The sequence below is a fragment of the Bdellovibrio sp. MYbb2 genome (assembly GCF_056175685.1).
Window position 1 is genome coordinate 939,180 of sequence record NZ_JBJKJI010000001.1, and the last position, 55,873, is coordinate 995,052.

Genomic DNA, 55,873 nt, shown 5'->3' on the forward strand with positions numbered 1-55,873 from the left:
AAAAAGGCCTACCGGTATACAACGACCTAAAAACATTCACCTGACCCCATTTGGATTCCTCATTTTTATAATACTTTTTATTCGTGCAAACTTTCAACCCCACCACCGGGGCTGCCCCTCGGGGGGGCGCCCCCCGCCGTAAACCATTTTACACAATTGGGTTTGGGCGGGCGCGGGGGCCCCCCACCAGACCGACGATCTGTCCGGATTCAATTTTTAATGTGGTTTTGTCCAAAGCAACTTTGGAAACGTGCTTACGATTGACGAAGCCCTTCAGGGAGTTGATGAATCCTTCGGGCTTCTGGTAAGTCTGATAGACGCGGGAAAGGTCGGTGGTTTCAATTACTATCGCCATGTCGGCGACTATAACCTAGAACTACTCGTTGATGAAAGAAAACTCAGCGTAACGTTCTTCATCACTGAAGAATGTTTTCTGGTCTGCAGAGACATAGCTGCCCTCAATAATACGGCCGGTTTTGCAATCCTTCAAAGACTCGCGTTTGCCGTTATAGTTGCAGTCACCCACGTACCAGGCTTTTTCGGAATACTTGATTTTGTATCCGATCAGACGAGCACCTTTGTAGAACGCCAGTACTTCATCCAAACGAGTGCGGCCCGCAGCGTGATAGTCGCCTTCCAAAATGGTGTCGCCCCAAACTTGCGCCTGTTCAACCGCGATGGCTTTCAAGTTGTCGCGAGTTGGGTCGTTCAGTTTGTTCATGCGGGTTTTTTGGCTGTAAACGATCTGGTGGGAATAGTTGGATTTGCACGGCTGAGTCTGGCAAGCGTGCTCATAGTGAGCCGCATCTTCGTAGAATTTGTCGCCGTTCGGGCCCATCTGATCAGCCATAGCAAAAGAGGAAACGAATAGCCCCAAAAGTGCTGTGAGTGCAGTTTTCAAAGACATAGAAACCTCCTGTGAGGTGAATATGCTCCGAAATCGAGGAAACTTTTAATACATACAAAAGAACTTATTATACAAAAAATGAATCAACCGGGGGCCGACCGCGCATAACGAAGCCGGCCCGGGGAGCTATTTCAGACGGAACGAGGCGGAAAGCGGCTTGTGATCAGAGGTTTCGATATTGTTGTGCAGGGTTGTGGAAGTGGCTTCCAGGCCGCGGACGTAGATATGATCCAATTTGAACCTGCGGTTGTCGTTGGCAAACGGCAGCTTCTTCATTTTAAGTTTTCCAAGGATTTCATCAAGATAGCCAAGGCGTTCGTTGTTCCAGGAATTAAAGTCTCCGGCAAAAATCAGCGGACCATCGTGCTTTTTCAGGAAGGCAGCGACCTGTTCGATCTGTTCGCGGTTGTGTTTGTTGGCCACGAAATTCAAACCGTGGATGTTCGCAACCCACAATGTGAACGGGCTGTTGGCGATGGCGTATTCGCTGACCAGAACCATTTTCGGGGTTTTGATCACCGGCTCGCGACCCGGGCTGCGCAGGAAGTGAACCATGGAAGGGCGGGCGTAAGATCCATTCATGACTCCGGTCTGATCGCCGTCTTTTTCCAGGAAGCTTGTGGCAAAGTCCCAGCAATAGTTTTTCTGGCGCAGGATCACGCTGGGAACATATGAATCAATCATGCCTTCCTGAATCAGGATCAGATCGTTCTTGGGAACAAAGTATTCAAAGTCACGGGCCCAGCGGTCCTTGGCTTCGGCTTTTTTGATGTTCCAGACGAACAAGTCAAAATTGGATGGCAGGAAGTCGTGTTGGCATTGGCCAAACTGGGTGTGGACGTCTTTGTCTGCGGGAATTTCGTTTTTAACCTCTTCGGCGAACGCGTAAGAGGACACGGACAGGGTCAGGGCCAGGATCAATCCCTTGATCATTTTTGTGCTCCTTGCAAGGCCCCTCGTCAGTGAAGAGCTCTTGAATTAAACTTTCTTTTCCAGAACTGTGAACTGCAGTCCTTCGACTTTCGGAATCCCGAAGCGTTCATCGCCGTAAGGGAACGGCTTGGTTTCCTTGGTGTTGCGGAAGCCATGCTTTTCGTACCACTTGATCAGCTCTGTGCGAACGGAAATCACTGTCATGAAAATGGTAGTACAATCCCAGAATTGCGCAAGAGCCTCTGACTCATTGAGCAACAATTTTCCGAGTCCTTTCGACTGTAATTCAGGAGCCACCGTCAGCATGCCCAGATACATTTTTGAACCTTGTTTTTCGACGTGAACACAACCCAGAAGATCGCCGTTGTCGTCGTCTTCCGCGACCAGAATCACAGATTCTTCCTTGTCGATCAGCGCTTGAATGCCGGCAGCATCAATGCGCTGGCCATCCAAAAGATCCGCCTCAGTCGTCCAGCCTTCTTTGGAGTCTTCCCCGCGATAAGCGGAATTAACCAGCTCAACAAGATCTTCAACGTGACTAGAATCAGCCTGAGTAAATTCAATATGCATAGAAACTCCCAAAAGGTACCTGCTTACTTTTGCATAAGCACTGCGCTAGACGCTACGTTTATGCAAAAGTAAGCAGGTACCTTTTAGTTACTTCTTTTTGGTGTAGATGAAAAGCTCTTTGCCTTGGCGGCGGGGGATTGATTTTTGCCAGCGACCCCAGAAGATCGGGTGATAATGGTTTTTCAGACGTTGGCGCAGTTCCCATTCGGTGCCACCGTAAGGCGGGCCCTGGCGTTTTTCGAAGGCGAAGAACACACCCATCAAATGGCCGCCTTGTACCAGCACGCGGTTCCAGATTTTGACAAGTTCCTTGCGGCGTTCCGGGTTGATGGCGCAGTAACAAGTGTGTTCAAACACGACATCAAAGGACTGGTCAAAGTCTTGCGGCAGCTTGAAGAGGTCGGCTTGTACGAAAGTCAAAGTCGGCAGATGGCCGTACAGTTTTTTGGCACGTTCTAAAGCCACCGGAGAGATGTCGACAGCCGTGACAAAGTGTCCGGCCGCTGCAAACAAAGCCGCATCATGGCCTTCACCGCAGCCCAAAACCAGCACGCGGGAGCGGCTGATTTTCAGTCGGGGAATCATGTCCTTCAGGGCCTCGGCAGGCTCGCCCAGATTCCAGCCCGGGTTTTCTTCCTGCTGGTAGATTTGGCTCCAGTAAGTTTCTTTTTCGACGTCTTTGTGGGATGGCCAGTAAGCCGGAATGTCGTAGGTTTTGCCGTTAAATTCGATGAAGTCGTCACCGAATTCTTCAAGCAGGTTGAAGAACGTGGCCTGGGCCTTGCGGGACATCACGAACGGAATTTTATTTGCGGCATAACCGTGAAAACGGTCCCACTCGTCCAAAGACAAGGATTCCAGTTCGAAGGCATAATGCACGCCATACGGAAGCAGGATTTCCCAGGTTTTGTCGTCTTTCAGATTTACTTGAGCGGCTACGTAAGGTTCGTCGAAGGCTTCAACGATCACCGGGACATCGCCGAAGGTGGAAAGCAGAGTGCCACCTTCGTGAATTTTCAGATTTTGCAGAATTTCTTGTCCCACAACCGGGTCTTGAATGCGAACCTCACGGCTCAGAGCAAAACCCTCTTCATCAATTTGGATGAAATTTGTGGGAATTGCCATTAGTGGCCAGGGGTCGCTGTCGGAGCAGGAGTCGGAGTCGCAGTGGCTGCCGGAGTCGCCTCTGGAGCAGCTTCAGTTGTTACTTCGTCAGTGCCCGGAGTGATAGTGGAGCCTTCAGAGAAAACCACGATGTCATTGGTGGTTTTTACGGATTGCAGAACCCATTTATCCACGTTTTCCTGATCAGAAACATCACGGTAAAGAACCGCTTCACCTTCGATCACTTGTTCCATGGATTCGCCGTCTTCAGTCACGTCAGTGAACTTGTAAGCAAACACCGCGCGAACCTTGTTGTCGCTCAGGGTTTCAGTCCACAAACGAGAGATGGAAAGGTCTTTGGCGTGTGGCTTTTTAGCAGCCAAAGTTTGAGTGATAAGTTCAGCCAATTTCACCTGAATGCCGGAGTGCGTCTCAAATCCAACGGCTTGGGAAGTGTGGATTACATTCCAGGTCCAAACCAAGGCAGCAATGAAAATAACCAGGCTTACAATTTTCTTCATCTCTAGAGTCCTCTCTCCATTTACTCAGTGTGATAAAACTGACATCGTTATCCGAGCATGATATTCAGTTTTTTTCAACACTCGCACAGAGAGGGTATCTCATGAACCAACAATGGCTGACAATCTTAATGTCAAAGGGGATTGAGCTGGAGCAAAACCTGCGTCAGCAGTTGCAAAACGCCAAAGACGGGCTGAAATCTCAGCTTGAAGAACGGGGCATTCGTCTGAGTGCCGCGGACTTGGCAGCCTTGCTGGAAGAGGTTTCTCCGAAGGCCTCTCATGCTGCGCTTAGTTATGCGCTGGATATCGTGCGCCCCTTCTCGGCAGGCATGGGTCTGAGAATCTCTCGCTTGTCCGATACTCAGGTAGAAATGGTGGTTCCGGCCCGCACCCGCAACCTGAACGAAGTCAAAACCATGCACGAGGGTGCTTTGGTGACGGCGGCGATTGAGGCGGCCAAACTGCTGTGGATGCGCCATGCCCCGATGGGTTCTTTTGAAATCAACGTGACCCGTCTTGAGTCTGAATTGTTCAAAGTCACCAGTGAAGAATGCCGTGTTCGCATGGAGCTTCCAGAAACAGTGCGCGAAGTGGTCCTGGCGGAAGTCCGCGATCACCGCGAAGCCAAAGCCGAGGTGGAGCTGAAGGTTTTCGACAGCAACGATCAAGCCGTGGCAGAGTTCCGTTTGCATTTGAGTTTTAAACACACTCCGGCTTTGCCTGGCAGTGAGGGATAGTACAAGGTTCTATGGAAATTTTAGAGACAAACATTGATTCCAGTTCCAGTGATTTCAAGCTCAACCGCGAGGCCATGCTTGGTATCGTCAACGAATGGCGTGAACGCGTAAACCTTGTCAAACAAGGTGGCGGCGAAGACGCGACTAAAAAACACAAATCCCGTGGCAAGTTGACAGCGCGTGAGCGTATCGAGGCTTTGGTTGACGGCGGAACCGCGTTCCTGGAGTTCTCAACCCTTGCGGCTTGGGATATGTACGAAGGCCAGGCACCGGGGGCGGGCGTGGTCACCGGTATTGGTGTCATTCACGGCACTGAGTGCGTGATCGTGGCGAACGATGCCACCGTCAAAGGCGGCACTTACTTCCCGATGACCGTGAAGAAGCACTTGCGTGCGCAAGAGATCGCTTTTGAAAACGGTCTGCCTTGTATTTACCTTGTGGATTCCGGCGGCGCCTTCCTGCCAATGCAGGCGGATGTGTTCCCGGATCGTGATCACTTCGGCAGAATCTTCTATAATCAAGCCCGCATGTCGGCCGCCAACATCCCGCAAATTGCGGTGGTGATGGGGTCTTGCACCGCGGGTGGCGCTTACGTTCCGGCGATGAGTGATGAAACCGTGATCGTGAAAGAAAATGGAACCATCTTCCTGGGTGGACCTCCACTGGTGAAAGCCGCAACCGGCGAGGTTGTTGATGCTCAGGAACTGGGTGGGGCGCAAGTGCACTGTGAAAATTCCGGTGTGACGGATCACTTTGCTGAAGATGACGAACACGCCATTGAAATCACGCGTTCGATCGTGGCTCACCTGAACCACAAACGTGCGGTGCAGTTGAAAACCCTTCCGGTGGAAGAGCCATTGTTTGACCAGAAGGAACTTTACGGGGTCATCCCGAAAGACAGCCGCACTCCATTTGATGTGCGTGAGGTTATCGCGCGCATCGTGGACGGTTCTCGTTTCCATGAATTTAAACCGCTGTACGGTAAAACTCTTGTAACGGGGTTTGCTCACATCTGGGGAATGCCCGTGGGCATCATTGCGAATAACGGTGTGTTGTTCAGCGAAAGCTCTTTGAAAGCCGCGCACTTTATCGAATTGTGTGAGCAGCGCGAAGTGCCTTTGATCTTCCTGCAAAACATCACCGGCTTCATGGTCGGTAAAAAATATGAAAACGAAGGTATCGCCAAACACGGGGCGAAAATGGTTATGGCCGTTTCCAACGCCCATGTGCCGAAATTCACCGTGGTGATTGGTGGCTCTTACGGCGCTGGCAACTATGGTATGTGCGGTCGCGCCTTCCAGCCTCGTCAGTTGTGGATGTGGCCTAACGCCAAGATCAGCGTGATGGGTGGCGAGCAGGCGGCAAACGTTCTTCTGACCGTGAAAATGGATCAGATGGCGGCGAAAAAACAAACGATGTCTGCTGAAGAACAGGCCGAGTTTAAACGTCCGACTTTGGAAAAATACGAAAAAGAAAGTGCTTGTTATTATTCCTCGGCGCGCCTGTGGGATGACGGGATCATTGATCCGGCAGACACCCGTCGTGTGTTGGCGCTGGGGATTTCGGCAAGTCTTAACAAGTCCTGGGGTGAAAAAACCCAGGGCGTCTTCAGGATGTAATTATGTCTTTTGTTGTAGTTACAGAAATGAATCAGGTGGTCTATGTGAAACTTCACAGGCCCGAAGTGCGTAACTCTTTCAACCCGGAGATGATCGCTGAGTTGACCAGGATCTTTACTGATCTGGAAGCGCGCAAAGATCTGCGTGCCGTGGTTCTGCAAGGGGAAGGCAAAGTCTTCTGTGCCGGAGCTGATCTGAACTGGATGAAAGAGATGGTGAATTTTTCTTTTGAGCAAAACCGTGAGGATTCTTTGAAGCTTTTCGGTATGTTTGAAGCTATCGCTCAGTGCAGTCTGCCGGTGATTGGCATGATTCACGGGGCGGCCTTCGGCGGCGCTTTGGGGTTGGTGGCAGTTTGTGATGAAGTCATTGCTGAAGAAAACACGCAGTTTTGTTTCAGTGAAGTGAAACTGGGAATCGCGCCTGCGGTGATCAGTGCTTTTGTGAATAAAAAAGCTGTGGCGGGCAAAGTTCGTCCGCTGATGCTTTCAGGTGTGGTGTTTAACCCGCACATCGCTCAACAGGCCGGTCTGGTAACAGAAGTGGTTCCAGTGGGCGAAGGCCACACGGCTTTGCAAAAGGTTCTGCACGGCTACATGCAGTGCGGTCCGGATGCGGTTCGTGAAACCAAAAAACTTTTGAATGATATTGATACCTTGAACTGGGCCGATCAGCGCAGCCGCACAACCACGGTGATCGCAGAACGTCGTGCCAGCAATGAAGGGCAGGAAGGTCTGAAATCCTTCCTTGAAAAGCGTGAGCCCGCATGGAGACTGAATTAATGAAAAAGTTCACACGTATTGCCATCGCCAATCGCGGTGAAGTGGCTGTTCGTATTATCAAAGCCTGCGAAGAAATGGGTATTGAAACCGTGCTTCTGCATTCAGAAGCCGATATCAACACGCGCGCTTACCGTATGGCGACCAAAACCATCTGCGTGGGGCCTGCGGCAACGGCGGAAAGTTATCTGAACATCCCAGCAAACATCAACGGCGCTTTGGCCGGTGGTGCGCAGGCGGTGCATCCGGGCTTTGGTTTCCTTTCTGAAAATGCCGATTTCGCCGAAGCGGTGAACAAAGCCGGATTGACCTTCATTGGTCCTTCTCCGGAAGCGATCCGTGCCTTGGGTGACAAGGTTCACTGTAAAGAGCTGGCAAAGCAGGCGGGTTTGCCTCTGGTTCCGGGTTATCAGGGCGAAAATCAGGATGTGGCTCATCTGATCACGCAGGCTGAAAAAATCGGCTATCCGGTGATCGTGAAAGCCGCTGCTGGTGGTGGTGGCCGCGGGATGAAACTTTTGAAGTCTTCCGCGGAAGCGCACGAGCTGATTGAATCAGCTCAGCGTGAAGCCCAGTCGGCGTTTGGTTCTCCGAAAGTTTTCCTGGAAAAATATCTGGATCGCGCCAAACACATTGAATTCCAGGTCTTCGGTGACAGCACTGGGAATGTACAGCATTTCTTTGACCGTGAATGTTCTGTTCAACGCCGTCACCAGAAAATCATCGAAGAGGCCACATCGCCTTCTTTGACCGATGATCTGCGCCGCCGTATGGGTGAAGCTGCTTGTGCGATTGCCACCATGGGCAAGTACAAAGGGGCAGGCACAGTGGAATTCCTGCTGCAAGACGGGGAGTTCTATCTTTTGGAAGTGAACACTCGTTTGCAGGTAGAACACCCGGTGACGGAAGAAGTTCTGGGTGTGGATCTGGTGAAAATGCAGATCCTGACTGCGCAAGGTGATTTCGTTCACGACAACAAACAGATCCGCGCACCGAAGGGTCATTCCATCGAATGCCGTATCTATGCTGAAAATCCATTTATGGGTGGCGTTCCTTCCACAGGCCTTTTGGGTCATGTGGAATGGCCAGAAGGCCCGGGACGCCGTTATGAGTACGGCTTTGATTCCGGCGACACCATCACCCCGTATTATGACCCGATGATCGCAAAAGTGATCGTGTGGGATGAAAACCGCCCGCGTGCGATTCAGAAAATGATCCGCGTATTGAAGGATTCTGTGGTGTTTGGTGTTCACACGAACATCCCGTACCTGATCGAAATTCTTTCTCACAAAGAATTCGTCATGGGCACGATGACGACCCGATTTATTGAAACTTACTTCAGTGAATCATTGAAAGAACCGGCTTTGACAGAGATTGAAAAAACCGTGGCGGCGGGTGCATTGTTGCAACTTCGCGGGGGCGCTGGTGAAACAGCGAAAGCTTCCGCATCCCCTTGGGGTTCTTACTGGAGAGGTATCTAATGGAAGTGAAAGTAAGAATCGACGGTGTTGATCATAAAGCCCAAGCCCAGCTGATCGCCGGGACTTTGTGGGTTCATTATAACGGCCGTGTTTTCACTCAGGATGCCACCACTGGACGTAAGTCCCGTAAAAAAGGCGGCGCGGGCGGTTCTTCGGATCAGATCGTGGCGCCTATGCCGGGCAAAGTGACCAAATTGCTTTTGGCGCCAGGAGCGGCCGTGGCCGCAGGCCAGGCGGTTTTGGTGATGGAAGCCATGAAAATGGAGTACACTTTAAAGGCAGAGATCGCTGGCACTATCGACAGTGTGAACTGCGCCGTCGGCGAGCAAGTGGTATTGGGTAAAGCCCTTGTGAAAATCAAACCAGCATCCGATAAATAGGGCCTATGAAAAAGTCAGTTGTCATTGTGGAAATGGGATTAAGAGACGGTCTTCAGAACGAAAAAACAGTTCTGGATGCCGACACGCGTGTGGAATTTGCAAGACGACTGATTCTGGCTGGAACCAAGCGTGTTGAAATCGGTGCGTTTGTTTCCCCGACCTGGGTTCCGCAAATGGCGGGGACTGCGGAAGTGGTGCAAAAGACTTTTGCTCAGGTAAAGTCCGGATCTATTCCCAAGAAAACTGAATTTTCGGTTCTGGTTCCCAACGAACGCGGCATGATGGACGCCATCGCGGCGGGAGTGAAGGAAGTGGCGATCTTCGCGGCGTGCTCTGAATCCTTCTCTTTGAAAAATATCAACTGTTCTATCGACGAAAGCTTCAAACGTTTTGAGCCGGTGATGGCTTTGGCAAAGAAGCACAAGATCAAAGTGCGCGGTTATCTGTCCACGTGCTTTGGTTGTCCATTTGAAGGCAAAGTGTCTGAAGCCAAAGTGGTGAAGCTTGCTCAGCGCATGCACAAGCTTGGTGTGTACGAGCTTTCCGTCGGCGACACCATCGGTGTGGCGGATGTGGGTCAGGTGGAATCCCTATTTAGAAAATTGAAAAAAGTGGTTCCGGTGAAAAAGCTTGCCGGGCATTTCCACGATACCCGCGGGCAGGCCTTGGCCAACATCCTTGCGGCGTACAAACTGGGGATCAACGTCTTTGATACCAGCCTGGGTGGCTTGGGTGGATGCCCTTACGCTCCGGGGGCAACCGGCAACGTTGCGACCGAGGATGTGGTTTACATGTTCCATGGTATGGGTGTGAAGACGGGTCTGAATCTGGACAAGCTGATTGAAATCAACCCGTGGATGGCGGAAAAAATCCAGCATCCACTGCCATCAAAGGTCGGCAAAGTCGGCCGTCTGAAACCTTTGGGTAAAGTTCAAAAGTAAATTGTTTCGCTGAACTATTTCTGAGCTGATGTTTGTGATGCCATTTGCGGTGTCACAAGCAGTTCCGGATACAGTTTTGAATACCAGTACTGGTTGCGCAGGATGCCTGCGACGTATTCGCGGGTTTCATCAAACGGAATCAAATCCACGAATAACAACTGATTGTCCACCGGATAGCGTTTCATCCACTTGCGCACGTTGCCGCTGCCGGCATTGTAGGACGCCAGGGCCTTCATGTGATCGTTCTTGAATTCTCTTACCAACGCCGCAAAGTAACGTGCACCCAATTGGATATTGCTGGAAGGATCCAGCAGTTCCTTGTCGGTGACCACGCGCTTTTTCAGATCTTTCGCCGTGCGAGGCATGATCTGCATCAAGCCTGTCGCACCCACCGGGCTTTTCGTGTTCGGATTGAATGAGCTTTCCTGACGGATCAAGGACAGCAGCAGGAACGGATCCTGATCGCGGTGATGTTTGATCACCAGATCTTCAAACGCCAGGGGATAATAGATATTCAGATTTTTCAGTGTTTTAAACTGGGGATGATTCTGGAACAAACGGCTAAGCACCATGAAACGCTGGTGGTTCATATCGTCGAATTTTGCCAGCAGTGTTGCCACATAAAGCTGGAAGCCCGGTTCTGCTTCGGTCAGTTCAGCGTAATCAATAAATTCAAGCGTGCGTTTAGCCAACGAGTCTTTTTGCTGAGCCATGAAGTGCTCAACCAGCTGAATGGCGCCGTTCAGATCTTCATACGAGCTGCGGGTCTGAATGCGCTGTTCACGCAAGTCAGAAACCGTCTGATAAGGGCCATCTGCCATCGTCGCGTAGTCTGTCAGGATATGATAGCTCAGTGGGAAGCTGGTGAAATGATCTTCCATGGTGTTGGCAGATACGGATTTGCCCTGCTCGCGTGCGGCATGATTCATCCAGAACTGTGCACGGGAAGTCAGTGCGATGTCTTTGGAAAGACTGGAAAGTTTTTTCAGGAAGACTGTGGCCTGTTCAGGATTGTCCTGCCAGATTTCAAACAGACCCCCACGGTAAAGACCCAGGTCACTGAATTCTTTATCTGTGCTGCATTCCAAAGTACGGGCGTACAGTGCGCGCACAGTGGAAAGCACTTTTGCATCGGGAAGTTTTTCTTCCAGTTTGAAGGCCATTGCCGTTGCCAGGTGCGGGGAAATGCAAGTTTTGTCGTTCAGAATATGCTCGGTCAGGTTTTGACGGTCTTTATTTGAAAGACCTCCAATGGAGCGCACACTTTCAGATTCAGAAGTGTTGGAAAGCTCGGTCCATTTCTGCTGACGAATCAGCTTTGTCAGCTGGGCTGCTTTCAGACGGGAATCTTTGTTTTTCTCGGCTGCGGATTTGTCTTTATAGAAGCTTTTGCAAAGAACGGCATTGCGTTCGATATGACAGCCTTTATAGCGGGCGGCAAAGAAGTTGTGCTTTTCATTCAGTTGAATAAAGAGCTCGGCGGCTTCTTTATGTTCCTGGGAAACGGGGGTGGGGCTGGCATGTACATTTTGTAACAGCTGCCCAAAACCGGCATCGAAATAGCAACCTGCCGCCGCCAGGGTCATGGCGAAGGTGCTTGAAATCATTAATAAAGTCTTAAACCGGTTTTTCTGCATAGTTGTTAAAGAGGTTTAACTGCAGTAACCGTACCCTTTGGCGGCTAAGCAATTAGCAGCTCGAATTGTGTTTAATTGGATTTGAAACGTGTCAGATTGAGACGAACTGACTAAGATGGACGTCATGCATTTCTGGAAAGCGCTTTTGGTCATCGCGATGGTTCTGACTGGTGAATTCGTCTTCGCCAAGGACGTTTGCTCTAAGCAGTTTATTGTGGGTACGAACAACTATCAGCCCATGTACTTTCGAAATTCTGGCGGCAAAGCCGGCGGAATCGATGAAGATCTGATTGCAGCGATCATGGCTCGCCGGGATTGTGGATACAATTCACGGGGCATGTCCAGGCCCGCGGCGGTGGAATCTTTAAAACGTGGTCAGCTGGATCTGATTATGCTGGTGGCTGAAAACAATATCTATTCAGATGGCGGCGCCGATTTTATTCCTTTGTTCCGTTCTGTGCGTGAACTGGTTGTGCGCAAATCGAAATACAAAAAAGGTCAGACGGTCGCGGATGTTTTCGGAAACAAGAAAGTCATCTTCGGGAACCTGATTGGATCGCGCGCGGTGATGACCGAGTCTGAATATCAAATGTTGCTTAAGGACAGTCGAATTATTCAGGTGCCGGATGCCGTTGGAGTCTATGCGCTGATTCAAAAGGGCCGGACGGATGCAGTTATTGCGACTCCGCTTTTGAATAACTATCTGGTCAAGGATTTGAAGATTGAAAGTGATGTGACTTTGGTGGCGGATCGAAGCTTTACCACATCATTGGGTATCTATGTTTCGCGCCAGCGGGTACGCGAGGAAGAGCGCGAAAGACTTGAAGGTATTGTCCGTAAGATGAAAAGAGACGGAACAATCGAAAGAATCATTTCCAAATATCTAACGAAAGATCAGATGTCGTCAGTGACCTTCGAATAGAAGGTTACTGACAGGATTTCACTTTGGATGGGGTGAAGTTGTAAATCATCGTGCCGCCCTCTTTCAGAAAGCCCTGCTTCAACTGATCCAAATAAGGGGGTGGCGCTCCCAGTTTGCTGCGACCACGGCGACTTGTATCCAGTGAGCCCGCAACTCCCAGACAGCCTTGTGTTGGAGTGTAAGGATCCCAGCCATGCAGCAAGACCCCACGACTGTGAATGTCCTGATTCTCCGGCTCCAGGCCCACCAGTTCAATGCCATCACGGATGTTACCACCGCGCGGAGGACTGTAAGCTTTGGTCATGATCGCACCGTTTGGAGTCTTTAGTGAGCCCCGGCCGTTACCAAAACCACCTTCACCACGGGACACCCACAAAGGATTTTTATCAATGACGTTGGCGATGGAGCCATCGGCATTCAGAATCCACATTTTCCCCATGACGCCGCCGCTTGAGAAATCATTGAAGATGAATTTGTCCTGATTGACCTTGTCTTTGTTCTTTTTCAAAGCTTCCATGGCCTGCTTCAAACCACAGTTCAGAGTCTTGTCGTTCTGAATGGCTTCAGGGAATTTCTTTTCATCACAATTGGCAGTGGCATTGCGGGAATTCAGCAGACGGTTGGTGCTGTCGATCTTTTCAGTCATCGCTGAAGCCATGGCATCAGCTTCCGCCACCTCGGTCCCTTTGCTTGGAGTCACCAGTGACTGGGGTTTGGATCCCAAGCCGAACAGATTCAGGAACCAGTCGATCAGGTTGAAGCTTCCGGTTTTGTAGGCTGGAACATCGCTGCTTAAAGTACAGTTGGTGGTGCCATCACCGCTGGAGCAGGTCGCAGAGTCAGAGCCCAAATCAGATTTCTGCACAACCAGGCTTGAGGATTTGGCCAGGGCCTGCAAGTCGGCGTTGTCGGAAGTGTCTTCGGTGCCGCTGATATCGGTGACTTGATAAAGAGAGTTTTGATCCACGTCTTTGAGGAAGCCGCTGTTGCCTTCGTACTGAGGGGTGATAAAGCGTGTGCCCTCTTTGACGGCCTGAAGTTTCACCGAAGAATTCTTTGGCAAAGCCCCGATAGGCATGACCGCCTCGGTGGATGCATAACTGACTGCTTGTAACAGAAATATTGAAGCGCCAACAATGAACGGTCTCATAGTCTTAATTTAAATGAAAAAGACTCTGAATTTAAGGCCAGTTTCTGTCAAATGGCGGGGAAGGTCCTGTTCCGGGAAAGTCTGAGGGGCACTGGACCCCTCAGATGCAAAGAGCGTTGCTTAGAACAGGTATTCCGCACCCACAGAGCCAGAGAAGCCCTCTGAATAGAAGCTGTAGGTTTCTTCATAGCGGTGGTCTGCCAGATTGTTCAGGCGGGTGAAGACATTGATGTTGTTGTTCCACTGATAGGAATAAGCAGCATTGGCCGTCACATAACCCGGAATAGAAGTGGAGGCATAGGCCGTCATGGAGATCGGTGCGCCGTTATCCATGCGTTCGCCAGCACCCACCAGTTCCAAAGCAGCGGTGTGTTTGTCGTGGTTTTGGATGTATTTCAGGCTGCCATTGACAAGTGGACGACGCAGCAACCACGTGCCGGTGTCGACGTTGCGTGGTTCTTGATAACCGTAAGTCGCGATGAATGTACCACCAGTCCAGGGGCGGATAGTGTAGCTGATATCCACACCGCGGGTTTCGGTTTTGGAAACGTTTTCGTACTTAATGCTTGGGAAGGAACCGGAAATCTGGATCAGATCCGTGAAATCAGAACGGAAGAACGTGATAGAGGCGCTTTGGCTTTCCGAGATCTCAAATTCCTGCATCAAGCTGTACTGAACCGCACGCTCGGCTTTCAGATCAGGATTTCCATAAGATGAATACAGCTGGAACAGGGAAGGAATCTTGTATCCGGACGCGACTTCCAGTTTGGTGTGCTCAAACAACGTCAGACCAATTTGGTAAGTACTGACCGCGTCCTGATCGGCCCAGTTTTCCACGCGACCGCCAACGGCCAAAGAAAAGCCCGGATGGAATTCATAGTCAGCCTTGGCAAAAACACCACGCTGCTCAGAGAACGTGTTCACGGACTCAACGCCCTTGTCGCGGTAAGTGAAATCTTCATACAGATAGCTTAGACCTGCGGCCACGCTGATCTTTTCAGACTTGTACGGAGTCAGATCCAGACGGGCTGTGCGAAGATTCGCGCCATATTTCTGGTCAGTGCCGGTTGGGTTCTGCACCGGAACAACGGGCCACTCATAAGTGCGCAAGCTGTTTTGCATGCTCAAAGCCAGGCGTGGTTCGAACGGAAGGTCGTTGAACTTCATGTAAGTGGAACCACCAATCTGACGGGTGAACATTTCAAGGTCCTCGGTGTCCATCACCTGATTGGTGGTGCGATCCGTGGTAGGAGACGTGTTGAAGTCCTGCAGGAACAGGGCTTTCAGATTTCCATCAACAGCGCCCTTCCATACATAGGCACCTTCGGCGTTCCAGTTGTTGCGGGAATAAGTTTCGGTGGAATCAAGCACTGGGGATTCCGCGTCTCTCCATGCGCCGTGACCACGCACTACCAAGGCGTTGTTGTCATTCAAAGCTTCTGTGTGACCGACAGTCACGTCACGGAAGTTCTGAGTGCCCAGCTGACCTTGCAGGGAGCTTTGGCTTTTGATTTCCTGAGGAATGGTGTCGATTTTGATAACGCCGGACAAAGCCTGACCACCGTAAAGAACTGTCTGGCCACCTTTGATGATTTCAATGCGGCGAACGGATTTGATATCCAAAGAATTCAGATTGAAGGTTCTTTGTACTGTGGATGCATCATAGAACGGAACGCCGTCAACGATGATCATCACGTGTCCAGAATCACCGCCACGAATGAAGATGGAGTTTGGCTGGAATGGGGTGCTGACGACGGTGATATTGGCCTGGCTTGAAAGCAGGCTGGTGATATTCGGAGCGCGGGAATCCTTGATGGTTTTTTCGTCGATGACAACTTTGTTGGAGGTGTTAAAGACAACATCCTCAACAACGGTTTCAAAACTGGGAACGGCTTCTTGAGCGTGAGCGGCCAAACCCAGGAACAGGCTGGCGATCAGAACTGAATATTTCACTGATAAATCCTTTTAACCGGTGCAAGATTTAATTTACTTCCAACTTAAATCTATAGGTGTAACGGATCCTAACAGCAACAGATTCTTCGCCTTTGAAAGCTGGTTGAAATTCGAACTTTTTCAGGGCTTCCACTGCCGATTCATTCAAGCCATGACCCGGTCCGCTCAGAACCTGCACGTGACGGACTTTGCCTTCGCGATCAATCAGAATTTCCAGAATGACGGGCCCGTCCACGGCGGCTTTCTTGGCTTCTTCCGGATACTGGGCTTTGAATTCCCGTTTTACTTTGGGCAAACGGGTGATTTCGCTGAAACCCACCGGGGCGGTGGAATCCCCGCCGCCACCATCAGTGCCGGTATTTGTGGTGTCGGTGGCTGTCGTGTTGTCTGTGTTAGTCGCGGCGACGGCGGTTGTTTCGCCGGTTTGGATTTTTGCAGACTCCGCCGGAACAGTCGGTGCAGGTTTGCTGACAGAAGCCGCAGGTCCCGGCGGCAGGCCTGAAACACCCGCGGGGCTAGTGACAGTCAGATCCACCACGGTTCCCAGATCCGGGGACATCGGCGAGGCACCCCACTGCAGGGCTGTGACCGCCAGCAGATGCAAAATAACTGATAATAGGATCCAAAGTTTAAGTTTCAAGCCCTTAGACCTTCTCATAATCCAATTTTAAGTCAATGCCCGGCAGGGCTATTGTGGGAAGGGCTTAGATGGTGTAGAGTAGTTCTTGTCGGGCTCTAAATCCGGCGTCTATGAGAAATTAATCCGTCATCTTATTCTTTTTTTAAGAACTCACATTGGCCCCATCGGGCTTGGACGGATTATTTATTATGCAAAACAATTTATTTCAGGTGACCGGAAGGTCCCTGTTCTATGAGCTTCCCCACGGGGCGAAGCTTCTGAATGACATTTCATTTACGTGGAATTTTCGCCGGTGCGCCCTGGTCGGTCCCAATGGCGTGGGAAAAACCACGCTGGCAAAAATTCTGGCCGGGGTTCTGGAACCCAAAAGCGGCGAGCTGCGCTGTTCGCAAGGGGTTGTGTATCTGGAGCAGGTCAGTGAACCGACGGATCAAACTGTCGGTGAATATTTGATGGGTCTGTGGGAAAGCCCGGTGGCTGACCCCGCCGTGTGGGGCTTGCTGCTTCAGGATATTCCGCTGGAACAAAACCTTAGGTCCCTGAGCGGAGGCCAGTGGACTCGTGTGCGGATTGCCGAAGCCCTGGGCCGTGGTGGTGGTTTGCTGATCCTGGATGAGCCCACGAACAATCTGGATCGCGAAGCGCGCGAACTGGTGTACCGCTTTGTGCGTGAATATCCGGGCTGTTTGCTTCTGATCAGTCACGACCGTGAATTGTTGGAAGAAGTCGACGGCATCTGGGAGCTTTCCAGTCAGGGGCTTTCAAGTTATGGCGGCAGCTATTCGTTTTACGAAGAACAAAAAGAGCACGAGCGGGAATTGCTCGAAGAAAAGATCGACCGGGCACGACGCGAGAAAAAGAAGCTGGAGCGTGAACATCACGACAAGCTGCAATCCCAGGAAAAGCGCATGCGCGCAGGTGATGCCAAAGCCGCCAAGGGCGGGATTCCCCGGATTATTGTCGGAGGACTGAAGCGCCGGGCGCAGGAAACCCACGCCCGCATCAACGTGAATGAGGAAAAGCGTGTGGAAAAGTCGCAGGAAAACTTACGTGAACTGGTGCAGGCCCAGAAGCTGGAAAGCCGGCTGGGACTGGATTTGGACGCCGCGGCCCTGCCGGAAGGAAAGCTTGTCTTTGAGCTGGATCACTTCAACATAAGCTATTCGTCAGAGGGTTCTTTCCTTTGGGAAGAACCCTTGACCTGCGCGATGCGCGGACCACGCCGATGGGCTTTGTACGGAAGAAACGGCGCCGGAAAAACCTCGCTGCTGGATGGCTTGCTCAGCCGTTCGCAGGCTGTGCGCACAGAAGGGGTCTGTCGCTTGGGTGAAGTGCCCGTGCAGGTGCTGGATCAAAAGTATTCCCTGCTGAATGCGGATCATTCGGTGCTTGAAAATGTGATGGAAAAATCAAGGTTTGATCTGATTGAGACTCGCAACCGCCTGGCTCAGTTTCAGTTCTTTGGTGATATGGTTCATCGTAAGACCCGGGATTTGAGCGGAGGCGAAAAGCTGAAGGCCTCTTTGGCGAAAATCCTTCTGTCTCAGCCGGTGCCGCAGTTGCTGATTTTGGATGAACCGACCAACAATCTGGATCTGGCCAGTCTGAAGGTTCTGGAGTCAGCCTTGGGGGAATATGCCGGGGCGTTGCTGGTGGTGTCCCACGATGAAGTATTCCTGCAAAACATCGGAGTCGAGGCGGTTTTGGAGATCCGATAGGGCCGCTAAAACGGGGCCCACCCTTTGCAATGTTCCAGCTTCGCTATGTTTGCTCGTTGGTTCACCGTTCTATCTTTTGTGTGTTTTGGCCTACTTAGCCTTTTTGTCGTTCAGATGACAAGAAGGCCGCTCTGTATTGAATCCAAGGTTGTCGAAAGAATCGACAGACTGGGTCCTCAGTCGACGGACACTATCTATCGTTGTGCTGTGAACCGGGAAACCGCTTACAGCACCTATTTTGGGGAGCAAAGCCGGGACCTGACTTATCGTATTCAAAAGACCGAACGTCTGTTGGAAAGTTTTGAGCCTTTCCGTCGTAAGGTGCAGCTGACGATCTTCCCGGATCGTCCGTACTTGTACCGTGTTCAAGGACAGCACATCTTTATTGGACAGAAGATGCTGGAAGCTCCGGGGCATCTGGAAAAGGCGCTGGCAAAAGTCTGGTATCATGAACGCAATGATTCTTTATTTGTGCAGCAGGATCTGATGGAGGAAGTCTTCACCGATTTCCTGGTGTATCTGGATCTGGGCGATCTGGATATCGGTGATCCGGACACGCGTCTAAAAACTGCGCTTCGCAAAGTGAAGTGGCCGTTTGTTCTGAAGTCGGTGGCGGCTTATTGTGATTCACCGTGGAAGCAGTCTGAACACTTTGCTCTTTGTCAGAACAAGGCTGAAGCTGCTCATGAACTGAATCAGCAGGTGGTCGAGATGAGTCTGCGCCCGCTGCTTGTCACCAGCTGGGTGAATGCTTACCGTCAGCTGACGATGAAAGAGCGTTTCGAATTCACGCAGAATCTGCCGCAACTGCTGCGAGCCGATCATTCCGAGCCTTTGCCGATCGTGGGCAGTGCCGAGGCCATGATGTCCGATACGGCTTTGATGAAAGCGGCGGAAGCCATCAAGAACGTGAATTTGTTTGTATCAAAGACCAATGCCATCAAGGATTCTGAAACTCATCGTCTGTTTCTGGCGAATTTCACCAATGAGCTTCGCATGAACGGGTTCCATGATGCCTTTGCCGAAGCGTCCTTTGATGTTTTGTATGTGGCGCAGGAAGAACTGACTGAAAAATCCAAAGTGCTGCAGCAGTTTATGAAAATTGCCAAAGCCCAGCCAAAACTTCAGATGGCTGTGCGTGATGGTGCTAACTTGTGGATGTTACCATCCCGTTATCCGGTGCCGGTGAAGTCTTTTGGTCAGATCAAGTCGGTTCGCACCGTTGTGGAAAAGTGCGGTGGTTACAACTTCAGCTATGTCATGGACTATGCGGAAGAGACCGAAAAGCTGCTGGTCGTGGATCATTGTGACGCCAAAAAAGAAATTCAGTATTCCCGCTATCTGTCGGAAGGTGCTGAAGGCTTTGGTGCGCAGAACAAGGGAACCGCATTTGTGCAGTTCCATCTGCCATCTTTGTTGATGAAGAAGGCCGAGCTTGAGCAGGTTTCAAATGTCTTTGAATTCATTCAGAAGCGCGATGTGGAAAGCCCGTCGTTCAAGAGTCTGGGCTGGCGCGAGGTTCACTGGAGTGAGCAGGCCAATGCTTATCAGCCAAAGGCCTATGTCGATGCTATTGAGTGGTTCCGCGTTCCGAACTAAGGGTTGTCCAGGCTTGGCAGCTCTTCCTTGAAGGCCGAGATGTCTTTTTGCAGTTTGTCCCGGTTGTTTTCCAGACTGCTTAAATCACTTTGCAAAGAAAAGACCTCTGATTTTTTGCTGCTGATATGTGTATCCAGCACCGAAATCTGAGAATTGAAGTGAGTCACCAGCTGGCTTTGCTGGTTGAGCATGGCAGAGGACTTGCTGGATTCAAGGCCGCTTTTTTCAGCTTCCATGGCGCTAAGCCTGCTGCGTGCAAAACTCAGGTTGTTGCGTTTGTGCAGAATATCCATATCAAGACTGCGGACTTCTGAAGATTTGCTGTCGATCAGAGTCTGCACGTATTTTTTGCGACCTTTGCGGTATTCCGTCAGGAAGACGGGTTCAAGTTCTTTTGGACAGACGTTCTGATATTTTTTGCCCGAGGTGCCCGCCACAAATCCGTTGGATTTGGCACAGTAATCCACGGTGCCTTTGCGGTGTTCAGCAACCAAAACATTGATCTGTGGCCCTTCGCAGATATCGCGAGAGAAGAAGTCACCGCTTTTACCGATGATGTAGGCGTTGGTGTTCGTGCAGTACTTTTCAACGCCGCTTTTGAAGCCCTTGTCCAGCTGGGATTCCTGGATGTCGGCCTCGACCTTGCGGCATTCGTTCACCACGGGGTCGGCATTCAGCCATTGGCCGCGCATGGCTACTTTTTGTCCGTGTTCAAACCAGTTGATGGATTCGCAGTCTTTCTTTTTGAAGTAGCTTGCACAACCCGCCAATTGAAATGCCATTGCCGTCAATACCAATACACGCAACATCGTCATTACCCCACAAGCTGTTTCAGCTCGTTTTCAAAATTCTGCTGGTCTTCCATGGCTTGCAGCATGGTGGATTCCAGCTCTTCAATGGCCCCGCTGAGTTCATGCAGCTCTTTGGCAAGGCCTGCGGCTTTGTCTCCGGCCGCGGTCATCAGATTTTCATTTAAAGCGTCTCTCTTTTTCGTGAGATCGGCAATCTTCTTGTCACAGTCTTCAATCAGTTTTTGGGCCTTCTTGATCTGGGTCTCTAGCTTCTTTCGTTCTTCCTTATAGTTGAACTTCGGAGCTTCAGCGGCTTTTTCGGAACTGACTTTTTGCGTTGTTGCGCCTTCGGTCAGGTCACGTTCTGCCAGGAAGCCTTTTTGCAGACTCCAGACGTATTCATCATAGGTGCCGGGATACAAAGTCAGCTTCCCGTGGTTCACCTCTAAGATTTTGTTGGCCACGCGGCCGATAAAACCCCGATCGTGGCTGACCGTGATGATGGTGCCTTCGTATTTTTCCAAAGCCGTGGTCAACGCTTCGACCGTGTCAAAATCAAGGTGATTCGTGGGCTCATCCAGCAAGAGCAACGGCGATTTCTGCAAAAGAATCTGTCCCAAAGCCACGCGGGACTTTTCGCCACCGGAAAGGACTTTCACTTTCTTGTGAACATTGTCACCCGAGAACAGCAAACTGCCGGCGATGTTCAGCACATCCTGTTGGGTCACTTCTTTGTGGGCGGCAGAAGCCATGGCTTCCAAAACCGAATGGTCAGGGTTTAAAGATTCCGGAGTGTGCTGGGCAAAATAAGACAGGCTGACCTGATGACCCCATTTGATGTCTCCACGAACCAGCGGAATCTGCTCGCCAAGGGACTTCAGCAAAGTGGACTTGCCAGCTCCGTTCAGTCCGACGATGCCCAGATGATTGCCGCGCTCAAGGCGCAGGGTCACGTCTTTCAGGATCACCTTGTCGCCGTAACCACATTCCACATTTTCCACTTCCAGTATCATCTTCCCGGTCGGGGAGGCTGGCGGAATGTAAATATGCGAATGAGTCGGGGCTGCTTTGACCTCGATGACTTCCATTTTCTCCAGAGCCTTCAAGCGGCTTTGCGCCTGACGGGCTTTGGTGGCTTTGGCTCCGAAACGGGTCACAAAGTCCATGATGGATTTCTTTTTGGCTTGCTGACTTAGAACCTGCTTTTGCAGGATTTCAGCCAGCATTTGCTTTTGTTCGAAGTAGTCATCAAGACTTCCCGGGAACTTCACGATATCGCCAGATTCGACTTCCAGAATATGATCCGTCACCCGGCGCAGAAATTCGCGGTCGTGCGAGATCAGCAGGAAGGCGCCTTTGTATTCCTGCAGAAAGCTTTCCAGCACCAAAAGTGTTTCCAGATCCAGGAAGTTCGTAGGTTCATCCAGCAACAGCAGGTTCGGCTCTTGACCGATCAGGTACAAAAGCTTCACGCGCATGCGATACCCACCACTGAGCTGTTTCAAATGAGATTGGAAGTGACCTTCTGTCAAACCCAGCTTCAGGCCGAACTGTTTTAGTTCCCACAGGGGCTTGATGCAGTTCTTTTCCAGATATTCTTCAACCTTTTGATCTACATCCCAGTCGGATTCCTGTTCCAGATAACCCAGACGCAGTTGCTGGGATTTGGTCACGATCCCTTCATCAAGATGTTCCTGATCGACCAGAATTTTAAACAGAGTGGATTTTCCGGCACCATTGGGACCGATAACGCCGACGTGTTCACCTTCGTTGATCGCGAAAGTGGCATCGTCAAAGAGAACTTTGGCGCCAAAGGCCTTGTGGCCGGATTGCAGTTGCAGAAGAGTGATAGCCATACGGCCTAAACTGAAGGAATTTCGTCGCGGGGTCAAGAGCGGGAAGGCCATTTGGCGGGCTTCCCGAGCTTTTATTGGCTTACTTGTTGTTCTTGCGGTCTTCTTTGCGCTTTTCAGTGACTTTGTTTTTTGCGTTTACAAAAACCACTGTCGGCTCATGTTTCTTGGCTTCATCCATGCTCAGACCACAGTAAGAACAGATGATCACCAGATCCCCTTTTTGCACGTGACGGGCGGCAGCCCCGTTCAGGCAGATTTCGCCTTTTTTACCCTTGATCACGTAAGTGGAAAAACGAGCCCCATTGTTGCAGTTGTAAATATCCACACGTTCGTTCAGCAGCAAACCAGAGGCTTTGATCAGATCCGGACAGATGCTGACGGAGCCTTCATAGTTCAAATCTGCTCCGGTAACGGTGGCGCGGTGAATTTTGGTTCTAAGCAATGAAATATTCATAAATAAATCCTTAAGCGTTGTGTTGCAGAGCGATCAGCATGCCTTTAAGAACAAGGTCCGGCACGATTTCGTCGAATACTTTTTCTTTTTCAAACAAATAGGAAAAGCCACCGGTGCCAATCACCATCGGACGTTCCCCCTGGAAACATTCTTTGGTGATTCTTTCGGTCAGTTCCTTGATGGTGCCCAGATGGCCATAGTACAAACCGGACTGGATACTTTCGATGGTCGCACGGCCCAGGGCTTCGTGCATGGACACGATTTCCACAGATGGAAGCTTGGCCGTTTTGCTTTCCAAAGCCTCCATGCACAGGCGCATACCGGCGACAATACTGCCCCCCAGATAGTCCTTGTCCTTGCTGACTGCGCAGAAGGTGGTTGCGGTTCCCAGATCCACCAGAATCAGGTTTTTCCCCGGATACAGGTGAGTTGCCGCAATGGAATTGGCGATACGATCCGCACCGACTTCCAGTGGGTTTCTGTACTTGATCTTAAGACCGGTTTTAACCCCGGCCTGCAGGATGAACGGATTGATATCGAAATACTTCATGCAGGCGCCGCGCAGGGAATAGATCACTTCCGGCACAACACTGCAGATGGCGATTTGTTTTACCTTGGTCGGGTCAAAACCGTTTTCACGGATTGCCGTACGCAGGAAAATTCCGGTTTCATCTGACGAAGCTCCGCTTTTGGAACTGCGACGGAAGGAAAGAACCATCTTGTCCTTGTCAAAAAGTCCGGCGTAAATCTGGGTGTTACCCACATCAAGACATAAAATCATACAGTATCCTTTGGCAGAACCACACGAATCAGTTCACTGGTCAGTTGATCCAGATTTTCACAGGCAACAAAGCCTTCGTGATTGAACAGGGTGAATTTGTGGGTGCGGTTGACGATATCAATTTCGCTTAAATCATTGTGAACAACGAAGTCAGCGTGGGAATTGGCAAAAAGCTTTTCCACGGCGCGGGTTCGTTGTTCAGGACTGGCGTGACTGGTCAGTTTGAACGCAATCACTTTCAAGTCCTTGTTTTTGGAATATTCCTTCAGACGGTCCACAATCTTGTGGTTGCGCTTTAGGTGAATGCTCATCTTGTCGGATTCCGAGCTGACTTTTTTCACCTCAAACGGGCGGAAAGACTGTCCATCCACTTCCAGATGATCAACGGAATAGTCACTGACGGCCGCAGCGTGAATCACGTGGGTGAAGTTTTCGGTGGAAAGATAGTGTTTCATTTTTTCATCCAAAGTCGCGAAGCTGACGAACAGATCACGGCGGGTGACGTGTTCAGACTTGGGTGAAGCATGGGCTTGCAGCAAGGTCACATCAAAGCCCATTTGGGTCATGTATTCCGACAGCGCGATGCCGGTGCGGCCCGAGCTAAGATTGCTGATCACGCGAACCGTGTCGATGGGTTCTTGCGTGCCCCCGGCAGTGATCAGGATTTTCACTTTGGAAAGGGCAGAGGACTTTGGCGCAACAGAAGCCGCCGCGGTATCCTGCGCTGGCTTGTGAAGTGCTTCCAAAGTCATTTTCAGAATCAGATCCGGTTCCAGCAGTTTGCCCCAGCCTTCTTCGCCACAGGCCAGAATGCCGGAAGCGGTGTCCAGGATTTGCACGCCCATTTCTTTAAGAGCGGTCAGGGACTTTTGTGTCACCGGGTGCAGATACATACTGGTGTTCATGGCCGGAGCCACCAGGAATGGCTTTTTAAAGTCGTGAGCCAGGAACAAAGTCTGCAGCAAATCATCACCCACGCCTTGAGCAGCCTTGTTGATGAAGTTCGCCGTGGCAGGGGCAACCAAAATCACATCCGCCCAACGCATCAGGTGGATATGATCCATGACGTTGCCGGTGGCATACATGTCACTGATGACGGGTTTTCCAGTCAGGCCTTCCAGGGTGGCGTTGCCGACAAATTTCAAAGCCGACGGGGAGGCCACAACCTGAACGTCACAGTTATTCTGCACCAGACGGGAAACCACATGACAGGCTTTGTAACAGGCAATAGAGCCTGTCATCATGAAAAGAACTTTAGATTTGGACATTGTCGATCAACCTCACTTCACCGAGTTTGGCGGCGACGAAGCGGCGGTTTCCCACATCCGTCACATAATCCACGATAAATCCTTGAGCTGACAAAGAAGCCGCAGCTTCCGCAGCGGTTTTGCTTTTCGTAATGGCTTTAAAGATGGCCGGGGCTTTCTCGCGTTCTTCCGGGCTTAGACGCAGATTGCGCGAGCTTTTTGCCAGACCGTCTTCTTCACGCACAGTGGGAACCGGAACGATTTCCAGATCCATAAAGAAGCTTTCCACCATGCCTTGAATCAGGGTCAATTGCTGGAAGTCCTTTTCGCCGAAGTACGCCTTGGTCGGGCGAACCACATTGAAAAGTTTCATCACCACCGACAGCACACCATCAAAGTGACTCGGGCGGTGCGCGCCATCCAGCAAATTGGAATAGTCATTTTCTGAAACTTTATAACGATAATTATCCGGGTACATTTCCTGATAGCGCGGGAAAAAGATCGCGTCGACGTTGTTTCGTTCGGCCATCGCCAGATCCTGATCCCAGGTCTGCGGATATTTTTCCAGATCCTTCGGGTCATTGAACTGCGTGGGATTGACAAAAATCGAAAGCACCACCAGATCGTTGTTCCTGCGGGCTTGCTTGATCAGTTCCTCGTGGCCCGTGTGCAAAGCCCCCATGGTGGGAACAAAACCCACTGTGCCGGATTGTTTGCGGCGCCAGACTTGAAATTCAGAAGGAGAGCGCAGGACTTGGGTCATGAGTAGCTCTCTTTCTCGGACGGGAAGATTTCGCTGCTGACTTCCTGATGGTACTGGTTCAACGCACCTTTGATGGTGTTAAAGCCATCCAGATAGGTTTTCACGAACTTCGGTTTGAAGCCTTGATTCATGCCCAACATATCCTGCAGTACCAGCACCTGTCCGTCGCAATCCACGCCCGCACCGATCCCGATAGTCGGAATCTCAAGCGCCGCCGTGATTTCTTTGGCCAGTTTCGAAGGAACACATTCAAGCACGACGGAAAAAGCCCCGGCGTTCTGCAATTGCAAAGCGGCTTCCAGAATTTTTTTCTGCGCTTTTTCATCACGGCCCTGAACTTTGAATCCACCCAGTTGATTGACTGATTGCGGAGTCAGGCCCAAATGCCCCATCACCGGCACGCCGGAATCCACCAGATGGCGGACCAGTTTCAGATTTCCGGCAGCACCCTCCAGCTTCACGGCGTGGGCACCAGCTTTCATCACTTTTTCAACGGCCGTCATGTTGGCGGTCAGGCCTTTGCGGTAGCTCATGAACGGCAGATCGGCGATCACGAACTTATCACTCGCGCCGCGAACGACAGCTGCTGTATGGTGAGCCATAACCCCGGCTGAAACATCCAGCGTGGTGGAATGCCCCAGCATCACCATTGCCAAAGAGTCGCCGACCAGAATGCAGTCGATATCACTGTCGGCCACAATGCGGGCGAAGGAATAGTCATAGCAGGTGATCATTGAGATCTTTTGCTTTTTGCTTTTCTTGTCGTGGAAATCGAGGATGGTTTTCATGGGGCCCTCACTTTCGCGGATACTCAGGCCAAAGGGTTTCTAGAAAGGCTTTGTACACAGCCTGATAAGGATCATCGTTCAAAGCCTGCAGATTCTTTTCGACAGTGGCGGCATCTTTACGCGCCAGCGGTCCGGTGAAGGCATCTTCAGGGTTCGCCAAAGTGTTCTGGATCACTCTTTCAATATAGGGCTTGGCAGCACTTTGCGGTATTTTCATCTCGGCAAAGCCTTCGAGCATCTTGGCAAGCAACAGAGTCGTGAAGTTTCCGCCCAGCACACACAAGGCGTGATAGCGGGCTTTTTCAAAGGCGAAGATGTTGGAGTAGGAATTGGAAAGCCCCGGCAGGGCATCAATCAGGGAATCGCATCCGGTCAGCGCAAAATGAATCTGCTGATAGGTCGCTAGATCATACAGGTCCGGACCAAAGGTCATCAGCGGGTGCGCTGCAATCATTCCTTTGAAGTACAAAGCGCCTGAGAAATGCACGAGCGTTTTGTCTTCATGTTGTGCCAGATGCTCTTGATAGAAGGCCTGCAAAGAACTGTCACTGATCGCCAGCAGGATGTGCGAGCACGAAGAAACTTTGCCGGCCAAAGCAGAGATGTCCTCGCTGCGATCCCAGGTCTGGTATTTTAAATTGAGTAAATGGAAATAGTGGGCAACATGTCGGGCGACACGGCCAGAGCCAATAATAAGAAATGTAGGTACAGTCTTTGTCGCATTCATATGTGGGTACCTGTCCTTTGCGGGATCAAGTCCTCTGTAATGTTCGCAACCTAACATAATTCTATCAGATTTCAACGATTCTTGCCAATATGCGTAATTGCGGCCGTGGGCGCTGGACTTAGCTCTTAAACTAAGTAAAGTTCCGCTCATGAAATACTTGTACTGGGTCAGCGCCGTCGCTGTGATTGCATTGGGTGTGTTTTTCTCCATGAATTTTCAGATTCAGGAACGTTCAATTCCCAAAATCAAATTTTCTCAGGTTGAAGTTCCCGAAAAAATGGGCAAAGGCATCTATGATCGCCTGCGCATGGAAATCAAAAATGCGCCGATCGTTTTCCTGGGCGTGACTCCAGGGCAGATTGAAGATTTGGAACTGTGGAGAGGCTTTATGGAAGCCAATCAGGAACAGGGTTCCAAGTACGACGTGATTGTCGTGGATCCTCAGCTGCCTTACGTGGAAGTTTTCAATTCCACCATGCGACTTGATGTCCAAAATGAAATGGCCCGCTTTGTTGAGGGTGTGAACAACGCTCGCGCGCAAGGCCTGCGAGTGGCCGTGATTGTCCCGTACATTTATTCTTCGCAACTTGTGAAAAAAGGCCCTGCCAACCGCCTGAAGGAAGAGTACAAAATGGATGTGACCAGTTTCTCGGTCATGAAGTTCCCGGTGACGCGCGAACAGGAAGAAAGCTTCCTGCCGGTGTGTGATCTGGACGGCACAAGAGATCTTGCAGGCACGGGACATCTGGGCTGCATGGTTATCGAAGTGGCGCGCAAAACGTACCGCAAGAAATTTGAAGAAAACAAATACTCAGGCATGATGGAACAAACCGGCGCCAAAGACTATATCGTGCTACTGAACCGCAACGCCAGCCCCCGCTAAAAGGTTCCCGGTTCTTTTTCGGGTCTACAGTGCATTAAACGAGGAGATGTTCGATGAAAGCGATGATTTTGGTTTTATCTCTAGTGGCAGGCTTCACTGCTGAAGCCCGCAGCGTTCTTGAGCAACCTTGGCAATCTGCCGATGGTCGTGCGATTGTCCGCTTCGTTGAATTCAACGGCAAGCTGACGCTGAACACGCGCAGCTATTATCCGAATGGCGCACCTTCTGATTACTTCTTTGAATTCTGGATGCCGGAAGGGCGCGATGTGCGCCCGGGTGAAACAATTCAGGGCCGTCTGCGCAGCCTGGACGGTTATTATGGCTGCGTGTTTGATGAACACGCACAAATGCAGCTAACAGTCGATGGCACTTTGAAAGTTCATTATCCTCTTTTGACCTTCCACCGCGAAACGCGCTCTGTGCGTGATGGAAACGGTGGGCGCCACTATCGCCGTGTGATCGATTGGAACGGCTGGGGCTGGGTTGAAACGGTTTATTCTTACCCGATTGAACGCTGGAGAGTCATTTCTTCAGAATGCGTGATCAATCAGCGCAATTGGGTGACGAATGAACTGTTCCCGACAGGTGAACGTCCGGTGCCTCGTCCGAACTAAAGGATTTCTTCGTGAAAAAGATCGCTGTTGTCACTGGTGCTAATCGTGGTTTGGGCCTTGCTTTGAGCGAGTCCCTGGCGCAAAGGGGTTTCAAGGTTCTGATGGCCATGAGAAATCCCGATAAGGCGCAAAAGACTTTGAATGGATTGACCATGAAGGGGCTGGATGTCGTGCCGATGAAGCTCGACCTGTCCCAGGAAAAAAGCATCACGGACTTTGTTGAAGTGATCAAACGCGAATACGGTTTCGTCGATGTGCTGGTAAATAACGCCGGCATCCTGATCGACAGTGAAGACGGCGGAAATTCCTCGCTGTTGAAAACCAAAGCCTCTACGCTACAAAAGTCCTTTGTCACCAATACCATGGGACCGTTCCTGTTGACCCAGAAGATCTTCCCGCTGATGAAGCAGGAAGGCTATGGGCGCATCGTAAATGTCTCCAGCGGCATGGCCCGGCTTTCTGAAAAACAGAATGCCTCGGCGTCATACCGTATCTCTAAAACGGCTCTGAACATGGTCACGAATCTTTTTGCCTCGGAAGTTTCCGGCGAAGACATTTGTGTGAATTCCGTGTCGCCAGGATGGGTGCGCACAGATATGGGCGGCCCGCATGCGGATCGTTCTGTTGAACAAGGGATCAAAGGTCTTCTTTGGGCGGCAACGCTGCCGAAGGGCGGTCCCAATGGCGGCTTCTTCCAGGATGGCGAAAGTCTGACTTGGTAATTAATCCCTGTAGTATTGCAAATCTTCCGCACGGACATAATCCCTGGCAGAACGAGCCATGGACCCGTCGGATTTCATGCGTTTGATGATGTCTTTGATCTTGTTGCGATCTTTTTCAGTCACGCGCGCTTTGGAAACATAGATGCCCAGATCCTGTGCCTGATTGGGATCCGGTAAAATCACAAAGCTCTGGTCCTGACCTTTGCGTGAAAGATAGTAGTGCGTGAACAGCGGGGTAGAGAACGTCGCTTGCGCCCGTCCTTTAATCAGATTGGCAAAAATGTCACCAGGACCCGGGACTTCAAACAGACGTTTTTGTTTGAACAGAATTTCCCGTTCCGGTTCCGACATAAAGAAGCCGGCCCCAATCAGGGTGGAGAAAACGGCTTTGGAGCTTTTCAGATAGTCTTCGATCTTGTAGGCCGGGTTGTAGGACTTCTTATCAACGATCAGCATGCGCGGAACACGATAGGCGGGAATGAATTCCGCGACTTTGTCCATTTCAGCGTCGCGGATCGCAAGGCCCATGATGTCGACGCGGTTTTTGATCAACTTTTCTTTATTGGCGGCATACGAGCCCGGGATTTCAGTTTCACGGCATTCAAGCTGCTTTACAACGTCGGTCAACAAAACATACGAATGACCTTTTTTAACTCCATTTTCGACGAAATAAGAAGGCTCGTTGTCCATAAAGGCCAGAACGAAGCGCCTTTCGCAAAGGTCATTGGCATGCGCAAACATCATCGCAAAAAGGACATTCAGCAGGATCATGAAGATTATTGTGATTAAGCCGAAAGCATCCGGCAAATTGAAATTCGCCCAGGTCTAGTATTCGTATTCACTTCCGAAGACAACGCCGACCGTGGAGTTTTCAACCGTGGTGCTTTCTTTGCCATAGTAGAAGCCGATGGCGGAACGCAGGGCCCGCGTTTTCCACGAGTACCCCACGGATGTATTAAAGTTCTGACCGAAGTAATCAACATCCGAACCAAAGCGGTGGGAAATCCCACACAGAAGCTGATGGCCGTCGGCGGCTCCGTAACGATAACCAAAACTTTGCGAGAATGTGTAGCGATCCAGGTTTCCCGAGACTTCAACAAACGAGGAATCAGTCAGAAATTCGTGATGCCCCACTTTGAATCCATGACCAATCAAAAGTTTGCCTTCCTCATTGGTGACACTGGATCTGGCGTCATCATCTTCAGTAACGGTGAAATCTCCGGGAGGTGAGCCGTGAGTGAATATTCTCGATGAACCTTTGTTCTGGTTGTACAAGGACAGGCCGCGCGAGTTGAAGTTCACGCCTAATGAATAGTGCTCAAATTGAAAATGAGTCGAAAGTCCCAGGGCCACGTTCAGATTCTTGTATTCGGACTTGGTTTTGGAAACCACATAGATATCCTGTGCGGGGAAAGAGCTTTCGCCAACCCCGAAAGTCTTTGCCTCTGAGTAGCGGGCCAGAAACTGGATGGCAAATGGAATGGACTTAAACGCCATCGAATAACCGGAGACCATGCGACTGATGTTCGCCTCGGCATCAAAGGACGTTTCGTTCTTGTTGGACTGCCAGGAAAAAAGACCCTGCAAAGTATTGGCGACAAAGAATTCGTGTACCAGATCCTCGCCCACCACCAGATTGCTCAGATAAGAGGGCGCAAGGCCCAGAGACGATGAAAATGTCTGTCCTTCGTTTTTGGAATTGATGGCCCCGATCGAGTTGCCGTTCAGGCTAAAGGCATTGTCCTGTCGTTGACGAAGCAGGCTGGGATTGTAATAAGAAGCGGCTTTGGACCGTGTGGTCGCGACACCGGTGTTGGCCATCAGGCCTTCATAGAGACCGACCGGCAGGATTTGCGCCACAGCCGTTGATGAAATAAGAAAAAGCAGAATGCATAAAACGGACTTCATCAGAATCTGCGAGGGACTTTTCTTCATGTGAAAATGGTACTTTGGGGCGTGGGCAAAGAAAATAAAAAAGCCATCCCCGAAGGGATGGCTTTGACGCAGCAGGGACCTGAAAAAGAACCAGGAACCTTTTAGAAGATTTCGTGGGCCAGCGGACGGCGAGGCGCACGGAAGTATGTTCTTGGAGACAGATCCAGCAGATCGCTCAGCTTCTGCATGTAAACGCAGGCATAACGATCCAACTGGTAAGCAAAGTAACTTTCTTCGTTGCCGGCTCTCATCAGCTGACCCCAGTTGCCGTTGTACATCGCCTGCTGTTTTTTGATCAGCTGGCTGATTTGGGCGTCGATCTCAGAAATAGTCTTTTGCAAAGTCTCGATCTGAGGTTCATTCGCGGCCACCGCTTTTTCAATTTTGCGGGTCATGATGTCGGTCAGTTCGTCTTCCAGAGGCTCTTTTTTCTTCATCAGGGTTTCGATTTCCTGATTCAGAGGTTCAGCCTGCTTGTTGTTTTCAACCTCAACGTCAAGTTCCTCGATAACCATCGCGGTTCTCCAGTTGCAGTCTTTTTTCAAGCGCAGGATGTCGCCGTAAATATGGTCACCCACGTAAAGGATGTCATCACCGGCCAGATCCAGATCGGCTGTGAATTTCTTCGCGTTACCGCCCTGATAGATCCCCGGAGTCAGCTTGCCTTCCATGTTGGTCATGGTGCCATCTGCCGGATTCACACGCAGATACTTCTGGTTTTCATAGAAGAACTTCGGCTTGGAAGCAAACGTGATCACGAATTCAAACAGGTCTTCCCAGGACTTGTGCTCTTTCAGGAATGGCTGAATCGCATAGTCCAAAAGCAGTTTCGTGTAGTGGAAATCAGAGTTCGTCAAAACGAAGATCTTTTTCCCGTGGCGGCGGAATTTTTCCAGCGTATGCACCAGAGTCGGATCTTTGATGATGAAATGATCCAGGTTCTGTTTCACGACGTCTTTCAGGGAACCGTCGCGGTGAGCTTCATCCAAAGCATCCAGCACGTCGTCAGCAATCTGCGCGTATTCTGGATACTTGTTGGCTGTGTCAGAGTCTTTCAATTCCACGATCTGAGCGATCAGATTCGCCAAAGAGATCGAGAAAGAAGTGTCCACCGCCAGATAGTCGGAATTGGACAAGTCGATGTAAGTGGACTTGTAAAGCTTCTGGTGACTTTTGAAATCAAGCGGCTTCAGGCCGTGATAGCTGGCGCGAATCGCCGTGTAGCGGTTCAGCTTCAGCAGATTTCCCATCTTGCGGTCGATAACCAGACCACGGATGGCAAAGTTATAGTCGAAGACCAGCTTGCGCAAAGTTTCAGGATAACCGCGTTTTACCAGTTTATCGATCATCGTGGTGTGGGACAGACGCTCAAAGTTTTCACTGTTATAGCGAACCAATGTGTGGTCCATGTCCACGCCGATGTAGCGGATTTTTTTCAGATTCAATGTTCTGTTAACAAATACTTTTCCAGGCATATTTTCTTTTCTTACTTAGTAACAGGGAGCTGCAGATCATTCCAAAGAAGCATGCCCCCTTGCATGTTGTATACTTCTTCGAAGCCGTTCATCTTGGCAAAGGCTGTGGCCTTGGCAGAGCGACCGCCACTGCGGCAGATAAAGACCACAGTTTTGTCTTTGGGCAGGGTGCCCAGTTGCTCAGGGAGAGTGTCCAGAACCATCAGGGAAGAGCCTTCAACGTGACCCAGTTCACCGACGTACTCGTCAGGCTGGCGCACGTCGATCATCACAACGTTTGCCATGTTCTGCTGAAGTTCGGCAGGGCCAATATCGTAGATTCCCTCAAAATGAGGATTTTCAGTTTTTGAAGTAAAGTTGACGAATTTCATTGTCACGTCTTCCTCCGGCATCAGAGCCAAGACTCTAACCATAGCACCTGCCGGAAAATACAGCAAGAACCAGTCAGGCTCGGCGCGTAGCAGATTTAGGTCCTAAGTTGTTTTAGGATCTGAAAATCAATTGGAAGCAGATGGAGGACCGCTGGGGCCCCAGAGTTACCAGATTTGAACTCGGTCTTTTTCCGGGAGAGTCATCGGATCCCCGGGTTTACACTGGAAGGTTTCCGCGAACGCCGGCTGTTGTTTTACCTGCTCGTTGATGCGCGCCAGGCCTGAAGAATGCGGATCGGTTTTACGCAACAGTTTGGCATTGTCCGGGCGGATCACCTCACACCACAGGCGTCCATAGGCGACGAAGAAATCCTTTTTGTCTTTTTCACTGCCTTTGCCTTCAGGGAAAGCGGCATTGTAGGCAAAAGTCAGTCCAACCAAATCGGCCACGTTTTCACCCAAGGTCAGCTTGCCGTCGTGGTCGGCCCTGTTGAACTGATCAATCATCTTCTGGCCACGCAGATTGAATTCCATGATGTCCTTCGTGGTCATCCAGGTGCGCAGGCGTCCCTGAGAGTCATATTTGGAACCACTGTCATCGATGCTGTGACCCAGTTCGTGACCGACAACGGCACCCACAGCGCCCAGATTTTCGATCACAGAACCGTCTTTGTCATAGAATGGGAATTGCAGGATCCCAATCGGCAGCACGAACTTGTTTTCGTTCGAGCTGTAGTAAGCATTCACGGTCAGCGGGCTCATTCCCCAGGCGTCCATGTTGGCCGGTTCACGCATTTCCTGCATGGCCTTTTCCCAGCGGGCTTCGCGGTAAGTGCGCAAGTTTTGAATGGCCTGTTTGCTGGAATACTTTTTCACCGGCAGGAAGTCCCATTCGCGATCGTTGTGGGGTTTCACCAGTTGCAGGCGTGCCGTGCGGATTTTGGCCAGGGCTTCTTTTTTGCCGTCCTTGGAAAGCCAGGTGTTCTTTTCCAGGCCTTGCAGGATGCTTTGACGAATGCGGGACGCCACTTCGTTGACTTTGCTTTCATCAAAATTCGGGAACACTTTTTCAATCAGAACCGCGTCGATTTCTTTCGAGAACAAACGGGTGGCTTCCGAAGTGCAGCGTTCCTGACGAACCGGGCGCTTGGCCGGGCCGCCGAAGAATTTCTTTTCAAAGGCAAATTGTGAAGCAAAGAATTTCGGATAGCCGTCGTCCATGATGCCGCTCAGGGCGCCATATAAATACGCATCTTTCCAGACTTGCAGATTACGCTTTGGCAGTTCGGCATTCAGGAAATCCAAAGATTCCGGAATCGGCGTGTTCACCGCCAGCTTTTCCGGCGCATATTTGAACAAAACATCCAGCTTCAGGTTCGGGTACTTTTTAACAAGATCCTTCTGGGAGGCGACACGTTTTTCGCTCCAGCGCTGATGACGAACTGCTGTCACCGGGAAGACTTTGATGAAATCCTGTTCCAGGGCGATTTGGGCCTGGGCCTTTTTTACGGCGTCGGCCTTTTTGATTTTAGGATCCACGGACTGGAAAAACAGCACCAGTTGTTTTTCATAGTCGGCCATCAAGTCCTTCTGTTCATAGTACTTGTGATCCGGAAGCTCCATCAGGCTTGAGTACAGCATGGCGTCGATTTCTTTGGGGTTGTCCAGATTGTTCGTGGGCCACAGGCGGATCAGGCTTCCCAAGCCGCGCGGCATCTGGGCGTGGGTGTAAAGAATGAATTCTTCCAGGGATTTGATTTGATCCATTTCGGCTTTCAGGGCTTTGACTTCAGCCTTTTCATCGCGGGCCTTGGCTGCGGAATCCATGCACGCCAGATAGTAATCACGAACCTGGGAAGTGCGTGCATCCAGATTTTTCTGGTGCGGAAGCTCTTTCATGAATTTCATCTGGGTTTCAAGCAGGCGTTCACGGGAATCACTGAAGGCAAACAGGTGACGGCTGCGGTCTTCACGCAGTTTGAAAGCGGATTCCGCTTTGGAGCACACATACTGATGGAAGTTCTGGCAGGGGCTGATCTCTGAATTCAGGGGAAATTCACGTTTGACCGGAATTTCAGAGGTGGGTTTCGGGGCGGGTTTTGTGGCCTGCGCCATCAGCGGAGTCACCAGCAGGGGTAAGAGAAGCTTCAACATCAACAACAGTCCTTTGTTATGAATTCAGAGTCCAAATGCTATCGTTTTTATATTTGCTTCGCAAGACTGGGAAGTGGCATGATCGCAGGACTTATGCCTGTACACGACGTTGAGCTTTCCCCCGAACAATCCTCTGCTTTGGATCTTTTAAGATCCGGAGAGAATGTTTTTTTGACGGGCGGGGCGGGCAGCGGAAAAAGTTTTCTGATTCGCCAGTTCATGCGTGAACTGGATCCGAAAGAAATGCCTATTCTGGCCAGTACCGGTGCTGCCGCCGTGTTGTTGGGTGGCCGGACTTTTCACAGCTTCTTTGGTCTGGGTATCATGGAAGGTGGCGCTGATGCCACCTATGAACGCGCCAGCAAAGACAAGCGTCTGATGTCCCGCCTGCGCAAGGTTGAAGGTGTGATCATTGATGAAATTTCTATGATTCCCGGCCAGGCCCTGATGATCGCCGAAGCTTTATCGCAACGAGCGCGTGAATCAAAACTTCCCTGGGGTGGCATGCGTGTGATCGCGGTGGGGGATTTTGCCCAGCTGCCCCCGGTGACCCACACCGGTCAGCGCGACTGGTGTTTCTTAAATGGCGTCTGGGAAGTCAGCGGTTTTCAGACAGTGATGCTTTCACACAATCAGCGGGTTTCGGATAATTTGTTTTTGGATGTTCTGAGCGATGTTCGTCATGGCAAGGTCACTGAGCGTGTTCGTGAATTCCTGAATGAACACGTTCAGGATCACGATGAAGATGATCCGGGCACACGTCTGTTCCCGCGCAAGATCAACGCCGAAAAGTTCAACGAACGAAAACTGGCCGAGATTGATGAAACCGAAGTGGTGATTGAATCCATTTATAGCGGATCCGAACGTCACATTGAAACTTTGAAAAAAGCGTCACCAATCGCGGAAAAGCTTATTTTGAAAATCGGCTGTCAGGTGATGTTCCTGCAAAATGATCCCCAGCGCCGCTGGGTGAATGGCACACGCGGATCCGTGGTTGATATCACGGCAGACCAGATCACCGTGCGCAAGGACCGTGGCCGCGAAGTTCAGGTCAGTAAATCCTCTTTTGCCATTCAGGATGCTGAAGGCAATATCATGGCGCAGGTCGAACAGTTCCCACTGACGCTGGCTTACGCCACCACGATCCATAAAAGTCAGGGCGCCACCCTGGATGATCTGTGGTGTGATCTAAGTCAGTTGTGGGAACCAGGCCAGGCGTATGTGGCCTTGAGTCGTCTTAGAAGCGCCAAGGGTTTGCACCTGATCGGGTGGAATCCACGTTCCATTATCGTTGATCCAAAAGTTTTGCAGTTTTATAAGCAGTTTGAAGGTCTTTAATGTTTTTGAAGGTTTTGTTTTTCACCGGGGTTTTCTCTGTAGCGTCCTCTGCATTTGCTATTTATTTCCCTTTGCCCGCAGGACATCGCGAAGCTTTTATGGGTAATGCCGGTGGCGCGATGGAGTCTTCGCCGGGAAATGTTTTATACAATCCAGCAGGTTTGGGGTTTCGCTCCACGAACAAGTTGTCACTTTCGGTCAGCGGGACTGCATTAACCAGTCATCAAATGAAAAGTAACAGCAGTGACTTGAGCCCCAGTGACTATTCGGTGCGCCCCTTGCTGGCGTCAGGAATTTATCCGACAGAGTGGGGGACGGGGGCTGTGTTCGTGGCAAGCCCGATGATGCTAAGCCTGGGTGGCGTGATGAATACGCAGGGTGGCTCTTACAATACTTCCACACTGACCAGTTTGGACAGTCAGCTTTTGAAGGTCGGGGCGGCATTTGGTGCGGCTGTCAATGACAGCCTTTCCTGGGGAATTTCTGCAGGCTTGCAGTTGGGTGATTCAAGAACTCACAGTTATAACAAGATAAGCACGGGGGGAAATCTTTATGCCACCATGTTTACGGAAACAGAAAACAAGAACAAAGGCCTTTTTGTTCTGCCGGGAATTCAGATAAAGCCAGTGGCAAACTGGACGGTGGGATTTTCTGCGCAGTTCGTACCTGTGATGCTGGAATCAAAAGCGGTTGATTATACAGCTGTTCACTATGTGGCGACGCCGAACACGGTGAATGAAGAGACAGTTTCTTATGAGCCGGTGAAGCAATCGCCCTACTATCTGCGTTTGGCCAATGGCTTTAATCTTCTTGCCGGGAATGACCTGTTTGTTGACGTGACTTATACCTCCGAATCTTCTTCCAGGGATGCCGATGGAATTGTCTCGAATGAAGAGTCGTTCGTTGTCTATTCTGTTGGCTGGAGAAACAAAAGTTTTGAAAGTTGGCAGCCCATGGCGGGTTACAGTCAGTCTTCAAGCGATAATAGCACAAATCATCTGACCAGTGCCGGAGTTGCGATTGTGCGTGGACGAAGTGAACTGATTCTGGGTGGCTACTACATGGCCTCGGTGCCCAATGATGATAATCTATTTGAGTATTCGAGCTACGGATTTATGTTCTCAAGCAACGTGGCTTATTAAAAAATCCACATCAGTTCGCGCAGCATCCCGATGGCGATGATGATTCCCAGTGTTTGCAATACCAAAACGATGTAGAACCAGGCAGGTTGTTTCTTCGATGGTGCTTTCGACATCAGCCCTCTTGCTAATCTTCATCGGGTTTACTTCGGAATGTATAAACCAGATGTAGTTGAAATTTCATCACTGTAATACATGAATGAACATCGCCTTTATGTCCGATCCAGCCCCTGGGTTGGGCCCGTAAAATCAACCTAAGTACTTGATATACCTAAATTTAATCATGCTTGAATAATGCTCAATTTGGGGCTACTGTCAGCGCATCGTATATAAGTTTTAGGAGGAGCCATGGCTCAAGTTACCGAGAAAAATCCGGTGGGTCTTAACGGAGTAGATTTTATTGAATACTCCGGTCCTGACGCCCACTTTTTTGAACAAGTGTTCAAGCGCTATGCTTTTAAGGAAGTCGGCCAAGTTCACGGCAAAAACATCAAACTTTACCGTCAAGGCGACATCAACTTCATCCTGAACTGCGAACCTCAGACATTTGCTACTGACTTTGCAAAACTTCACGGCCCTTGCGTGAATGCAACCGGCTTCCGCGTAGTGGATGCTGAGCAGGCATTCAAAACGGCTGTGGCTCGCGGTGCGCGCCCTTATGAAGGCAACGAACACCAAAAAGGGGCGACTCCATTCCCGGCGATCTATGGTATCGGTGACTCTTTGATCTATTTCATGGATCAGAAAAACCAGGACAAGCTTTATAATGAAATCTTCCAGGTGAAGCCTGAAGACAAAGCTCCGGTGGGTGTGGGTTTCACAGTGGTGGATCATTTCACTAACAACGTGCCGAAGGGCGAGATGGACAAGTGGCAGCACTTCTACGAAGGCATTTTCGGCTTCTACGAAGCGAAGTACTTCGACATCCGCGGCAGCAAGACAGGTCTTCTTTCCCGCGCGATGAGATCCCCATGCGGAAAATTCTCTGTACCGATCAACGAGCCGACAGAGGAAAAATCCCAGATCCAGGAATATCTGGATGAATATAAAGGCTCCGGCATCCAGCACATCGCTTTGCTGACTCACGATATTAACTATTCCTTGGAATCCTTGAAAAGCAGCGACATTCAGTTCCTGACTCCGCCGCCGCACTCTTACTATGAGATGATTCCTGAGCGTGTGCCGGGTGTGACTGAAGACATCAGCCGTCTTGAAAAAAACGCGATCCTGGTGGATGGCGACAAAACAGGAAAATACCTGCTGCAGATCTTCACGAAAAACACTTTCGGTCCGATCTTCTATGAATTGATTCAGCGTAAAGGCCACGATGGTTTCGGCGACGGAAACTTCCAGGCTTTGTTTGATGCGATCGAGCGCGATCAGCGCGAACGCGGCTATTTGACGTAGGTGATTTGATGGAACTGATTCGCTCTTTGTCTTTGCCTGCTATTGGAACAAAGCTTACGGCTGAAGAAGCCATGAGTCTTGCCATCAGCGAGGCCTATAAGGGAGCAGCGCGAGTCAGTCCCAACCCGCTGGTGGGTGCGGTGGTTCTGGATGCTCAGGGCGGATTTTTGTCCGCCGGTCATCACGAATTTTACGGCGGCCCCCACGCGGAAGTGAATGCCCTGAAAAATCTTTCGCCCGAGCAGCTTAAAGGCGCCCATGCCTTTGTCACGCTGGAGCCTTGTGCGCACGAAGGTAAAACTCCATCCTGCGCCAAGATGATGGCAAAACTTCCTCTTAAAAAAGTGACCTTCGGTCTGATCGATCCCAATCCACTGGTGGCCGGTCAGGGGGCTGAAATCCTGCGCCAGGCGGGGATTGAGGCCGAGGTGTTTTCTTCCGCGAATCCGGTTCTGGATGCAAAAATCAAAACCGAACTGGAAGAAGTCTGCGAAGCTTTCTTGTGGAACTTCCGTGAAAAGAAAGTCTTCGTTTCTTTGAAGATGGCTTCCAGTCTTGATGGGCAGGTGGCGCTTCGTTCGGGTGAAAGCCAGTGGATCACGGGGCCTGAGTCCCGTGAATACGTTCACTACATCCGTGCCTGCCATGATGGAATTCTGGTGGGTAAGGGCACCATTGATTTTGACAATCCGTCTTTGAACATCCGTCACCCGCAGATCACGAAAAAGAACAAAGTGATTGTGGTCGATGGTGAAGCCGAGCTGCTTCCGAATTTCACCAAGCTGAAGCTTTCGGAAGTGCATGCGGCAGAGGATGTGATCTGGTGTGTGGCGGAAGAACTGCGTGAAAAGGTTGAAAAATTGCGCGGCACTTTGGCGAAATCGCCGGACGTGGTTTACGTAAAGACCCGCGTCGGTGGCGATCTGGATCTGGAAGACCTTTTGGAGCAGCTATATAAAAAAGGCCTTCGTTCTGTGATGGTTGAGGGGGGCGCGTTCACGGCGAGCTCCTTTGTTAGTTACCACCTTGTAAATCGACTTTATATGTTCCAGGCCCCTATCATCATGGGCTCTGGAGGTTCCCGCTCTTGGACGGAAAGCGTTCGTATTCCCGCCATGACGGATAAGATCCAACTGAAGAACCCTCGTTATCTGACCTTCGGTAACGATTTCATGATCACGGGGACCTTATAGGTACAGCTTACTTTTCAAAGGCAGGGGTGCTAAAACCCCTTTTTGCTTGAAGCTGTATTGATGGAGGCCGTAAGTGACCGAACAAAGCACACAGAAACTAGACTATCGTTGGGTTCGATCCGACAAAGGCGCCTTAGCTGGCGTTTGTAAGGGTTTGGGCGACGCTTTGGGTATCGAAACTTGGATACTGCGCGTCATTTGGTTGGTTGCGGTTCTCTGGTTTGGCAGTGGGATCGTGTTTTATTTGATCCTGGCAGTTTGCTTGCCCCGTGTCGACAGACTGGACCAAGCTCTAGATAGAAAGCTTCTGGGCGTGTGTGCTAGAATAGCTAAACGGTACCACATCGAAGTGGGAGTAGTAAGAACGGGATTTGTTCTGTTCATGCTGGTCACTTTCGGTGCTGCGATCCTGGGTTACGGCCTTTGTTACTTTCTTATTCCCAAGGCTGACGAACCCGCAAGTCGCTCAAAGAGCGCAGGAGTATTTTAATATTTATGGGTGATGACAGTAGTAGGTCGATCGTAAAATCCCTGAAAAACGAATGGTCTTTGTTTTTGGAAGCTTTCCAAGGCGAAGACGCTGATGAAACCAAACCGTCGCAAGACGCCTTTGCCACGGGCCAACTGGAAGTTCTGGATCTGGAACAGATCCGCGAGATGACCAAGGCTCTGGTCGAGGACCGCAAAAAGCTCAATCAAAAACTGGAATCCTTGTCTAAAGAAATCGACCTGAATTCGGCGAAGTTGGAAAGCCTGCGCCTGGTCGGTGGTGAAGAGGACGAAACCATGTTCCGTATCAACGAGTTGCATGACTTGGGTCAAAGCATGGCGCAAGCCCTGCAGAAGCTGGACAAACAGCTTCGCAATATCCGTGAACAGGAAGACAAACTGAATGAGGAGCTTCTGACATCCTAATGGGATGGATGTGGCTTCTTCCCTTTATCGCTTCGGCTGACTTTGCCTTCACCGGCAAAGTCGTAAGCCTGCAAAAGAATCCCCTGAAAAACAATTATCTGGTTCGCATGGAAAGTGTCGATAATCCTTTAGAGGTCGACAAGGGGCCCGAGTATCTGTGTCTGAACAAGGCGATGAAGTCCCAGGATCCGGTGCTTTTCACTTTCGATGCACGTCTGTTTAAAATCCGCACCTGCAGGCTTTGATCTGATCTTTTATCTTTGCACGGTGCCGGCGTGACTGATCAGCAGTTTGCCGGTTCGTCCAAGGCAGTACAGGTCTGTTGAAATTCCATTTTTGATGGCTTCGGATTTCATGATCATAAAATTATGCTTCCAGGTGTGAGTCAGTCTTCGCGGGTTTCGCATGTACCAGGCCGTGGGATAATTAATACTGTGCATGGCGCTGGAGGTGAACTCAAAGGTTCGATACCCCAGCAGCTGAGGCTCAATTTTTAAAACTTCACTGAAGTGCACGTCGCCCGAGGCAAAGACGACCGGGGCTTCCATCCGGCGGAGCTTTCCGGCCAGATCAGAAAGATTGCGCATGTATTCTTTTTGAAACGAATCGTTGCCGATATACGAAGAAAAATACTGACTGCCGTTCATCAGCCACGCGGGCTTTTCATTTTCACCTAAAGTCTGAAGCAGCCATTCCTGCTGATCTGAACCCCACATCATGCCGCCAGTTTTGGGTTCATCGCGGAAGAACCGGTCATCCATTAAAAAGAATCTTTGCCCAAACCCGGTCAGCACCGCACCCACACCGTGACCTTTGCGATAGCCCGCCACGGGCGTCGAACCAAAAAAGCATTCAAAGATCCGTTTGGAAACATACTTCATGGCGTAGTGGCGGTTTTCATTGTTTCGGCCATAGTCATGATCATCCCAAGTGGCCAGGGTTGGAATCAGTCGTGGTTGTCGGAAGTGCGCCAAGGTCATGCGGGTTTCGCAGTGGCGCCGCCACAGGTCTTTTTCAGTGCCGTCACTGCCCAGATCACAGTACACCGAATCCCCCAGCACAAACACCAGCTCGGGCAGTTCGGCAAACATCCGGTCCCACATGTTGCTGTTCTGGCTGTGATAGATGTCGCAGGAACAACTGATCATTGCAAAGCGCAGATTCTGTTTTCTGTTTAAAGGTAAACTTTTAAAGATCCGCTCATCCAGAACGGTGCCGCGGTCCTTGTCGATCACCTGCAGGCGGTACAATTGATCAGCCTGCAGTTTTTCGGTGATCAGTTTGTCGATTCCGTATCCAGAGTGGCTGCGGTGTTCTTCATCCCATTTGCGCACAGGCAGATCCCGGCCCTGCGAATCTTTCACGCGATAGGCGTAAGGGTTCTTTCCCTCGGTCAGAATCGTAAATTGCGCCGAGATTTCATTGGTCATGTTCTGGCAGATGGGAATTTTGCCGGTGTAAAGATCGGACTGGTATTCATTACCAGCCAGAGCAAGCCCCGCGGGGAGACTTGTGTATATCAGCATGGATTTGGTGGCGTTACCCAGGAACTCGCGGCGTGACGTGCTCATCACATTATCATCGCGGTAAGAGTTCCTGCTTGGTAAGGGCGCTGTTTAAAAAACAGAGATGACAGATTTGTTACTAACGATCGCGGTTCTGGAATTCTTTCCATTCACGCAGCTTGCGAATGCTTTGCTGCAAAACGGTTTCCAAAATCACCAGTTCTTTTTTGGTCGGAGTGTTCTGCAAAAGCATACGGCGAAGAACTGTAAAGACGTTGATCTTTCTTTGGCGGGTCAGATCAAAGCCCATTTCTTCCAGCCACGTTTTCAGTGTCGCCTCGGGATCAATGCCGTCGATGCCTTGAGGGGCCCGGCGAATTTTTCCGCCATCCAGTTTGGTGCGCTGTCCACCCCAAGTGCGGCGCAGACTGTACATGCCAAGCAGTGTGGCTTGTGCCAGATTCAAACTCCAGTTGTCACCGAATGTCGGGATGCAGGCGCAGAAGTTCGCGTGCTCAAGGTCTTCTCCGGCAAGGCCCCAGTCTTCAGGGCCGAACACCAAGTGAACGACATAAGGCACGTCGCTTTCAACCTGGAACTGCGGGGCTTTGTCGGCGATGTCTTTAAGAACTTCATCGACATCGCGCACTTGACGGCCTTTGCCATCGCGGGCAGTGAAGGCCACTTTGATACTTTCTGGCTCTTGTTTCAGGAATTCATCCCACGAAGCATAAGTCGTGCGGTTTTGCAGACCGGTTTGGCCGGTGGCGGCCGCTTGCTGGGCTTCATAGGTGAGCTCGCACTTGGGATCAATCAGAATCAGCTTTTCAATCCCCATATTAGACATCGCGCGCGAAGTGGCGCCGATGTTTCTTTCATAGATAGTGCGAACCAGAACAATGCGAATCTCAAAAGGACGTTTCATTTTACAGGGCTCCAGCCAATACCAGGCCGTCTTGAATAAGGCCGTGGGTTTTTTCATCCTTCTTGGACAGAGTCGCCAGATCGTCTTCGATCTGTTTTTTTAATTTCGATTCAGGGTGACGGGACAAAACAAGCTCCAAAGCTTCCATCAGCAACAACCAGTCAGTCGGCATCAGGGTTTTGTGAGCAGCCAGAACTTTATCCAAAGAGTCGGTCAAAGCAGTCCCTTGAAGTTTGTCTTCGCGGATTTTGCGAACCTGACCGTACAGGCTTTGTCTTTGCAGTTCTTCGTTGGAATATTTCGGTGCCGGAACACGTTTGGCAACAAAGTCCGTGGTTTCGCCGTAAGCCTCGCGGTCGGCAGGTCCGCCAAACACCGATGGAACCGTGGATCCCACGGCCATGTCAAAGGTGCCCCATTCGGGTGCAAACAACACGCGGCCGTTAAATTCTGCTTTGGCATCGGTCAAAGCCAGCACCAGGGTCTTTCCGTCTTTTTGAAGAACGGACTGAATCTTGCCGGTCACAACGACGCCAGAAACAAATTCAAGACGCGTTTCTTTGCCCGCAATCACATTTAGCGCAGACCACTGGTCGGCAGTGAATGTTGAAGGACACTGGGTTGGGTGACTTTTCAGGAAACCCACCGGAGTTCCGAATCCATGGGCATGATACTTCTGATCATGTCCTGGAAGTTCGTGATCCTGATAGGACAACTGCGAAGGCCCCTGCAAACGCAGATAAGCCAGGGCGCCGTTGCTGTCGGTGATCGCTTCCACGATCTGACCGGAAATTTGCAGACCTGAATTCAGCTCGGCCGTATTCACGGACTGGGCTTCGATGGCCTTGTGCAAACCCTGAAGACCGCCGATACGGAAGGCCATCTGGTCAGCCATTTCATCCAGAACGCGCACCAAAGTTTTGAAATCCTTCGCCACAAACAATTGCGGCTGAGGTTCAGTGATGTCATAGGAAGTTTTAATGCAGTCCATAGTCAGAGGGATCTTTTTCACCTTCTGGCTTAAGCACCACTTGGATTCGCCGACACTTGAAAGCAAACCCGCACCAAAGATCTTTGGATTGTCGATTTCACCAATCAAGCCGTATTCAGCCGTCCACCAGTTCATGCGGGACAGTTCGGAAGCTTCCGAGATATGGCTGATGCTTTTGCCGACCTTGTCCAGATGCACTTCCGCTGCCTTCACCTGTTCAGGTGTGGAAGCGGGGTTTTCTTTGATGTCGGAAAGGTCACGGATGGCTTCGTAAAGATCCAGATCTTCTTTGCTGATGATGGCTTTTTTCGCCACCTGAGCATACTGGCGCAGGTAATCGGAAAATTCAGGGTGAATCAGAATTGGCGCATGGCCCGCGGCCTCGTGAACAATGTCCGGAGCCGGGGTGTACAGCAAATGATCCAGGGTGCGCATGTCCGAGGCAATCGGCAATACGCCCAGGGACTGCAGTTCCATGAACGCCGCCGGTGGAATAAAGCCGCTGACCGGCAGTGCGCGCCAGCCGAATTCCTGAATTCTTTTGCTGACGTCTTCGATGCGAGGAATGCGTTCGATGTCGATGCCGGTTTTATTCAAGCCTTCGACGTAACACTCGTGGGCGTGTTTGGACAAAAAGGCTTTCAACTGGCGCAAAACATAGCGCCACACAGCCTGATCAACCGAAGTGTACTTTTCGTAGTTTTGTTCTACGACGTATTTTCTTAAGTGCGGCGGTAAAAAGTCCGTCTCCATCGTGATCTTTCTTAAAGGTCTTTGTCGTCTTTGGACAGATAGTTCTGAATGTAATCAGCGACGGCTTTTTCCAAAGGCCATTTTGCCGGGCTCATACCCGCTGCCAGCCACTTGTCGGTTTTAGCTTCGGTGAAATACTGATACTGACCGCGGATGTTTTCAGGCATCTCAAGCCAGTTGATTTTCATGTCCGTGCCCATGGCCTTGAAAACACCACCGGCCAGATCCAGCCAGGTGCGCGGTTTTCCGAAGCCCATGTTGTAAACGCCATTCTTTGGTTTTTTCTCCATCAGCTCGGCCATCCAGCCGGTGACGTCCTTGACGTAAACGAAGTCCCGCATGAATTCGCCGTCTTTGTAGTTCGGGTCTGCGGATTTAAACAATCCCAAAGCGCCGGTGTCTTTGATTTGATTGTAAGCTTTGAACGCCACGCTGGACATCGCGCCCTTGTGGTATTCATTCGGGCCAAAGACGTTAAAGAACTTAAGGCCGTACCAGTGTGGAGGCGTTTTCGTCTGTTTCACCGCCCAGCGATCAAACAGAACTTTTGATTCGCCGTACAGATTCAATGGGCGCAGTTTTTCAGGATCAGTCGTGTCGTCAAAGCCCAGTTCTCCGGCGCCGTAAGTTGCGGCACTGGAGGCATAAATCATGGACTTGCCGTGTTCTGCGCACCATTCAAAGATTCTTTGTGTGTAGTAAGTGTTGTTCTCCCACAGGAACTCTTTGTTTGTTTCCGTGGTGGAAGAGCAGGCGCCCATGTGGATGATCCACGTGACTTGTTTCTTGGCTTCTTCGGTTTCAAGGAACGGCCACAAGTCATCTTTCAAAAGGAACTTGGTGATTTTTTGTTTGCGAAGAAGATTGCGTTCGGAAAGACCTACTGAGTCCACCGCGATGATGTCGGTAAGACCTTTTTGATTCAGTTCCCACACCATCACACTGCCAATAAATCCGTTTGCGCCTGTTACAATAATCATAGTGATTTTAAGGTATTACATGGGATGGGAAAGCTCAAGGCCGGGGGCGTTGTTCAGGGCCTGTGCGAACAGGAAATTTCTTCCCAAACCGGGGTGAAAATCGGCACCTAGAGCCTGTTAATTCGATCTGGGCGGGCACGGTGGTTGCTCTCTAGGAGCGGGTCGGGAGGGCCGAAGTGCTCAGTTCACCACGTTTTTTCATAATCTCATTAATGGTTTTGGTCTTGGGGGCCAGCCTGTATCTTGTGCGTCTTTCGGGTAAAGACGTCAGCAAGGTGAAGTCTGGTGAAGACTATTGGGCCGAGACGGGCTTGGGTCCGGCGGCTTTGGAAGACCTGTTACAGGATCAGACCTGTGGCAGTTCCGAGCGCTATTTCCTGGCGTGTGCCAATGCGATTTTGACTGTCGCCAATCGCTATAACTTGAGCCTGAGCCTGCAAGGTGAGCTGGTTCCCGTTCATGAAGCTCTGTCTGCCGACATGAGTTCTGAGAAAAAACAGCTGGAGCCTTGGAAAGAATATTTCAGTTCACACACGGCCAAAGCCACCCAGATCTCTTTCCTGAAAGCATGGCAAGAACTGAAATCCGACTACATCCAACCCAAACAAAGTTCCATGATGGTGGGCCTGGGGTTGAACGGATTTATCTCGGTCTTCCGCGATCCACACACGTATTTCATGCCGGTAAATCAGTTCCAGGAAGTGATCTCCAGAGCCGACAGTCGTTCGGTGACTTTGGGAATCACCCTGGGCAGCCACAAAGGTCAGTACGTTGTGCGCAAGTTGACTGAAGGCAGCCCGGCGAAGCTTTCTGGCATTCAAAAAGGGGACGTGCTGATTTCTATCAACGGCACTTCAGTCAAAGGCCTGATGCAGCCGCGCGTTTCTGAATTGTTAAAAGGCGAAGTTGGCGATGTGGTTCGCATCCGTGTCGAGCGTAACGGCGAAACTATGAAGTTCCGTCTGCGCCGTCAGGAAATCACTGTGGCGACCGTTTCCACGCGAGTGATTGAAGGCATCAAGCCGATCGCGGTGATTGGTATTAACAAGTTTGCCCGTGGTGCCTGTGAAAAGGTCAAAGAGTCGCTTGAGATCGTAAAGCGTTCCCACGTGCGTGGCTTGTTGCTGGATCTGCGTGACAACCCAGGTGGTCAGATGGAAGAAGCCGCTTGTATCGCCAGTCTGTTTGTCGGTCCGGAAAATAAAATCTTTGAAGTTCGTTACCTGGATCCAAGCAAGAAAGCGGAAGTTTTCTATGGTGGTGAGGAAAAGCACTTTGACATGCCAATGGCTGTTTTGGTGAATGCGGCCTCTGCCAGTGCTTCTGAAATCGTTGCGGGGGCTTTGCGTGACCTGAACCGCGCGGTGCTGGTGGGCGAAAGAACTTTCGGAAAAGGTTCTTTCCAAGAGGGCGAATACTGGTCCCAGAACAAGAAAATCGCTTTGTTTGAAACAAAAGGTTTCTATTACCTGCCATCCGGTCGTTCCCCTCAGATGAAGGGGCTTGAGCCTGACGTGGCGGTGAACTTTGAAGAGATCTCTGTCGTGCGCGAGGCAGAGCAGTTCATCAATCCTCTGCGTGCGCCGGAACGTCAGGTGCGTGCGATGGCGCAATCCATGTCCAGCAGCGAATGTCTGGATCTGGAAGACGGTGTTTCCTCTGATGATTTACAACTGACAAAAGCTCGTCAGGTTCTTTTCTGTACAAAGGCTGTGGCGAGGGCGGGGCTATGATTACGACGACACTTTTTAAGAACAAGTTTATTCCGGCAAAAAGAAAATCTGAATATCTGATGATCGTTCTGCACGGTCGTGGTGACAGTATCAAGCCGTTCTTTTCCTTTGATGAGGAAATGAATCTGCCGGAAATGAACTATTTGCTGCTGAACGCGCCCCGCAAGTTTCTGGATGGTTACACGTGGTACGGGGAGCCTCCGTATCAGGCCAATGGCGTGATGAAGATCCGCGAAAAACTTTTTGATCTTTTGAATGATCTGGAAAATCAGGGCTGGGACAGCAAAAAGATCTTCCTGTTTGGTTTTTCCCAGGGCTGTTTGATCAGTGCGGATGTGGGTTTGAATTATCCCAAGAAGCTGGCTGGTGTGGTCGGAATCAGCGGCTATTTTAATTTCTATCCCCGCTGGAGAAACAACCTTTCGTTGGATGCGAAGAAAACCCCGTGGCTTTTCACGCACGGTCATCAGGATGATATTTTGCCTCTGGAAGAGACAAAGTATGGCGTCGATAAACTGAAAGATGCCGGTTTGAAAGTGGAATGGGTCGAGATGGACAAAGACCACTCTCTGAAAGACGAAGAGTATCCCATTATTAGACGCTGGGTTCGTGACCAGCTTTCTGACTTAAGAAAGAATTAAAAAAGGCACCCGGTCGGGTGCCTTTTTGTTTTAGATGGATTCCTTGTGTTCTTCCACCAGACTGAGCAGTCGGGCGTAAAGATCCATTTTGACCGCCGGGGTCTGTTGCAGCTCCCGATAGAAACGGCCGGTTGGAATTTCCGGCATGCCGTTTTGTTCAAAGACCAGCTTGTCGATGATCTTCTGAATCTGCTCCATGCTAAGGCCTTTTTTCTTTTCGGTGATGATTTCTTCAACCATCTCGATCAGGGCGTTGCCGGTGATACGTTTTTCAGAATTTAGCTTTTCGGCGCGGTCTGAAATGCCTTTCAGAATATGCTCAGGCTTGTTTTTGCCTGCTGCCGTCTGCACCAGTTCACGGTAAATGGACTGGAAGTTTTCAATATGACGGCGCTGTTTTTCGCCCATGCGGGCGTCGCGGGTTTTGGCAAAACCGGAAAGCACGGTCTTAAAGAAGCTGTTTTCAGTCATCCAGCGTTTTTCAAATGGCAGCGGGCTTTCCTGAAGGAACTTTGGATAGTCCTTCATCAAGGTGCGCATATTGTAAAGTGCCGGGTGATTCACGCCATCGGCGACTTTTTCGGTGTTGCCGCTGACTTTGCATCTTTCAAAGAAGGAATATTCTTTGTCAAAGCGGGCAAACAGACCGTCTTTGGCCAGAATGTGGCTGCGCTGAGTTTCGTTAAAGCCCATGCGATAAAGAAGTCGTTCCGCGCGTTTGCTGTCGAAAACCTTGTTGAAGTTTTGCACCGCCGAGTGGTGGGCAAAATCACGAAGGGGCTTTTTCTTTTTGGTTTTAAGGTAGTCCACCATTTGCGCGAAGACCTGCACAATCAGACGGGCTTTTTGTTTTTGCTCGTTCAGATTGGTCGAGAATCTTTCCACGTCATCATAGCGGTATTTGTCATGGCGGATACCGAACTGACGAACGCTGCCATAGTCGATAATGCCGGCGTCGGCCAGTACGTTGTCGCCGTCCCAGTCAAGCCAGGCAAAGATATAGTCCGTATCCAGCAGGGCGGTGAATTCACCGAAAGCCTTGGACACTTCATGCAGCATTTCATCGTACTTCGCGTTGCCTTTGGATTTGATGTCCCAGGCTTTGTTCATCACCTGACGGTCGATCAGATAGTCCGTGGCAGATTTCAGATTATCCAGGCGTTCTTGTTTCAGATAAAGGAACAGGTGGGCCGGGCGGATCAGGTTCTGGGCCGCGCGCACGCCAATGCCGTAACCTTTACCCAGATCAATCACACACAACATGCGCTCGGTGCGCACACCTTGAAGGTGCATCACTTCCGCCAGGATCGAAGCTCCCAGCAGTTCATCGATTTCAGCCAGGCCGCAGCCATAGCCGAATTCAGTGCCTCCGGTTTTTAGCGGCTTTTGAGCGGCTACCGCTCCTGGAGCCAGGCAAGTCACACCCGTGCCGCGACTTGAAACATCCCAAGTCGTGCCACGATGATAGACGGTTCCATTCCAGATGCCGCGACCATCGCCCGAGGTTTTACCCTGTTTGTTGGAGTGTTGCAGTTGCAGATAGCGGGTGGCCATGTATTCATGAGGTCGGATGGTTTCAGGATCAATGCGACGATGAGTGATTTCGTCATATTCATTGATGATTTGCAGAGAGAAAGTCTGAATCAGTTTTTCCTGAAGATCATCCGTCATTTGATGAGGATGGTCGGAAGGGATCAGTCCCATTTCTTTCGCGAGAATGAAATTGAAGTAGGCGACTTTGCCAGTTTGCAGTTCACGCACTTTATAAGATACAAAGCCGTCTTTTACTGCTTCCATCCAAGGATGCACGCCGTTGAGCTGATCAAAGGACGAATAAAAGTTCGTCACTTGTTGTAACTTTCTCGCGCCGCTATGTTTCATCGTCATGAGATTCCACACTCCTTGTAGAAAAATGAGACACTCTTCATATCGGCAAGCCAGGCCTGCACTTTAATATTAAGCCCTAAAAAAGTTCTTCCGAATACTAGACTGGACATAATAAGGGGACTTCATGAAGACATCTGGCTTTTTACTTCTAGTGTTGATCTCAACAACCTCGTTTGCCCTCAAGCGCGATCCGCCCGGAAAGCTGCTGCGCCCGCAGTTTTCAACTTCGCAACCTTGCGAGAACCGTCCTGACTTCCTGACCGAGATCCGCAGCGAGTTCGTGGGTTCCCTGAAACACCTGCCAGAGACGGTTTTGGTGGCCCGGGATGTGGAATATTATGTGGAAGGCAAGGCTGACGCGGAAAATCTGCGCATGCATGGGTATCAGTCCTTTATGAAGGCTCCCGCGACGCCTGCTAAAGTCCTTTGTGGCAGCACGGCTCAGGACCTTAGCCAGAGGTTTTCATTGATGGCGCCCACATTGATCGACACCCACAAGGAAAGCCGCGTGGGGCAAAGCTTGTGGCAGTTCCAGTTGCTGACGGATGCCCAGCGTTTTTCATTCTGGAATTTGAAAACCGCGGGTCTGCGTGGGGGTGAAAGCCTGGAAGGCTGGATCAAAAGCAGCGGGGCACAGTATAAGATCTATCAGAAGACTCACACCGAGTATGAACTGATGCTGATTAAAACCGAAGGCAACGTGACCCAATATCTGTCCGTTCGCTATGACTCGGTTCCGAATTTGAAATAGTCACTGGGCTTTGGTGTGGGGATTACAGTCGGCGACGGAAATAGCCGGGGTATTCCAGCACCAGACAGTCTTTGTCCACCGTGAGGTCCGCGCTGAAGTGGACCTCTTTTGTTTTGGCGTCGATGGATTCAAAGCGGTAAACACTTTGTTCGGGCGTGTTTTTCAGCTCCGTATAGCGCTGGCTGGCTTTTTTGGTTTTAAACTGCAAAGCATCGACCCAGGTCACTTCGATTTCGTACACTTGCAGAAACTGCGAGCGCATCCACTGAATTGGCAGGGTGTTGGTGAATGGCGACGGGAAAATATCCACAAACAGGGAATCCACCAGGTCGGAAACTCCGACTTTCTGATTGGGATGGGTCAGGGACTGCACGTGAAAATTCTGAACGCTGTAGGAATCATCCATGGTGATGCTGTATTTGATGCGCTGAAGTTTTCCTGAAGAATCGGGATAGACCAATAGGGAATCCGCGAAGATGTTTTCTCCGGCTGTTTTAAGCACCAGATGCTCGAATCCGACCCCTTTGAGGGATTCCCATACAACGTCCTGCACTTGCATACCCACCACCTCGTACGGTTCACAGGATAACACAGAGAGATTTTCTTGGTCCGGGAAAATGTTGGTGAAACTGCCAAAGGTTTCGACAGCTCGGATTTCTGCTTCATGCTGAGATCCAAAAGCCGATAAGTACATATGGGCTCAGCATCGTTCCTTAAAAATCTGCTGACACGCTTTGGAGTCGAATTCGGTCTGATTGGATTAATCGGGCTGGGGTTCCTCACATTCCAGCGTCCGGAGCTTTTAAAGCTGAGCCAGTACTCCGAAAGACCTTCCAATGAAATGACCGAAGTGCTTCGCACAACAGAGCAGATTCTGGTGCGTGCCGAAGCGGCGCAGGACCGATTCCTGGCGTCCCGTCAGTCCGCCGATCTGCAGTCCTATAACAGCGAAATCACCTCGTTAAACGGGCAGCTGGCAAGAATGTCGCAACTGGTGCGCAACAAGCCCCGGGAGCACGCCATGGCGGTGAAGCTGGGACACCTGATCCGTGCGCACATTGAAACAGCCAACACCCAAGTGATGAATCCACAGCGTCGTCCGGCCCAGACCGAAGAGTCCTTGGATAAGACCCGCTATCAGATTCGTCATCAGATGGTTGAAATGCAGGCGGCATCTGCGCCCGCGATCAAATTCAAACCCACCAAAGAAGGCCAGAACTTCCTGGTGGGGTTGTGTGCGGCGATTACGTTGATCATTGTCAGCCGTGTTCTGCAAAGAAAAGAACAGCACGAAACCCGCAAGGCTGTGGACTTGCTTCAGGGGAAATCCATTTTGCTGGACACCATCCTGAACAGTATGAGTGAGGCCCTGATCGTCGTGGATCAGAATGGCTGGTTCACCCACTATAATGCGGCCGCGCAAAGAATCATCGGATCCAAGATCAAGGAGATTTCGACCGATTCCAGTGTGGAACAGTTGGGATTCTTTAGTCAGGCAGAAGGTCGTCCATTCACACGCAAAGAGCTGCCGCTGTATCGTGCGCTTAGCGGGGACCGTGTGGATGATCTGGAAATATTTGTTCAAAACACTGAACATCCCGAGGGGATCTATATTTCCCTTTCCAGCCGTCCATTGAACGACATCGACGGCGGTATCTCTGGCGCCTTGATTGTGTTTAAGGATATCAGCCGTCGCAAGATGGTTGAGCAGGAATGGATCCGCGCCCGTGAAGCGGCTTTGGAAGCGTCTCAGAAAAAATCGGACTTCCTGGCGGCGATGAGCCATGAAATCCGTACGCCCATGAATGGTGTGATCGGGATGACGACTCTTTTGGCGGACACGCATCTGAATCCGGAGCAAACCGATTATGTCGGAAATATCAAACGCTCGGCAGAATCCCTGTTGATGCTGATCAATGATCTTTTGGATCATTCAAAAATCGAAGCGGGCAAGATCCGTCTGGATCCGCAGCCTTTGGATTTGCAGTTCTTGGTTGAAGACGTGATGGAAATGTTCAAGCCCACGGTGGCTGAAAAAAACATCGGCCTTGAGTGCCGCTTTGATGGCAAGAACCTGTGGCATTACCGCGCCGATGCCGGACGCCTGCGCCAGATTCTGGTGAATCTGATGGGGAATGCAGTGAAGTTCACGGAAAAAGGCTTCGTGCGTCTGGAAGTTTCCAGCCGTGGCGACAACGACGGAAAGACCGCTTTGTTGTTTGAAGTGAAAGACACCGGACAGGGACTGCAAGAGCATGAAAAGCGCTCGTTGTTCCAAAAGTACTTCCAGGCCAAGGCCGGAATGAAATTTGGCGGTACCGGTCTGGGCCTTTCCATCTGTAAGCAGCTTGTGGATTTGATGGGTGGCGATATCGGTGTTGAAAGTGTGCCGGGTGTGGGATCGAACTTCTGGTTTATGGTGAACCTTGAAGAATGTGCGGGCGAAGTGCAGCCGCAAAGTTCAGAGGTTCGTTTTGCCAAGATTTTCTCAGGCCATGTGCTGGTCGCTGAAGATCAGATCGTCAATCAGCGGGTGGCCGAAAGTTATCTGACCAAACTGGGATTGAAAGTTGAAATCGCTGGCAATGGTCAGATCGCTTTGGAAAAGGCTCGCAGTAAATCCTATGACTTGATCTTTATGGACTGCCAGATGCCAGTGATGAATGGCTATGAAGCGACAAAACAGCTTCGCCTGTTGGAAAACACCCTGGGCCGCAAAACCCCGGTGGTGGCGCTCACTGCCGAGGGCACCAGTGGTGAACGAAAGAGCTGCTATGAAGCAGGCATGGACGACTTTTTGACGAAGCCTCTGGAGCTTCATAAACTGATCGAGACCTTGCACCGCTGGTTGAAACCGTCCGAGAAAAATCTGGATCTGAAAGCTTTGGAAAGTCTGAAGGATCTGATTTCACACGACCGCAGTCTGACGGAAGTGCTGATCGAGGATCTGGAGCAGTCAGGCCCCGTGTTGTTGCACGAAATCCGCGAGGGCATTGAAAGCAGAAATCTGGAAAAGGTTTCTGAATCCGCGCACGCCCTGAAATCCAGCGCGGCGACTTTGGGAGCCAAGCAGGTGTCCGAGCTTTGTCAGAAGCTGGAAGATCTGCAGGACTTTACCGAAGCAGAGTTTTTGCTGAAACAAACCGAACGCAAGTTTTTTGAAAGTCTTTCGGAGTTAAAGACATACTCCTCCAGAGTGAGGGCGGCATAAGATGGCTAAAATACTGATCGTGGATGATCAAAAAAGTGTGTTACTGACTTTAGAGGCCCTGTTGATCAAGGACAATCACCTGGTCACGTCCTGCATGAATTCCATTGATGCTTTGGACAAGCTGACCAATGAACATTTCGACCTGATGATCACCGATGCAATCATGCCCGGCGGAGCGACCGGCTATGCACTGATCCGCACCGTGCGCAGCAATCCCCAACTGGCACAATTGCCAGTGATTCTGCTGACCGGGAAGCGGGAAAAAGCCGATATCGAACGAGGCATCGAATCCGGCGCCAACGACTATGTGGTGAAGCCCGTGGATCCGGAATTGCTTTCGGCCAAGATTCAAAACCTGCTGGCGAAAAGTGAAAAGGACACGGCTCACTTTGTCGAGGCCCCGGTGCACGCGAAGGCCGAATGGGAAACCAAGACGGAAATCATGGCCGTGTCCGAGCTTGGTATGACCATCAAGTCCAACATCCCGATGCCTTTGGGAATGGTGACCCGAATATCCAGCAGTCTTTACGAAGATATTGGCATCAGCAAGGTGCCGTTGCGAATTACCGCCTGCGAAGAAACCAAGACCGCGACTGAGACCTTTTTCAAGATCCAGGTGCATTTTGTCGGTTTGACGGAAAAAGAACTGACGCCGCTGCGTCTGTGGATTCGCTCTAAAAAGACGTTCTAGAATTTCACCGTGGCAAAGCCACCGTAAGGGGTGCGCAGGTTTGTGACCTGTCCCTGATAGATTCTTGCCAGAACCAGCTGCATACGGCCCTGATAAGCATAACAGCGCAGATCATACTTGAAGGTTTGTGGACCTTCGGGCGTTTCAAAGGTCTGCTCTGGAGCCGGCATGTATTCTTGCGCAATCATATCCTGACCCACGATTTTCTCATAGGTGCTGCGACTGATAGTGCCGCCACGATAGGACTGCTTGGAGCCGAAGGCGTTCTTCGGTTTAAAGAAGTACTTTTTGCGGCTGGCCCAGATTTCATCAGCGCGGTTGGTGCTGATATCGAAGGATTCCGGCACCGCCGTGCGAACCAGATTCAGATCTTCACCAGCAAGACCCTGACCTTCAAGGAAGCCCGGGGTGCCCCAGTCAATCAGACGCTGCTTGTCGGCCAGCATCAGATATTCAAATGGATTTGGTGACAGACACACATCACGATTCAGGAACTTTTCACGCAAAATAGAACTGGAAGGTTCGGTCAGGAAAAAGTCTGTGTGACGGTTGTAGATAAAGTCCGGATGGAAGTCCTTGTAAAGCTCGCGATAATCGACAATGCGGGAATCCCAGCCGAAGGATTTGAACAGTTCATTGTAAGCCAGGAACTCGACATACA

54 protein-coding genes (1 of these 54 running past the window's edge) are annotated in these 55,873 nt (G+C 50.6%); 24 read left to right on the forward strand and 30 right to left on the reverse strand.

Translation table 11 applies throughout. The annotated features are described in order from the left end of the window. Positions 1-148: 148 nt before the first annotated feature. From AC04MQ_RS04700 to AC04MQ_RS04725, 6 genes are all read right to left on the reverse strand, one after another. Positions 149-355 (reverse strand): hypothetical protein, encoded by a 207-nt coding sequence (locus tag AC04MQ_RS04700; RefSeq protein WP_475391295.1) that lies wholly within the window; start codon positions 353-355, stop codon positions 149-151. Between the two features lie 21 nt (positions 356-376). Next, positions 377-907, reverse strand: coding sequence for a hypothetical protein (locus AC04MQ_RS04705; RefSeq protein WP_475391297.1), 531 nt, complete (start codon positions 905-907; stop codon positions 377-379). Positions 908-1,033: 126 nt separating this feature from the next. Beyond that, on the reverse strand, positions 1,034-1,840 hold the full coding sequence (locus tag AC04MQ_RS04710; protein WP_475391299.1) for an endonuclease/exonuclease/phosphatase family protein: 807 nt from the start codon (positions 1,838-1,840) through the stop codon (positions 1,034-1,036). Positions 1,841-1,885: 45 nt separating this feature from the next. Beyond that, entirely contained in the window at positions 1,886-2,410 is a 525-nt protein-coding gene (locus tag AC04MQ_RS04715; RefSeq protein ID WP_015092570.1) for a GNAT family N-acetyltransferase, read from the reverse strand. Positions 2,411-2,497: 87 nt separating this feature from the next. Beyond that, on the reverse strand, positions 2,498-3,535 hold the full coding sequence (locus AC04MQ_RS04720) for a class I SAM-dependent methyltransferase (RefSeq protein ID WP_475391301.1): 1,038 nt from the start codon (positions 3,533-3,535) through the stop codon (positions 2,498-2,500). Further along, a complete protein-coding gene (locus AC04MQ_RS04725) occupies positions 3,535-4,035 on the reverse strand; it encodes a hypothetical protein (RefSeq protein WP_015092568.1) in 501 nt (166 codons plus the stop codon). Before AC04MQ_RS04725 ends, AC04MQ_RS04720 begins: the two co-directional genes overlap by 1 nt. 101 nt (positions 4,036-4,136) lie before the next feature. Here AC04MQ_RS04725 and AC04MQ_RS04730 point away from each other — a divergent pair, with 101 nt between their 5' ends. From AC04MQ_RS04730 to AC04MQ_RS04755, 6 genes are read left to right on the forward strand one after another with little or no spacing between them, the layout of a single operon-like run. Continuing rightward, a complete protein-coding gene (locus AC04MQ_RS04730) occupies positions 4,137-4,772 on the forward strand; it encodes a PaaI family thioesterase (protein WP_041578053.1) in 636 nt (211 codons plus the stop codon). An 11-nt stretch (positions 4,773-4,783) separates the two neighbouring features. Continuing rightward, complete coding sequence (locus AC04MQ_RS04735; RefSeq protein ID WP_015092566.1) at positions 4,784-6,391, forward strand: carboxyl transferase domain-containing protein; 1,608 nt, start codon at positions 4,784-4,786, stop codon at positions 6,389-6,391. A 2-nt stretch (positions 6,392-6,393) separates the two neighbouring features. After that, positions 6,394-7,173, forward strand: a complete 780-nt coding sequence (locus tag AC04MQ_RS04740) for an enoyl-CoA hydratase-related protein (protein ID WP_475391304.1) — start codon at positions 6,394-6,396, stop codon at positions 7,171-7,173. Next, entirely contained in the window at positions 7,173-8,651 is a 1,479-nt protein-coding gene (locus tag AC04MQ_RS04745; protein WP_475391306.1) for an acetyl-CoA carboxylase biotin carboxylase subunit, read from the forward strand. Before AC04MQ_RS04740 ends, AC04MQ_RS04745 begins: the two co-directional genes overlap by 1 nt. Next, positions 8,651-9,031, forward strand: coding sequence for an acyl-CoA carboxylase biotin carboxyl carrier protein subunit (locus AC04MQ_RS04750; protein ID WP_015092563.1), 381 nt, complete (start codon positions 8,651-8,653; stop codon positions 9,029-9,031). The genes AC04MQ_RS04745 and AC04MQ_RS04750 overlap by 1 nt, the downstream gene beginning before the upstream one ends. Positions 9,032-9,036: 5 nt before the next feature. Then, the gene (locus AC04MQ_RS04755) at positions 9,037-9,972 is read left to right on the forward strand and encodes a hydroxymethylglutaryl-CoA lyase (protein ID WP_475391308.1); all 936 of its coding nucleotides are present in this window, start codon (positions 9,037-9,039) and stop codon (positions 9,970-9,972) included. A gap of 14 nt (positions 9,973-9,986) precedes the next feature. Here the strand turns inward: AC04MQ_RS04755 and AC04MQ_RS04760 are convergent, their stop codons facing one another. After that, entirely contained in the window at positions 9,987-11,579 is a 1,593-nt protein-coding gene (locus tag AC04MQ_RS04760; RefSeq protein WP_475391310.1) for a lytic transglycosylase domain-containing protein, read from the reverse strand. A gap of 154 nt (positions 11,580-11,733) precedes the next feature. Between AC04MQ_RS04760 and AC04MQ_RS04765 the strand changes: the two genes are divergently transcribed. Further along, the gene (locus tag AC04MQ_RS04765) at positions 11,734-12,531 is read left to right on the forward strand and encodes a substrate-binding periplasmic protein (RefSeq protein WP_148278883.1); all 798 of its coding nucleotides are present in this window, start codon (positions 11,734-11,736) and stop codon (positions 12,529-12,531) included. 4 nt (positions 12,532-12,535) lie between these two features. On the opposite strand, the gene AC04MQ_RS04770 is transcribed toward AC04MQ_RS04765, so the two are convergent. The 3 genes from AC04MQ_RS04770 to AC04MQ_RS04780 form a co-directional block, all read right to left on the reverse strand. Further along, the gene (locus tag AC04MQ_RS04770) at positions 12,536-13,681 is read right to left on the reverse strand and encodes a hypothetical protein (RefSeq protein ID WP_475391312.1); all 1,146 of its coding nucleotides are present in this window, start codon (positions 13,679-13,681) and stop codon (positions 12,536-12,538) included. Positions 13,682-13,801: 120 nt separating this feature from the next. Next, positions 13,802-15,634: a TonB-dependent receptor plug domain-containing protein gene (locus AC04MQ_RS04775; protein WP_475391314.1), complete on the reverse strand. Its 1,833-nt coding sequence runs from the start codon at positions 15,632-15,634 to the stop codon at positions 13,802-13,804. 28 nt (positions 15,635-15,662) lie between these two features. After that, a complete protein-coding gene (locus AC04MQ_RS04780) occupies positions 15,663-16,292 on the reverse strand; it encodes an energy transducer TonB (protein ID WP_051026334.1) in 630 nt (209 codons plus the stop codon). Positions 16,293-16,462: 170 nt separating this feature from the next. Between AC04MQ_RS04780 and AC04MQ_RS04785 the strand changes: the two genes are divergently transcribed. Both AC04MQ_RS04785 and AC04MQ_RS04790 read left to right on the forward strand, forming a co-directional pair. Continuing rightward, positions 16,463-17,992, forward strand: coding sequence for an ATP-binding cassette domain-containing protein (locus tag AC04MQ_RS04785; RefSeq protein ID WP_475391316.1), 1,530 nt, complete (start codon positions 16,463-16,465; stop codon positions 17,990-17,992). A 114-nt stretch (positions 17,993-18,106) separates the two neighbouring features. After that, a complete protein-coding gene (locus AC04MQ_RS04790) occupies positions 18,107-19,591 on the forward strand; it encodes a hypothetical protein (RefSeq protein WP_015092555.1) in 1,485 nt (494 codons plus the stop codon). Here AC04MQ_RS04790 and AC04MQ_RS04795 read toward each other — a convergent pair. The 8 genes from AC04MQ_RS04795 to AC04MQ_RS04830 form a co-directional block, all read right to left on the reverse strand. Further along, a complete protein-coding gene (locus AC04MQ_RS04795) occupies positions 19,588-20,406 on the reverse strand; it encodes a DUF2799 domain-containing protein (protein WP_041578047.1) in 819 nt (272 codons plus the stop codon). The genes AC04MQ_RS04790 and AC04MQ_RS04795 overlap by 4 nt on opposite strands. Beyond that, the gene (gene abc-f, locus AC04MQ_RS04800; protein ID WP_015092553.1) at positions 20,406-22,238 is read right to left on the reverse strand and encodes a ribosomal protection-like ABC-F family protein; all 1,833 of its coding nucleotides are present in this window, start codon (positions 22,236-22,238) and stop codon (positions 20,406-20,408) included. The genes AC04MQ_RS04795 and abc-f overlap by 1 nt, the downstream gene beginning before the upstream one ends. A gap of 79 nt (positions 22,239-22,317) precedes the next feature. Continuing rightward, the gene (gene panD / locus AC04MQ_RS04805; RefSeq protein WP_475391319.1) at positions 22,318-22,692 is read right to left on the reverse strand and encodes an aspartate 1-decarboxylase; all 375 of its coding nucleotides are present in this window, start codon (positions 22,690-22,692) and stop codon (positions 22,318-22,320) included. Positions 22,693-22,702: 10 nt separating this feature from the next. Next, positions 22,703-23,473 carry a type III pantothenate kinase gene (locus tag AC04MQ_RS04810; protein WP_015092551.1) on the reverse strand — a complete coding sequence of 257 codons (771 nt, stop codon included), beginning with the start codon at positions 23,471-23,473 and terminating at the stop codon, positions 22,703-22,705. Further along, positions 23,470-24,741 (reverse strand): bifunctional phosphopantothenoylcysteine decarboxylase/phosphopantothenate--cysteine ligase CoaBC, encoded by a 1,272-nt coding sequence (gene coaBC, locus AC04MQ_RS04815; RefSeq protein WP_475391321.1) that lies wholly within the window; start codon positions 24,739-24,741, stop codon positions 23,470-23,472. Before coaBC ends, AC04MQ_RS04810 begins: the two co-directional genes overlap by 4 nt. Beyond that, positions 24,728-25,483, reverse strand: coding sequence for a pantoate--beta-alanine ligase (gene panC / locus AC04MQ_RS04820; protein ID WP_475391323.1), 756 nt, complete (start codon positions 25,481-25,483; stop codon positions 24,728-24,730). The genes coaBC and panC overlap by 14 nt, the downstream gene beginning before the upstream one ends. Further along, entirely contained in the window at positions 25,480-26,271 is a 792-nt protein-coding gene (gene panB / locus AC04MQ_RS04825) for a 3-methyl-2-oxobutanoate hydroxymethyltransferase (RefSeq protein ID WP_475391325.1), read from the reverse strand. Before panB ends, panC begins: the two co-directional genes overlap by 4 nt. 7 nt (positions 26,272-26,278) lie before the next feature. Continuing rightward, positions 26,279-26,998 (reverse strand): DUF2520 domain-containing protein, encoded by a 720-nt coding sequence (locus AC04MQ_RS04830; protein WP_041578045.1) that lies wholly within the window; start codon positions 26,996-26,998, stop codon positions 26,279-26,281. A gap of 148 nt (positions 26,999-27,146) precedes the next feature. Between AC04MQ_RS04830 and AC04MQ_RS04835 the strand changes: the two genes are divergently transcribed. The 3 genes from AC04MQ_RS04835 to AC04MQ_RS04845 are packed head-to-tail and all read left to right on the forward strand — an operon-like array spanning position 27,147 to position 29,217. Continuing rightward, positions 27,147-27,881, forward strand: coding sequence for a hypothetical protein (locus AC04MQ_RS04835; RefSeq protein WP_015092546.1), 735 nt, complete (start codon positions 27,147-27,149; stop codon positions 27,879-27,881). Positions 27,882-27,934: 53 nt separating this feature from the next. Then, positions 27,935-28,495: a hypothetical protein gene (locus AC04MQ_RS04840; RefSeq protein ID WP_475391327.1), complete on the forward strand. Its 561-nt coding sequence runs from the start codon at positions 27,935-27,937 to the stop codon at positions 28,493-28,495. Positions 28,496-28,506: 11 nt separating this feature from the next. Further along, the gene (locus AC04MQ_RS04845; RefSeq protein WP_015092544.1) at positions 28,507-29,217 is read left to right on the forward strand and encodes an SDR family NAD(P)-dependent oxidoreductase; all 711 of its coding nucleotides are present in this window, start codon (positions 28,507-28,509) and stop codon (positions 29,215-29,217) included. Here the strand turns inward: AC04MQ_RS04845 and AC04MQ_RS04850 are convergent, their stop codons facing one another. From AC04MQ_RS04850 to AC04MQ_RS04870, 5 genes are all read right to left on the reverse strand, one after another. Then, positions 29,218-29,988, reverse strand: coding sequence for a substrate-binding periplasmic protein (locus AC04MQ_RS04850; protein ID WP_475391329.1), 771 nt, complete (start codon positions 29,986-29,988; stop codon positions 29,218-29,220). Between the two features lie 54 nt (positions 29,989-30,042). Beyond that, the gene (locus AC04MQ_RS04855) at positions 30,043-31,152 is read right to left on the reverse strand and encodes a hypothetical protein (RefSeq protein WP_475391330.1); all 1,110 of its coding nucleotides are present in this window, start codon (positions 31,150-31,152) and stop codon (positions 30,043-30,045) included. 101 nt (positions 31,153-31,253) lie between these two features. Then, positions 31,254-32,627 (reverse strand): HAD-IG family 5'-nucleotidase, encoded by a 1,374-nt coding sequence (locus AC04MQ_RS04860; RefSeq protein ID WP_015092540.1) that lies wholly within the window; start codon positions 32,625-32,627, stop codon positions 31,254-31,256. A gap of 11 nt (positions 32,628-32,638) precedes the next feature. Continuing rightward, entirely contained in the window at positions 32,639-33,040 is a 402-nt protein-coding gene (locus AC04MQ_RS04865; RefSeq protein ID WP_235046184.1) for a rhodanese-like domain-containing protein, read from the reverse strand. Between the two features lie 123 nt (positions 33,041-33,163). Continuing rightward, positions 33,164-35,152: a M13 family metallopeptidase gene (locus tag AC04MQ_RS04870; protein ID WP_015092537.1), complete on the reverse strand. Its 1,989-nt coding sequence runs from the start codon at positions 35,150-35,152 to the stop codon at positions 33,164-33,166. An 18-nt stretch (positions 35,153-35,170) separates the two neighbouring features. Between AC04MQ_RS04870 and pif1 the strand changes: the two genes are divergently transcribed. The 7 genes from pif1 (at position 35,171) to AC04MQ_RS04905 (ending at position 41,389) form a co-directional block, all read left to right on the forward strand. Then, positions 35,171-36,490 (forward strand): ATP-dependent DNA helicase Pif1, encoded by a 1,320-nt coding sequence (gene pif1, locus AC04MQ_RS04875; RefSeq protein ID WP_015092536.1) that lies wholly within the window; start codon positions 35,171-35,173, stop codon positions 36,488-36,490. Further along, complete coding sequence (locus AC04MQ_RS04880) at positions 36,490-37,632, forward strand: hypothetical protein (protein WP_015092535.1); 1,143 nt, start codon at positions 36,490-36,492, stop codon at positions 37,630-37,632. Before pif1 ends, AC04MQ_RS04880 begins: the two co-directional genes overlap by 1 nt. A 345-nt stretch (positions 37,633-37,977) precedes the next feature. Then, complete coding sequence (gene hppD, locus AC04MQ_RS04885; protein ID WP_015092533.1) at positions 37,978-39,036, forward strand: 4-hydroxyphenylpyruvate dioxygenase; 1,059 nt, start codon at positions 37,978-37,980, stop codon at positions 39,034-39,036. A gap of 8 nt (positions 39,037-39,044) precedes the next feature. Next, entirely contained in the window at positions 39,045-40,229 is a 1,185-nt protein-coding gene (ribD, locus tag AC04MQ_RS04890; protein WP_015092532.1) for a bifunctional diaminohydroxyphosphoribosylaminopyrimidine deaminase/5-amino-6-(5-phosphoribosylamino)uracil reductase RibD, read from the forward strand. 73 nt (positions 40,230-40,302) lie between these two features. Then, complete coding sequence (locus tag AC04MQ_RS04895) at positions 40,303-40,719, forward strand: PspC domain-containing protein (protein ID WP_041578041.1); 417 nt, start codon at positions 40,303-40,305, stop codon at positions 40,717-40,719. 5 nt (positions 40,720-40,724) lie between these two features. Next, positions 40,725-41,144: a hypothetical protein gene (locus tag AC04MQ_RS04900; protein WP_015092531.1), complete on the forward strand. Its 420-nt coding sequence runs from the start codon at positions 40,725-40,727 to the stop codon at positions 41,142-41,144. Then, on the forward strand, positions 41,144-41,389 hold the full coding sequence (locus AC04MQ_RS04905) for a hypothetical protein (protein ID WP_041578038.1): 246 nt from the start codon (positions 41,144-41,146) through the stop codon (positions 41,387-41,389). The genes AC04MQ_RS04900 and AC04MQ_RS04905 overlap by 1 nt, the downstream gene beginning before the upstream one ends. Before the next feature lie 9 nt (positions 41,390-41,398). Here the strand turns inward: AC04MQ_RS04905 and AC04MQ_RS04910 are convergent, their stop codons facing one another. From AC04MQ_RS04910 to rfaD, 4 genes are all read right to left on the reverse strand, one after another. Further along, positions 41,399-42,715 (reverse strand): alkaline phosphatase D family protein, encoded by a 1,317-nt coding sequence (locus AC04MQ_RS04910; protein WP_475391333.1) that lies wholly within the window; start codon positions 42,713-42,715, stop codon positions 41,399-41,401. A 73-nt stretch (positions 42,716-42,788) separates the two neighbouring features. Beyond that, a complete protein-coding gene (locus tag AC04MQ_RS04915) occupies positions 42,789-43,574 on the reverse strand; it encodes an RNA methyltransferase (RefSeq protein ID WP_015092528.1) in 786 nt (261 codons plus the stop codon). A 1-nt stretch (position 43,575) separates the two neighbouring features. After that, the gene (locus tag AC04MQ_RS04920; RefSeq protein ID WP_475391335.1) at positions 43,576-45,318 is read right to left on the reverse strand and encodes an aromatic amino acid hydroxylase; all 1,743 of its coding nucleotides are present in this window, start codon (positions 45,316-45,318) and stop codon (positions 43,576-43,578) included. A gap of 11 nt (positions 45,319-45,329) precedes the next feature. After that, positions 45,330-46,298, reverse strand: a complete 969-nt coding sequence (rfaD, locus tag AC04MQ_RS04925) for an ADP-glyceromanno-heptose 6-epimerase (protein ID WP_015092526.1) — start codon at positions 46,296-46,298, stop codon at positions 45,330-45,332. A 212-nt stretch (positions 46,299-46,510) separates the two neighbouring features. Here rfaD and AC04MQ_RS04930 point away from each other — a divergent pair, with 212 nt between their 5' ends. Both AC04MQ_RS04930 and AC04MQ_RS04935 read left to right on the forward strand, forming a co-directional pair. Then, entirely contained in the window at positions 46,511-48,031 is a 1,521-nt protein-coding gene (locus AC04MQ_RS04930; RefSeq protein ID WP_015092525.1) for a S41 family peptidase, read from the forward strand. Next, positions 48,028-48,672 (forward strand): alpha/beta hydrolase, encoded by a 645-nt coding sequence (locus tag AC04MQ_RS04935; RefSeq protein WP_015092524.1) that lies wholly within the window; start codon positions 48,028-48,030, stop codon positions 48,670-48,672. Before AC04MQ_RS04930 ends, AC04MQ_RS04935 begins: the two co-directional genes overlap by 4 nt. Before the next feature lie 30 nt (positions 48,673-48,702). On the opposite strand, the gene AC04MQ_RS04940 is transcribed toward AC04MQ_RS04935, so the two are convergent. Next, on the reverse strand, positions 48,703-50,559 hold the full coding sequence (locus AC04MQ_RS04940) for a protein adenylyltransferase SelO family protein (RefSeq protein WP_051026333.1): 1,857 nt from the start codon (positions 50,557-50,559) through the stop codon (positions 48,703-48,705). A 124-nt stretch (positions 50,560-50,683) separates the two neighbouring features. Between AC04MQ_RS04940 and AC04MQ_RS04945 the strand changes: the two genes are divergently transcribed. Continuing rightward, positions 50,684-51,310 (forward strand): hypothetical protein, encoded by a 627-nt coding sequence (locus AC04MQ_RS04945; protein ID WP_041578033.1) that lies wholly within the window; start codon positions 50,684-50,686, stop codon positions 51,308-51,310. A 22-nt stretch (positions 51,311-51,332) separates the two neighbouring features. Here AC04MQ_RS04945 and AC04MQ_RS04950 read toward each other — a convergent pair whose 3' ends face one another. After that, positions 51,333-51,902: a putative glycolipid-binding domain-containing protein gene (locus AC04MQ_RS04950; protein WP_475391339.1), complete on the reverse strand. Its 570-nt coding sequence runs from the start codon at positions 51,900-51,902 to the stop codon at positions 51,333-51,335. Between the two features lie 102 nt (positions 51,903-52,004). Here AC04MQ_RS04950 and AC04MQ_RS04955 point away from each other — a divergent pair, with 102 nt between their 5' ends. Further along, positions 52,005-54,521 carry a response regulator gene (locus tag AC04MQ_RS04955; protein ID WP_015092520.1) on the forward strand — a complete coding sequence of 839 codons (2,517 nt, stop codon included), beginning with the start codon at positions 52,005-52,007 and terminating at the stop codon, positions 54,519-54,521. A gap of 1 nt (position 54,522) precedes the next feature. Then, complete coding sequence (locus AC04MQ_RS04960; RefSeq protein ID WP_015092519.1) at positions 54,523-55,212, forward strand: response regulator; 690 nt, start codon at positions 54,523-54,525, stop codon at positions 55,210-55,212. Here the strand turns inward: AC04MQ_RS04960 and AC04MQ_RS04965 are convergent. Then, positions 55,209-55,873 carry the 3' portion of a hypothetical protein gene (locus tag AC04MQ_RS04965; protein WP_015092518.1) on the reverse strand. The gene runs 499 nt beyond the window's last position, so only the last 665 of its 1,164 coding nucleotides appear in the window; its start codon lies off the right edge, out of view — the gene reads right to left on this strand; the stop codon is at positions 55,209-55,211. The two genes, AC04MQ_RS04960 and AC04MQ_RS04965, sit on opposite strands and share 4 nt — an antisense overlap.

Excerpts from the sequence above, each read along its gene's own strand:
- AC04MQ_RS04940 (WP_051026333.1), bottom strand. The coding sequence starts at position 50,559 with ATGACGATGAAACATAGCGGCGCGAGAAAGTTACAACAAGTGACGAAC.
- AC04MQ_RS04960 (WP_015092519.1), top strand. The coding sequence starts at position 54,523 with ATGGCTAAAATACTGATCGTGGATGATCAAAAAAGTGTGTTACTGACT.
- AC04MQ_RS04730 (WP_041578053.1), top strand. The coding sequence starts at position 4,137 with ATGAACCAACAATGGCTGACAATCTTAATGTCAAAGGGGATTGAGCTG.
- AC04MQ_RS04920 (WP_475391335.1), bottom strand. The coding sequence starts at position 45,318 with ATGGAGACGGACTTTTTACCGCCGCACTTAAGAAAATACGTCGTAGAA.
- AC04MQ_RS04740 (WP_475391304.1), top strand. The coding sequence starts at position 6,394 with ATGTCTTTTGTTGTAGTTACAGAAATGAATCAGGTGGTCTATGTGAAA.
- AC04MQ_RS04785 (WP_475391316.1), top strand. The coding sequence starts at position 16,463 with ATGCAAAACAATTTATTTCAGGTGACCGGAAGGTCCCTGTTCTATGAG.
- panB (WP_475391325.1), bottom strand. The coding sequence starts at position 26,271 with ATGAAAACCATCCTCGATTTCCACGACAAGAAAAGCAAAAAGCAAAAG.
- AC04MQ_RS04790 (WP_015092555.1), top strand. The coding sequence starts at position 18,107 with ATGACAAGAAGGCCGCTCTGTATTGAATCCAAGGTTGTCGAAAGAATC.
- AC04MQ_RS04840 (WP_475391327.1), top strand. The coding sequence starts at position 27,935 with ATGAAAGCGATGATTTTGGTTTTATCTCTAGTGGCAGGCTTCACTGCT.
- panC (WP_475391323.1), bottom strand. The coding sequence starts at position 25,483 with ATGACCCAAGTCCTGCGCTCTCCTTCTGAATTTCAAGTCTGGCGCCGC.
- AC04MQ_RS04900 (WP_015092531.1), top strand. The coding sequence starts at position 40,725 with ATGGGTGATGACAGTAGTAGGTCGATCGTAAAATCCCTGAAAAACGAA.
- AC04MQ_RS04935 (WP_015092524.1), top strand. The coding sequence starts at position 48,028 with ATGATTACGACGACACTTTTTAAGAACAAGTTTATTCCGGCAAAAAGA.
- AC04MQ_RS04795 (WP_041578047.1), bottom strand. The coding sequence starts at position 20,406 with ATGACGATGTTGCGTGTATTGGTATTGACGGCAATGGCATTTCAATTG.
- abc-f (WP_015092553.1), bottom strand. The coding sequence starts at position 22,238 with ATGGCTATCACTCTTCTGCAACTGCAATCCGGCCACAAGGCCTTTGGC.
- AC04MQ_RS04780 (WP_051026334.1), bottom strand. The coding sequence starts at position 16,292 with ATGAGAAGGTCTAAGGGCTTGAAACTTAAACTTTGGATCCTATTATCA.
- AC04MQ_RS04715 (WP_015092570.1), bottom strand. The coding sequence starts at position 2,410 with ATGCATATTGAATTTACTCAGGCTGATTCTAGTCACGTTGAAGATCTT.
- AC04MQ_RS04850 (WP_475391329.1), bottom strand. The coding sequence starts at position 29,988 with ATGATCCTGCTGAATGTCCTTTTTGCGATGATGTTTGCGCATGCCAAT.
- AC04MQ_RS04905 (WP_041578038.1), top strand. The coding sequence starts at position 41,144 with ATGGGATGGATGTGGCTTCTTCCCTTTATCGCTTCGGCTGACTTTGCC.
- AC04MQ_RS04760 (WP_475391310.1), bottom strand. The coding sequence starts at position 11,579 with ATGATTTCAAGCACCTTCGCCATGACCCTGGCGGCGGCAGGTTGCTAT.
- AC04MQ_RS04750 (WP_015092563.1), top strand. The coding sequence starts at position 8,651 with ATGGAAGTGAAAGTAAGAATCGACGGTGTTGATCATAAAGCCCAAGCC.
- pif1 (WP_015092536.1), top strand. The coding sequence starts at position 35,171 with ATGAATTCAGAGTCCAAATGCTATCGTTTTTATATTTGCTTCGCAAGA.
- AC04MQ_RS04835 (WP_015092546.1), top strand. The coding sequence starts at position 27,147 with ATGAAATACTTGTACTGGGTCAGCGCCGTCGCTGTGATTGCATTGGGT.
- rfaD (WP_015092526.1), bottom strand. The coding sequence starts at position 46,298 with ATGATTATTGTAACAGGCGCAAACGGATTTATTGGCAGTGTGATGGTG.
- AC04MQ_RS04945 (WP_041578033.1), top strand. The coding sequence starts at position 50,684 with ATGAAGACATCTGGCTTTTTACTTCTAGTGTTGATCTCAACAACCTCG.
- AC04MQ_RS04830 (WP_041578045.1), bottom strand. The coding sequence starts at position 26,998 with ATGAATGCGACAAAGACTGTACCTACATTTCTTATTATTGGCTCTGGC.
- AC04MQ_RS04720 (WP_475391301.1), bottom strand. The coding sequence starts at position 3,535 with ATGGCAATTCCCACAAATTTCATCCAAATTGATGAAGAGGGTTTTGCT.
- AC04MQ_RS04810 (WP_015092551.1), bottom strand. The coding sequence starts at position 23,473 with ATGATTTTATGTCTTGATGTGGGTAACACCCAGATTTACGCCGGACTT.
- AC04MQ_RS04765 (WP_148278883.1), top strand. The coding sequence starts at position 11,734 with ATGCATTTCTGGAAAGCGCTTTTGGTCATCGCGATGGTTCTGACTGGT.
- ribD (WP_015092532.1), top strand. The coding sequence starts at position 39,045 with ATGGAACTGATTCGCTCTTTGTCTTTGCCTGCTATTGGAACAAAGCTT.
- AC04MQ_RS04705 (WP_475391297.1), bottom strand. The coding sequence starts at position 907 with ATGTCTTTGAAAACTGCACTCACAGCACTTTTGGGGCTATTCGTTTCC.
- AC04MQ_RS04700 (WP_475391295.1), bottom strand. The coding sequence starts at position 355 with ATGGCGATAGTAATTGAAACCACCGACCTTTCCCGCGTCTATCAGACT.
- AC04MQ_RS04870 (WP_015092537.1), bottom strand. The coding sequence starts at position 35,152 with ATGTTGAAGCTTCTCTTACCCCTGCTGGTGACTCCGCTGATGGCGCAG.
- AC04MQ_RS04865 (WP_235046184.1), bottom strand. The coding sequence starts at position 33,040 with ATGGTTAGAGTCTTGGCTCTGATGCCGGAGGAAGACGTGACAATGAAA.
- AC04MQ_RS04745 (WP_475391306.1), top strand. The coding sequence starts at position 7,173 with ATGAAAAAGTTCACACGTATTGCCATCGCCAATCGCGGTGAAGTGGCT.
- AC04MQ_RS04930 (WP_015092525.1), top strand. The coding sequence starts at position 46,511 with ATGGTTTTGGTCTTGGGGGCCAGCCTGTATCTTGTGCGTCTTTCGGGT.
- AC04MQ_RS04910 (WP_475391333.1), bottom strand. The coding sequence starts at position 42,715 with ATGAGCACGTCACGCCGCGAGTTCCTGGGTAACGCCACCAAATCCATG.
- AC04MQ_RS04860 (WP_015092540.1), bottom strand. The coding sequence starts at position 32,627 with ATGCCTGGAAAAGTATTTGTTAACAGAACATTGAATCTGAAAAAAATC.
- panD (WP_475391319.1), bottom strand. The coding sequence starts at position 22,692 with ATGAATATTTCATTGCTTAGAACCAAAATTCACCGCGCCACCGTTACC.
- hppD (WP_015092533.1), top strand. The coding sequence starts at position 37,978 with ATGGCTCAAGTTACCGAGAAAAATCCGGTGGGTCTTAACGGAGTAGAT.
- AC04MQ_RS04725 (WP_015092568.1), bottom strand. The coding sequence starts at position 4,035 with ATGAAGAAAATTGTAAGCCTGGTTATTTTCATTGCTGCCTTGGTTTGG.
- AC04MQ_RS04770 (WP_475391312.1), bottom strand. The coding sequence starts at position 13,681 with ATGAGACCGTTCATTGTTGGCGCTTCAATATTTCTGTTACAAGCAGTC.
- AC04MQ_RS04955 (WP_015092520.1), top strand. The coding sequence starts at position 52,005 with ATGGGCTCAGCATCGTTCCTTAAAAATCTGCTGACACGCTTTGGAGTC.
- AC04MQ_RS04880 (WP_015092535.1), top strand. The coding sequence starts at position 36,490 with ATGTTTTTGAAGGTTTTGTTTTTCACCGGGGTTTTCTCTGTAGCGTCC.
- AC04MQ_RS04710 (WP_475391299.1), bottom strand. The coding sequence starts at position 1,840 with ATGATCAAGGGATTGATCCTGGCCCTGACCCTGTCCGTGTCCTCTTAC.
- coaBC (WP_475391321.1), bottom strand. The coding sequence starts at position 24,741 with ATGTCCAAATCTAAAGTTCTTTTCATGATGACAGGCTCTATTGCCTGT.
- AC04MQ_RS04735 (WP_015092566.1), top strand. The coding sequence starts at position 4,784 with ATGGAAATTTTAGAGACAAACATTGATTCCAGTTCCAGTGATTTCAAG.
- AC04MQ_RS04915 (WP_015092528.1), bottom strand. The coding sequence starts at position 43,574 with ATGAAACGTCCTTTTGAGATTCGCATTGTTCTGGTTCGCACTATCTAT.
- AC04MQ_RS04855 (WP_475391330.1), bottom strand. The coding sequence starts at position 31,152 with ATGAAGAAAAGTCCCTCGCAGATTCTGATGAAGTCCGTTTTATGCATT.
- AC04MQ_RS04755 (WP_475391308.1), top strand. The coding sequence starts at position 9,037 with ATGAAAAAGTCAGTTGTCATTGTGGAAATGGGATTAAGAGACGGTCTT.